The sequence below is a fragment of the Delftia deserti genome (assembly GCF_042653485.1).
Classification (GTDB): Bacteria; Pseudomonadota; Gammaproteobacteria; order Burkholderiales; family Burkholderiaceae_C; genus Comamonas; species Comamonas acidovorans.
In genome coordinates this window covers 4,320,339-4,375,949 of record NZ_JBHSIH010000001.1, presented here as the reverse complement: position 1 = coordinate 4,375,949, position 55,611 = coordinate 4,320,339, and the positions used below count along the sequence as shown (strand labels likewise).

Genomic DNA, 55,611 nt, shown 5'->3' with positions numbered 1-55,611 from the left:
GGGCGTTCTGCAGCACGATCTCCTCGACCTGCGTGGGAAACAGGTTCACGCCGCGGATGATGAGCATGTCGTCGCTGCGACCCACGATCTTGCCCATGCGCCGGAAGCTGCGCGAAGTCGGCGCCAGCAGCCGCGTCAAATCCCGCGTGCGGTAACGAATGATGGGCATGGCTTCCTTGGACAGCGACGTGAAGACCAGCTCGCCCTCGCTGCCGTCGGGCAGCACCTCGCCCGTGTCCGGGTCGATGATCTCCGGGTAGAAATGGTCCTCCCAGATCACCGGCCCGTCCTTGCTTTCCACGCATTCGCTGGCCACGCCCGGGCCCATGACCTCCGACAGGCCGTAGATGTCCACGGCGTCCAGCCCCGCCTTGCCCTCGATCTCGCGGCGCATGGCCTCGGTCCAGGGCTCGGCGCCGAAGATGCCGATCTTGAGCGAGCTCTCGCGCGGGTCCAGGCCCTGGCGCTGCATCTCCTCCACGATCACCTGCATGTAGCTGGGCGTGACCATGATGATGTCGGGCCGGAAGTCCTGGATCAGCTGCACCTGCTTTTCGGTCTGCCCGCCCGACATGGGCACCACCGTGCAGCCCGCGCGCTCGGCTCCGTAGTGCGCGCCCAGGCCGCCCGTGAACAGGCCGTAGCCGTAGGCCACATGCACCATGTCGCCGGGCCGCCCGCCCGCCGCGCGGATGGAGCGCGCCACCAGGTTCGCCCAGTTGTCGATGTCATTCAACGTGTAGCCCACGACCGTGGGCTTGCCCGTGGTGCCCGAGGAGGCATGCACGCGCGCCACCTTCTGGCGCGGCACGGCGAACATGCCGAACGGGTAGTTCTCGCGCAGGTCCTTCTTGGTGGTGAAGGGAAAGCGGGCCAGGTCGGACAGCGTGCGCAGATCGGACGGATGCACGCCCTTTTCGTCGAAGGCGCGGCGGTAGTGGGGCACGTTGTCGTAGGCGTGCTGCAGCGACCAGCGCAGGCGCAGCAGCTGCAGCGAGGCGATCTCGTCGCGGCTGGCGGTTTCGAGGGGGTCGAGTTCGCCGGGGGCGGGGCGCTGCAGGGACATGGCGGACCTCTTCAGGCGGGCTCTGCCAGGCCGGGCACGGTGGGCCGGCCCTTGAAGCTGTGCGAGCGGCCACGGAACAGCGCGATCACTTCCTGGCGCTGGTTGATGACTTGCACGTCATAGACGCCGGTGCGGCCTGCGCGCGAGACTTCGCGGGCCTGGGCCGTGAGCACGTCGCCGGGCCGGCCGGGCGCGACGAAGTCCACGCTCAGGCCCGAGGCCACCGTCATCTCGTTGCGCGCATTGCAGGCATAGGCAAAGGCCGTGTCGGCCAGCGCCGTGATGAAGCCGCCGTGGCAGATGTCGAAGCCGTTGAGCATGTCGTCGCGCACGGCCATCTCCATGCACGCCGCGCCGGGGGCGATGTCCGTAATGCGCAGGCCCAGGCCTTGCGCTGCGCGGTCGCGCGCCAGCATGCCGTCGCGCACCTGTTCGGCCAGGCGCTGTGCGGCTTCGTCCGGGGTGTGGGTGTCTTGCATGGCGCCGCTCCTCAACGATCCGAGAACACGGCAGCCCGCTTGCCCAGGAAGGCGGCCACGCCCTCCTGGTAGTCGTGGGCCGCGCCCAGCTGGCCCTGCTGGCGCGCCTCGCGCGTGAGCGCATGTTCGTAGTCCAGCAGCTGGGCCGAGTCCATGGCCTCCCGCGTGCGCGCCAGGGCCCGCACGGGCATGGCGGCCAGGCGCTGGGCCAGGGCCTGGGCCTCGCTGCGCAAATCGGCATCCTCCACGCAGCGCCAGATCAGGCCGATGCGTTCGGCCTCGGCCGCGGGCAGCTTGTCGCCCAGCAGGGCCAGCCCCAGGGCGCGCGCACGGCCCACCAGGCGCGGCAGCAGCCAGGTGCCGCCGCAGTCGGGCACCAGGCCGATCTTGGCAAAGGCCTGGATGAAGCTGGCCGAGCGCGCAGCCAGTACCAGGTCGCAGGCCAGCGCGATATTGGCGCCAGCACCTGCGGCCACGCCATTGACGGCGGCCACCACGGGCACGGGCATGGACTTGAGCCGCAGGCACAGCGGCTGGTAGCGGCGCTCGATCAGGTCGCCCAGGTTCTGGTCGGGCGCGGCCTCGGGGTCGGACAGATCCTGGCCCGCGCAAAAGCCGCGCCCCGCGCCCGTGAGCACCACGCAGCGCACCGAGGCGTCGCCGGCGGCCTGCTCCAGGGCCGAAAGCAGCTGCTCGTGCAGTTGCGCGTTGAAGCTGTTGAGCGCGTCGGGGCGGTTCAGCACCAGGGTGCGGACGGCGTCGTGCTGCTCAACCAGAACCAGCGATGGGGGCATGAAAGTCTCCGTGGCCTGTCTGCCGTCTTTATGCGGCAGATCAAACATAATTTACCGAATGGTCGGTAAATGTTAGTCGCCAGACCCTTGCCACGACAAGCGCCCAGGCACCGAGGAAACCCTAGGCCCCATGAAAAATGACCCCCACGCTGCCCTTGCTGCGCAAGGTCCGCTGCCCCCCGAGGGGGCGTTTTTCATCTTGGGGCGGCCCGGCGATGAAAAAAGGCCCGCACGGGCCATTTTTCTTGAAGATTCAGGGCTTGAAACCCGAGCGCTGCACCACCGGCGTCCACTGCGCGCGGTAGGCCTTGAGCATCTCGGCCGTCTGCGCGCTGCTGCTGGAGACCGGGGTCAGCCGGCTGGCCTCGAATTTCTGGCGCGTGTCGGGCTCCTTCATGATCTCCTGCACCATGCGCGACAGGCGCTCGGCAATGTCGGGCGCCATGCTCTGCGGCGCGAACAAGGTGTTCCAGCCCATGCCCGACAGGTTCAGCCCCGATTCCTTGAGCGTGGGAATGTCCGGCGCCATGGTGCTGCGGCGCTCGCCCGACACGGCCAGCACGCGGATCTTGCCGGCCTCGTGCTGGGGCAGCAGCACGTCGAAGGTGTCGATGGCCAGCGGCACCTGGCCGCCCACCAGGTCGGTCAGCAGCGGGGCCGAGCCCTTGTAGCCCACGGTTTCGGTCTGCACCTTGGCGGCCTCGCCCAGCATCAGCGAGAAGAAGTGCGGCAGGCTGCCCGTGGCCGGCACGCCCACGTTGGCCTGCTGCGGATTGGCGCGCAGCCAGGCCAGCAGGTGCGACAGCTGCCTGACGGGCACGGCACTGGCCACGGCCACGCCGAATTCATAGCGGTTGACCTCGCTGACCGGGCGGAAGTCCTTGTCGGGGTCGTAGCCCGAGTCGGGGAACACCAGGGGCGCCACCAGCATCACCGCCGGGTTGGCCAGCAGCAGCGCGGGCTGGGAGGCCGGCGCGTTCTTCACATACTGGGCCGACAGGCGGCCGCCCGCGCCGGGCTTGTTCTCCACCACCACGGGCGAGCCCACGCGCGCCTGCAGCTTGTCGGCCACGATGCGCGCCACGCGGTCGGTGGCGCCGCCGGGCGGGTAGCCCACGACGATGCGCAGCGGCGCCTTGCCCGGAAACAGCGGCTCGGCCGCCGTGGCGCTTCCAGCCAGCCAGCTGGTGGCCGAAACAGCCGGGGCCAGGGCCAGGATCTGGGTCAGGGTTCTTCGCTGCATCGCAAACTCTCTCCTTGCATGGACGGATTCCCGTGCGGAACGCACGCCGCACAATGTAGCGGCCAGCCAAAGCCCGCAGCGGCCCTGGTTGACAAGGGTTAACCCGAGGCAAGACGCCCTGCGCTGCTCGGGCATCGCGACAGCCCGGCGAAGCCGTCTCGGCGACAATCGCCCACCATGAGCTTCGCCCCCCTGACCAACGACACCTTCCTGCGCGCCTGCCGGCGCCAGGCCACCGACTACACGCCGCTGTGGCTGATGCGCCAGGCGGGCCGCTATCTCCCTGAATACAAGGCCACGCGCGCCCGGGCCGGCAGCTTCATGGGCCTGGCCACCAACGTGGACTACGCCACCGAGGTCACGCTGCAGCCTCTGGAGCGCTTCCCGCTGGACGCGGCCATCCTGTTCTCCGACATCCTGACCGTGCCCGACGCCATGGGACTGGGCCTGTCCTTTGCCGAAGGCGAAGGCCCGCGCTTCGCCAAGGTGGTGCGCGACGAGGCCGCCGTGGCCGAGCTGGCCGTGCCCGACATGGACAAGCTGCGCTATGTGTTCGACGCCGTGACCAGCATCCGCCGCGCGCTCGATGGCCGCGTGCCGCTGATCGGTTTCTCGGGCAGCCCCTGGACCCTGGCCTGCTACATGGTCGAGGGCAAGGGCAGCGACGACTACCGCCTGGTCAAGAGCCTGATGTATGCGCGCCCCGACCTGATGCACCGCATCCTGTCCGTCAACGCCGACAGCGTGGCCGCCTACCTCAACGCCCAGATCGACGCGGGCGCCCAGGCCGTGATGGTGTTCGACAGCTGGGGCGGCGTGCTGGCCGACGGCGCCTTCCAGGAATTCAGCCTGGCCTACACGAAGCGCGTGCTGGCCGGACTCAAGCGCACGGGCGTCGATGGGCAGGACGTGCCGCGCATCGTCTTCACCAAGGGCGGCGGCATCTGGCTGCCCGACATGAAGGACCTGGACTGCGAGGTGCTGGGCCTGGACTGGACGGCCAACCTGGCCCGCGCCCGCGCCATCGTCGGCGGCGAGGTGGGCGGACCCGGCAAGGCGCTGCAGGGCAATATCGATCCGAATGTGCTGTTCGCTCCTCCCGAGCGCATTGCCGAGCAGGTCGGCACCGTACTGGCCAGCTTCGGCAAGCCCCATGCCGACCGCAGCACCACGGGCCCCACGCACATCTTCAACCTGGGCCACGGCATCAGCCAGTTCACCCCGCCCGAGCATGTGGCGGCCCTGGTCGAGGCCGTGCACAGCCAGTCGCGCGCGCTGCGCCAGCCCTGAGCACGGGGCCGTCCAGGACCGCTGAGGCCTCTTCTAGTCGCACCGGCCTTCACGCGGACGGCGGCGCGCGAAGAAAGCCCCCAGTGCACCCATGGCGGTGCCGGCGAGCAACAGCCCTGCACCGTCAAGCGCAGGCACTGGTGCGGGCCCCGCGCCGGACGGCACCGGCGGCCGTACGGCACATCGGTGCGAGAGGCTGATGTCGTCGAGGGCCAGGTCGGCACCCAAACCGCTGGTATTGAGCGCTTCGCGCAAGCGTATGCCCTGGCTGGCTCCGGTGGCCTTGAAGCTGAAGCTCACCTGCTGCCAGGGAAGGTCTGGCGCATCGTCGTCGGTGACATTGGCCAGCACGGGGCTGGCCTGCTGCGCCACGGCCCCCGCCGCATCCAGCAATTCCACCGTCATCCGTGGCGAGTTCACATGGTAGGCACTGGCCAGCCACAGGCTCACCGTGTACTCCTGCCCGATGGTCAGGTTCGTCAATTGATTGGAGTACATCACCGCCCGGCTGCCGTTGGCGATGATGTCGAACAGCAGAAAGTAGCCATCGCGCGGCGCCTGGCCCATGGAACTGTGGTCGCCGCCCTGACTGGGCCACCACCCTGCGCGGGCCGCGTTCGGAGTCACGGCCTGCCACCACTCGCCGACGGCGCCCGGGTTGACCTGCCCTATGCCGGCCGCACCGGGCATGTGGATGCTGCCGCGGCCTCCATGGGCCGAGGCGCTGGAGAAGTCCAGCGTCGAGGTGCCGCATGGCACCGCAGCGATCTGCGCCTGTGAAAGAGTGCTCCCGAAGCACAGCACCCACGCGGCCCAACGGGCCGGACGGTTCCAGGGGCGTATCGATTGCCTTCGTTGCATGTGTATTCCCCTCCAGTGGGATGCCTGGGAGGGAAGACGTCGACGCGCCCGTCCGATCCTTCCCGGTTACCGCCTTGTCGCTGGCCACGATGGGCAGCCAAGTCTTTCTGGAAGGGATGCTAATCTTAATAGTCAAAATAAATCGCCAATCAAAATCAATTGACATTAATTAACAGACAACATCGAAGGCTGACGAAAACAGGGGTGGCATGCCAAGTTGCCCACAGGAATGCCCATGCGCCTGTCCACTGTGGCGGCCGGCTGTCAAAACGCCCGAATCCAGACGAAAGGCGCGGCGCACTGCGGCTTGACAGATGCCCACAAACCATCTTATGCACAGGAGCGCCAGGGCGTCGGCGGCTCCGCCTCACTTGTCGTCCGCTCTCTAATTTCGGCGACATATAGATATAAGTCTTTGTTTTTGAAGAAATTTTTTGATAGCACCACTTGCAGTGAAACCACGGCAACAAGGCCTCCAAACAGAGGGACTGCTGATAGCGCCGGATAATCCCCACAAAGTTATCCACAGAAATTGGTGATCTACCCAGAAACCCGTATCCAGCCGCCGCCACATCTGGTGTAAAGCTCCGTATCAGGGCTCGGCATACCCCCGGCGGCGCCGGTACGGATGTGCAGCGCCGGCGCACCGGCGCGGCCGAAAGGCTTATGCTTGACGGCTTTGCCGCAGGCACCCGGGCGCGCACCGCACCTTGCGCCGGCCCGGGTCACCCGCCTTTTTCCCTCGCATGTCCCTCCCCCCGCATACCGTCCATGTCGCCGTGCACACGCCGGCACACAGCGCCGTTGGCGAGCTGCTGAGCTATGCCAGCGGGCAGCCGCTGGAGCCCGGCACCCTGGTGCGCGTGCCACTGGGTCGCCGGGATCTGCTGGGCGTGGTCTGGGATGCGCCGCCCCGCCCCCCCGCCATGCCCGAAGGCGTGGAGCTGCGCCCCATCGGCGCCGTGCTGCAGGGCATTGCGCCGCTGCCGCCCGCCTGGCGCCGGCTGGTGGCCTTCGCCGCCTACTACTACCAGCGCAGCGTGGGCGAAATCGCCGTGACGGCCCTGCCCCCGCAACTGCGCGAGATGACGGCCGAGCAGCTGGCGCGCCGGCTCAGGCCGTCCAAGGCCGCAACGAAGAAAGCGGCCAAGGCGGAACAGGCGCCTGGCACCGCGCCTGCATCGGCCCCGGCCGCCGCAGATATTCCCCCCATCGTCCTCAGCGCCGAGCAGGCCGACGTCTTCACGCAGATCGCCGCCCACCCCGGCCCCTTTCTGCTCTTCGGCAGCACGGGCAGCGGCAAGACCGAGGTCTATCTGAGAGCCACCCAGGCCGCGCTGGATGCCGACCCCGGCGCCCAGGTGCTGGTGATGGTGCCCGAGATCAACCTCACGCCCCAGCTGGAGCAGCGCTTCACGGAGCGCTTCGCGCCGCAGTACGGCGCCGCCTGCGTGGTCAGCATGCACAGCGCAATGACCAACCCCCAGCGGCTCAAGAGCTGGCTGGCCGCGCACACCGGCGTGGCGCGCATCGTGCTGGGCACGCGCATGTCGGTCTTCGCCAGCCTGCCGGGCCTGTCGCTCATCGTGGTGGACGAGGAGCACGACGCCAGCTACAAGCAGCAGGAAGGCGCACGCTACTCGGCGCGCGACCTGGCCATCTGGCGCGCGCGCGATACCGGCGCCAAGGTCATCCTGGGCAGTGCCACGCCGTCGCTGGAGAGCTGGCATGCCAGCCGCCCGCCCAATGCCGACGAGCCGCAGGGCGGCCGCTACCTGCGCCTGCACATGCCCAGCCGCATCGGCGCGGCCGCCCTGCCGCGCGTGCGCCTGGTGGACATGGGCCAGCAGCCGCGCAAGGCCGTGTTCTCGCCGCCGCTGATCGATGCCATCACCGAGCGCGTGCAACGCGGCGAGCAAAGCCTGGTGCTGCTCAACCGCCGCGGCTTCGCGCCCGTGCTGTTCTGTGCCGACTGCGGCTGGAAAAGCGACTGCCCGCACTGCAGCGCCCACCAGGTCTTCCACAAGGCCGACCGTACGCTGCGCTGCCACCACTGCGGCTACACCCAGCGCGTGCCCATGGCATGCCCCGGCTGCGGCAATCCCGACATCCTGCCGCTGGGCAAGGGCACGGAGCAGCTGGAAGAGGAACTGGCCCGCCTGCTGCGCAATGTGCAACGCCCCGACCGCGAGCCGGCCCGCGTGGCGCGCATCGATGCCGATACCACGCGCGCCAAGGGCGCGCTGGAGGAGCAGCTGGCGCAGATGCATTCGGGCGACATCGATGTGCTCGTGGGCACGCAGATGGTGGCCAAGGGCCATGACTTCCGGCGCATCACCCTGGTAGCCGCCGTGCAGCCCGACAGCGCCCTGTTCTCCAGCGACTACCGAGCGCCCGAGCGCCTGTTCAGCCTGCTGATGCAGGCCGCCGGCCGCGCAGGGCGCGACGCGCAGTACGTGGCCGACCAGGCCAGCCATCCGGAGATGTGGATACAGACCCATGATCCGGCCAACCCCGTCTACACGGCGCTGCGCGCCCACGACTACACGGCCTTCGCGGCACGCCAGTTGCGCGAGCGGCGCGATGCCGGCATGCCGCCCTTCGCCTTCCAGGCCATCGTGCGCGCCGACGCGCGCACCCAGGAAGCCGCCCAGGCCTTCCTGGCCGCTGCGGCCGAGGCCGCCCGCCAGGCCGGCCTGCCCCATGTGGACGATGTCTTTCTCTACCCGCCCATTCCCATGTCCGTGCAGCGCGTGGCCAATGTGGAGCGCGCGCAGATGCTGATCGAGTCGGCCCAGCGGCCCGCCCTGCTGCGCTTTCTCTGGGCCTGGCAGGCGCACCTGCACTGGATCAGGGCACAGCCCGGGCACCGCGCCCTGGTGCGCTGGCTGGTGGACGTGGACCCGCTGGCCATCTGAGCGTGGCACGGCCCCGGAACAGCTCCAGAAAATCTCAAGCCTTTCAATCTCAAGCCTTTCACGCCTTTGGCGCAATCCCGTAAAGCGTTCACCGCTCCTTTTTCGGAAGCGCTTTTAGCGCATTCGCTGAGCAGCTCCCATCGGGATTTGCGCTGATGCAGGCGGGGCATGTTTATTGCATCGTGCCGCATTCAGCCCACAAGGCTGGATCATTCAATGCCTTTCCAGGAGCGATACATGCCGTTCACCCCCTTCCGTATGACCTTGATGGCCGTCGCGCTTGCGCTGGCAGGCTGCGCGTCCCAACCCGGCGCCAGCCAGGCCCCCGCAGCCGCTGCGCCCGCCACGGCGACCGCCCCTGCACCCGCTCCCGCCGCCCAGGCCGGCAAGCCCAACGTGGTCGTCCTGGCCACGGGCGGCACCATTGCCGGCGCGGGTGCCAGCGCCGTCAACAGCGCCACCTACACGGCCGCCAAGGTGCCCGTGGACAAGCTGCTGGCCGGCCTGCCCGAGCTGAGCAACCTCGCCAACGTGTCCGGCGAGCAGGTCTTCCAGATCGCCTCCGAAAGCTTCACCAACAAGGAACTGCTGACGCTGGCCCGCCGCGTCAACGAGCTGGCCAAGCAACCCGGCGTGGACGGCATCGTCGTGACCCACGGCACGGACACGCTGGAGGAAACCGGCTACTTCCTGAACCTGGTGGTGCCCACCGACAAGCCCATCGTCATGGTCGGCTCCATGCGCCCCGGCACGGCCATCTCGGCCGACGGCGCGCTGAACCTGCTGGGCGCCGTGGCCACGGCCGCGTCCAAGGACTCGGCGGGCAAGGGCGTGCTGGTCAGCATGAACGACAACATCGACTCCGCGCGCGATGTCGCCAAGCTCACCAACATCAAGACCAATGCATTCGCCAGCCAGTGGGGCCCGCTGGGCATGGTGGTCGAGGGCAAGACCTACTGGTTCCGCGCCCCCGTCAAGCGCCACACCAAGGGCAGCGAGTTCAACATCGAGCAGATCACCGACCTGCCCGCCGTGGACATCGTCTATGGCTACGGCAACGTGCCCGCCACGGCCATCGACGCGCTGGGCAAGGCCGGCGTCAAGGCCATCGTGCATGCAGGCACGGGCAATGGCTCGGTGGCCGACCGCATCGTGCCCAAGCTCAATGAACTGCGCCAAAAGGGCGTGGTCATCGTGCGCAGCTCGCGCGTGCCGGCCGGCTTCGTGCTGCGCAATGCCGAGCAGCCCGATGACAAGTACGACTGGGTCGTCGCCCATGACCTGAACCCGCAGAAGGCGCGCCTGCTGGCCGCCGTGGCCCTGACCAAGACGCAGGACACGAAGCAGCTGCAGCGCATCTTCTGGGAATACTGATAGGCACCCCCTGAGGCGCTTGCGCGCCTTCCCCCCGTGGCACGGCGCCTCTCTACCCGCTTCGCGGGGGAGGGGGACGACAGCCTCGCTGCGGGGCGGCCCTTGCTTGCTGTCCCTTGCTTTGGGCCTCGTCGGTTTTTTGCGCTGCGCCCACATGGCCCGGTCCATTTTTGGCCGGGCCTTTTCTATTACCGCTTCTTAGTTCGATGTGAACAGCGGGGTCAGGGGGCCTTGGGCGATGTGGCAGTGCGCCTGTTCGAGGGCCTGGGCGAAGGCGTCGGAGCGCAGGTAGGCGTATTCGACGGCGCGCTGGGCGCCTATGGCGTCGCCCTGGACGGGGACGGTGGCGGGGTGGCACATCATGAGGCTGCCGGGCTGCAGCTGCGCCAGCCATTGGGCCATGTGGCGACCATAGCCTTCGGGCGTGGGCTGGTCGAAGGCGTAGACGCCGCCGAAGCCGTGGTTGAGCGGAACGCCCTGGCGGCGCAGGCGGCGGGTGGTGGTCCAGCCGCCCAGCAGGGCGATGATGGCGGCCTTGGGGTCGCGCCAGAGCTGGCCGGCCGGGGTGGTGGAGCGGACCCAGGGCAGGTCGTCGGCGTTGTCGCCATAGCGCTGGCGCAATTCCTGCACCAGCGCGGCGCGCACGCCGGGGAGCTGGTGCACGTGCTGGTGGCCGTCGATGAAGTCGGGAGCCATGCCCAGCGCGTCCTCGAAGGCGTCGAGCTGGCGGCGCCAGGCGTCGCGCATGGCGCCGCCGCCGAGTGCGCCGGCATAGGCGCGCGCAATCACGGCACCGATGCCGGCGACTGGCTGCAGGCCGTGGCCCTCGGTCAGGTTGAAGTGCAGGCCCAGCGACAGGCGCGGGCGCAGCGCAGGCAGGCGCCTGGCGGCCTGCCTCCAGTGCGGCGAGGTGGTCATGCAGCTGGTGGCCGACAGCCGGCCCTGCAGCGTGAGCTGCTCCACGGCTTCATCGACCAGGGGGTGCAGCGCATAGTCGTCGGCGCACAGGACGACGGTTCTGGCCAAGGCCTTCTCTCCGTTTTTGGCAGGTAGGGTGTTCATGAGGATTCCTTGCGGCCGGGGGCCGCAAAGGCCCAGAACTTGGCGAAGACGAAGGTGCCCACCGCCACCAGCACCAGCACCAGGGCCAGGCTCCAGAAATAGTGCCAGTGCAGCCAGTGCAGGGCCACCCAGTACAGCAGCTCGTTGGCCACGAAGGAGGCGCAGGCCACGGCGAAGTACTTGCCGGCCACGGCCCAGCCTTGCGCCCCGGCCTGCACGAAGGTGAACAGCGCGTGGCCGTTGTAGCTGACCACGAAGGCCACGAGAAAGGCCAGCACGTTGGCATGCAGCGGCGCCATGCCCACCCGTTGCACCAGCAGGGCGACCACGGCCAGGTGCGTGGCGGCCGCGCAGCCCCCTACCAGCACGAACTGCAGCGCCTGCGGCAGGCGGCGCAGCTGTGCGATCACATCGTGCATGGCTAGTCCCGTGGCGCCAGCGGGCTGCGGTCTTCGTCGCGCGCCAGCAGGTAGGTGGGGCGGCGCTTGACCTCGTCGTAGATGCGGCCGATGTACTCTCCCAGGATGCCGATGGACATCAGCTGCACGCCCGAAAACAGCATGATGCTGGCCGCCAGCGTGGGCCAGCCGTCCAGCGGGTTGCCGAAGATCAGCGTCTCCATGGTGATCCACAGGCCGTAGAGCAGGGCTGCCAGCGAGATGATCCCGCCCACCACGCTCCACACGCGCAGCGGCAAGGTGGTGAACGAGGTCAGCCCCAGCAGGGCCAGCGAGCCCAGGCGCCGGAAATTGAAGCTGGACGCGCCGGCCGTGCGGTCGGCTGGCACGAACGGCAGGGCCGCGGCCTTGAAGCCCACCCAGGCGTACAGGCCCTTCATGAAGCGGTGGCTCTCGGGCAGGGCCTTGAGCGCGTCGGCCACGCAGCGGTCCAGCCAGCGGAAGTCGCCGGCATTGGGCGGGATCTTCACCAGGTTGCCGGCATTCATGAGCCGGTAGAACAGGTTGGTGCCCACGCGCTTGGCGCCGCTTTCGGCGCCCCGGTCGGCGATCACGCCATAGACCATGTCATAGCCGGACTGCCACAGCTCGCACATCTGGGGCAGCATCTGCAGCGGATGCTGGAAGTCGGCGTCGATCAGCACCACGGCGTTGCCGCGCGCATGGTCTATGCCTGCCGACAGCGCCGCCTCCTTGCCGAAGTTGCGCGACAACGCCAGATAGCGCACGGGCAGTTCCTGTGCCATGCGCAGCGCGATCTCGTGCGTGGCGTCACGGCTGCCGTCGTTGACGACGATCAGCTCGTAGTCGGGCGTCAGCGTGCGCACCGTCGCGTCCAGGGCGCGCAGGAACGCCTCCAGGTTGCCCTCTTCATTGTGGGCTGGCACCACGCAGCTCAGCCGCAGCGGGGGGCGCGGCAGCATCCCCTTGGGAGCGGCCGGAGCAATGTCAGCATGCAATTCGGTCATAGGCCAGCATTGTCAGCGGGCTGGCTGCCCGCGCGCGGCAACACGTCAAAAACCGCATAGGCATAGGGACCGGGCCGAGGAAAACGCCAGCCCGAGCGTTGCACCGTGAGCACACGCGCCTCCTGCGGCAGGCCCAGCTTCGCCAGCCAGGCCTGCGCCTGCTGCTCGCAATCGCGCGATTTCGCGGTCGGGCCGGGCTCGCTGGCCACCGGGCCGCGCGGACACAGCAGCAGCCCGGGCTGCTGGCGCCAGTCCGGCAGCGCCAGCACGCGCGCATATTCGCTGTCGGGCAGGCCGGGAATGGTGCGCAGATGGGGCTGGGCATAGAAAGACAGCATGGCGTTTTCCGCCCAGTCGCCGCCCACCCACTGCAGCGGCTGCTGCGGGTGGCGCTGGTTCCAGGACAGCACGATGGCCTGCGCCGCATCGGCCGCAGGGCGGTAGTAGTCGGAGCCGCTCTTGCGCGCATTGCCCCAGCCCACGGCCAGCCCTATCACCAGCACCACGGCCATGCTCGGCCACCAGGCGCGGCGCAGCGCGGCCTGCGCGGCCTGCGTCACGGCAGGCGCCTCGGCATCCAGGTTGCGCAGCCACAGCAGCACGAAGGCATAGCCGATGGGAATGGCCCAGGGCGTGGACAGCTCCACCACGCCGGTGGCGCCAAAGCCCAGCGTCGCCAGCCAGGGCATGAGGGCCAGCCAGAACAAGGTGTCGCCGCGCCCCTGCCAGCACCAGCTGCGGCGCAGGAAACGCGCGCTCCAGCGCAGCCAGCCGCCGCCTTGCTGGCGGGCCTGCATGAAGCCATACACCAGGCACACGGCCAGCCAGGCCGGCAGCCAGTAGAAGATGGGCGCCAGCGCAAAGCGCAGCACATAGCCCCACACCACCTGCCCGCCGCCCTGGTCCATGGCATAGCCCAACGTCACCCACTGGTGGTGGGCAATCCAAGCCAGATGCGGCGCCAGCGCCAGGCCAAAGGCGGCCAGTGCCACGTAGGGCCGGGGTGTGAGCAGCCACTGGCGCCCTTCACGCACCAGGAAGATGGGCAGCAGGAAGCCGGCCAGGAACACGCCGCTGTAGTACTTGCTGAGCATGCAGGCGGCCGACACCACGCCCAGGGCCACGCTGAAGGCCATGCCGCGCGCGCCCTTTTCCTGCCAGCTGGCCAGCAGCAGGGCTGCCGCCCAGGGCCACAGGGACAGCAGCTGGCTGTTGGCGTTGAACTTGCCGGCCAGCGTCGTATACGGAAAGCACCACAGCAACAGGGCCGCGCCCAGCGGCGCCAGGCGCGCCAGCCCCAGGCGCCTGCCCAGCACGTAGACGCCCCAGATGCCCACGCCCACATTGGCATAGGACAGCAGGCGATAAAAGCCGTCGTTCTGCGGGAACACCATGAACCACAGGCCGACCACCCAGGCGAAGAACGGCGGATGCTTGTGCGTGCCCAGCTGCAGCGGCTGGGCCCAGGCATAGTTCTCCAGCATGTCGTGGTAGCCGTCCAGATTGCCATTGGCCAGCCAGGACACCAGGGCCCAGAGCAGGCAGGCCAGCGTCACCATCCACAGCAGGGCCGCGCCCGAGGGAGTGCCTGCCGGGGCAGCAGAGGAAGAGGATTTCATGCGATCCCGCCGGGGTGGTGAAAAAACATGGGCGCGATTGTAGAGAGCGCCGGGCCTCTCAGGTCATCAGCGCCACGGCGCCCGAGAAGCTCAGGAAGGCCAGCACCGTGGACACCAGGATGATGCGGGCCACGCGCCCGCCGTGCGCCCCGAAGCGCTCGGTCAGCAGCGAGACATTGCTGGCGCTGGGCAGCGCGGCCAGCAACACCAGGGCCACGAAGGCCTCCTCACCGAGCGGCAGGCCCAGCGCCATGGCAGCACGGGCCACGGCCCAGACCAGCAGCGGGTGGACCAGCAGCTTGGCCAGCGCAATGGGCACGTAGTCGCGCGCAGCCACGCGCTCGTGGCTGTTCATCTGCGAGCGCGCCAGCACGGCGCCAATGGTGAACAACGCCACGGGCGAGGCCGCGCCCGCCAGCATGGCCACGGTGCGGTCGATGGGACCGGGCAGCGTCCAGCCTGCCGCCGAGGCCACGCCACCCAGCACGATGGCCCAGGGCATGGGATTGGCGGCCATGCCGGCAAACGCCCTGCGCAGCGCCACGGACACGCCATGCCCGCCCGGCAGCCCCAGGCGCGACAGCGCAATGCACAGCGAGGTGGTCACCACCATGTCGATGGCCATGGTGACGATGACCGGCCCGGCCGCACGCTCGCCCAGCAGCGCCACCAGCATGGGCACACCCATGAAGCCGGTGTTGGGAAAGGCCGCCACCAGCGCGCCAAAGGCCGCATCGTTCCAGCCCACGCGCCGCACGGTCAGCGCCACGGTGGCGCCCACCATCAGCAGCGCGCACAGCAGGTAGACCACGGAGACGCCCACGTCCAGCAGCTGGGCAATCGGCGTCTGCGCGCCAAAGCGGAACAGCATGCAGGGCAGCGCGAAATACAGCACGAAGGCGTTGAGCCCCGGTATCGCCGCCTGCGGCAGCACGCCACGCCAGGTGGCCGCAAAGCCGCAGGCCACAAGCGCGAAGAAGGGAAAGGTGATCAGCAGGACGGACAGCACGCGGCGATTCTGGCAGCAAGCCGGTGCCGCTGCTGCATGCCCGTGGCACCCCGGAGACGCAGGGCGAAAAAAAGCCACCACGCTCCCATTGCCCCGCAAGGTCCGCCGCCTCCAGGGGGAGCCGCTTTTTGCCTCTGGGCGGCCCGGCGACAAAAAAACCTGCCGCAATGCGCTTGCGGCAGGCTGGAGCTCGGGGGGCGCGCGCTTACAGCGCCAGTTCCTTCTCGATGTCCTGCACCTTGCGGCGGGCCAGCGCCAGGTTGGAGCGGCTCTTGTCCAGCACCAGGTAGAAGAACACGCCTTCATGCGAGGCCACGGGCCGGATGATGTGGTACTGGTGCGTCAGGGTGATCAGGATGTCGTCGATGGCATCGTCGAGCTTGAGCATGCGCATGGTCTTGAGCTTGGCGCGCACCACCTCGGTGTTGCCGGCGGCGGCAAGCTCCATGTCGAGGCCGGAGCCCGCGCTGCCCATGAGCATGCCGCTGGTGCTGTCCACCAGGGCCGCGCACAGAGCGCCATCGACGCCCAGCAGGCTGTTCAGAGAATCATGTATCGAAGCCATATGCCACCTTTTTTGAAATCAAGGGTGGGCGGGACGGAGGATCCGCCACGCCCGTTCCTCGGGGAAGAAAAATGCATAGCGGACAGGATCAGGTACCGGCCATCTCGGAGGCCAGTTCGCCAGCCGCCCACAGCGCGCGCCCCAGCAAGGCGCTCTGGTCGACCACCATGCACAGGATGGCCGGATGGCTGCCGCCCACGGCCTGGAACAGCACCGTGCCCAGTTCGGTCTCGAAGGTCAGGCGCCGGCAGGACTTGTGGCCGATCTCGGTGGCCACGGCCCTGGCCATGGCCATGAGCGAGCCCGCCATGGCCGACAGGCGCTCCGTCGGCAGTTCGCTCCTGACCCGCAGGGAAGTGATTTCGAAGCCGTCAGGCGTGCACAGCAAGGCGATGTGCACGCCCTCCAGGGGCGCCACCACGCGGCGGAGCACATCGTTGCCAGCTTCGATCAGAGAGGGAGGAATCCGGGGAAGCGTTGGTGTCTTCATGCCTGACTTTGCAAGGAAAGCAAGGAAACGAGCACCCCCAGCGCATCCAGCAACTGCTGCCGGTCACGGGGGTCCGCCTGGATGACAGGCACTATACCGTGGCCTCTGTCCGCCAAGGCGCTGCTGAATGCTTCCTGCTGTTGCTCGCTGGCATCGCGGCAACTGACCACCACCACCAGGGGCTCGGATTCCAGGGAGGCGATCTCGGCCAGGCAGCGCGCCGCGTAGTCCAGTGCCTGGGCATCGCCGACATCCACCATCAGCAGCACGCCCACCGAGGCATTGAGCACCCAGCGGCGCACGAAGTCGAAGCGTTCCTGCCCCGGGCTGCCCACCAGTTGCAGCCGCTCTCCCCCGCCCAGGTCGATCTGGCCGAACTCGGCACCCACCGTGGTGAATTCCTTGGAATGGGCGGCCTGGTCCAGATTGGGCACATCCGCCGCCGCCATCAACGCGCCACACAGGCTGCGCAGCGCCGTGGTCTTGCCTATGCCCATGGGCCCCACCAGGCTCACCCGTACCAACCCCGCAGCAGGCTGCGCGCTCATCCACAGGCTCATGCCACTCCTCCACGCCGTATCCAGCCGGCCAGCTTCTGCACCCACTGGCGCGGCAGCCCGGCCACCGTGGCAGGCGCCTGTGCGCGGCCGCGGCCCAGCGGCGGGAGATCGTCTTCGCGCGCAGGCCGCAGGCTGCACTCCAGCAGGCTGCGCAGCCGGGGGTGGCGCAGCAGTTGGGCCACGGCGCTGGCCTGCATGCCGCTGTGCTCGCACAGCAGGGCCACTTCCATGGGGCCACGGCACAGCATGGCCAGGGCCCTCAGGCATTCGGAGCTGTTCCACGGCGCTGGCAGCGCCACCCAGGCCTTGAGCTGGAAGCGGTAGCGGCAGTCCTCGTCCTGCTGGGACAACTCGTCCAGCGCACGCGCCAGGGTCTGGGAGGACGCCACCTGCTGGCGCACCGTCCAGTCCATGAGGAAGACCGCCGCCCGGTCCAGCATGTCGATCAGGTCGGACAGCGTGAAGTCCAAGTCCAGGTAGGTGGCCCATCGCTGGGGCGTGCGCCCCAGGTGCTGGCCCTGGGGCACGCCGCCCACATAGACCACGCAGGGCATCCACACGGCGGCTTCGGGCACGGGCAGGCTGCCATCGACGACCAGCACCTGGGCGCTGACCAGAGGCACCTGGCGCCAGCCCCGCAGCGACTTGCGCGAGGCCACGGAGAACAATGCCTCGAAGCGCTGCCTGAGTACGGGGGACCACAGTTCGGCAGCCAGGCCGATCTCCTCCTTCGCTCGAGTCATCTTCACCACCTCACCGGAGAGAAACGGGACATAGGAAAAACGTATTCACCACGGAAATTCCATTGGCTCACGCTAATATTGTCGATAGTTTTTACACATTGCTCACAAAAAACAATGTGAATTTTTATTCCGATGGTGTTAGGCCACACATCCGTGCACCGGCCCCTCACAGGGATTGGTAGCCGTTTTCCAGGGGTGCTTACATATGGCAGGGCGGCCCCGGTGCCCGAAGCGGTATGCTCCCGCTTCCCTCACTTTCACGCCTTTCCCCGCGCAACGCATCCATGTCCGCAGGACTCAATCTGGCCCAGCTCCAGGCCGTCCACTACACCGAAGGCCCCTGCCTGGTCCTGGCCGGCGCGGGCTCGGGCAAGACACGCGTGATCACGCACAAGATCGGGCGCCTGATCGAGATGGGCATGGCGCCGCGCCGCATCGCCGCCATCACCTTCACCAACAAGGCCGCGGCCGAAATGCGCGAGCGCGCGGCCGGCCTCATCGGCCGGCAGGCCAAGGACGTGCTGGTCTGCACCTTCCACGCCCTGGGCGTGCGCATGGTGCGCGAGGACGGCCATGTGCTGGGCCTCAAGCCCCAGTTCAGCATCCTGGACGCCGACGACGTGACGGGCATCCTCAAGGACTGCTCGGGTGGCACCACCGACCTGGCCACGGCACGCCAGTGGCAGTGGACCATCAGCAACTGGAAGAACGCCGGCTGGGACAGCCGCAAGGCCCTGGCCATGGCCCAGGACGACAACGAGCGCAGCACGGCGCTGATCATGCAGCGCTACGAAGAGCGCCTGACCGCCTACCAGAGCGTGGACTTCGACGATCTGATCGGCATGCCCATGCGCCTGCTCAAGAACCATATCGAGGTGCGCGAGAAATGGCAGCGCCTGCTGGGCCACGTGCTGGTGGACGAATACCAGGACACCAACGCCACGCAGTACGAACTGCTCAAGATGCTGGTGGGCAGCCGCGCCCACTTCACTGCCGTGGGCGACGACGACCAGAGCATCTACGGCTGGCGCGGCGCCACGCTGGACAACCTCAAGAAGCTGCCGGTGGAGTTCCCGCAGCTCAAGGTGATCAAGCTGGAGCAGAACTACCGCTCCACCTCGGCCATCCTGCGCGCTGCCAACAACGTCATCCAGCCCAACCCCAAGCTCTATCCGAAGACACTGTTCTCGGAGCTGGGCGAGGGCGAGCCCGTGCGCATCGTGGACTGCGACACCGAGGAGCACGAGGCCGAGCGCGCCGTCGCCCGCATCCAGAGCCTGCGCGCGGCCAGCAACCCGCCGCCGGACTGGAAGGATTTCGCCATCCTCTACCGCGCCAACCACCAGGCCAAGCCCTTCGAGAAGGCACTGCGCAAGGCCAGCATTCCCTACAAGGTCTCGGGCGGCACCAGCTTCTTCGACCGCGCCGAGATCAAGGACCTGTGCGCCTGGTTCCGGCTGTGGATCAACAACGACGACGACCCCGCCTTCCTGCGCGCCATCGGCACGCCCAAGCGCGGCATAGGCCACACCACGCTGGGCAAGCTGGGCGAGTTTTCCTCGCAGCACAAGCTCAGCATGTTCGGCGCCCTGTTCGCCCACATGCTGGAAGCGGCCCTGCCCAAGAAGGCGCATGACAGCCTGCTGGAGTTCGGCCGCTACATCAACGACCTCGAATACCGCGCCCGCCACACGCTGGGCGCCGAGCAGTCGCGCGGCTTCATGCTCGACTGGCTCAAGGAGATCGGCTACGAGCAGTACCTCTACGACAGCGAGGACAGCGAATCGGTCGCCGCCGCGCGCTGGAGCAACGTGCTGGAGTTCTGCGACTGGATGGCCCAGCGCGCCGGCGGCCAGATCGAGGATGCGGCGGGCACGACCACGCACACCGAGGTCAAGAGCCTGCTGGAAGTGGCGCGCAACATCGCCCTGCTGTCCACCATCAGCGAGCGCGAGAAGGAGCAGGACATGGTCATCCTGTCCACCCTGCACGCCTCCAAGGGCCTGGAATGGCCGCATGTGATGCTGGTCGGCGTGACCGAGGGAATGCTGCCCTTCAAGCTCGACGACGACAACGGCCGCCAGCAGAAGGTCAGCGACGAAACCGCCCAGCGCCTGCAGGAAGAGCGCCGCCTCATGTACGTGGGCATCACGCGCGCCCGGCGATCGCTGGCCGTGAGCTGGACCAAGCGCCGCAAGAAGGGGCGCGAGATGGTCTCCACCCTGCCCAGCCGCTTCATCAAGGAAATGGGCCTGGACGCTGCCACCTCGCGCGAGGACCCGCGCGAGAAGCTGCGCCAGCTGCGCGCCGAGTTCGCGCTCAAGGCGCAGCAGTCCACGCCCGCCGACTCCTGATCCCAGAAAGACACCGCATGCGTTTTTACCGCCCCGTTCTCAGCCTGGCGCTGGTGGCCGCGACCGCCGCCTGCTCCAGCACAGCCCTGCAGACCACCGCCCCGGCCACTGCTCAGGCCGCGCCCAAGGCCGCCCGCGCTTCCGCCACCCTGCCACACGCCCCATGCCCCGGGGACGAGGAGATGAAGGACAGCCAGCTGCAGGGCGAATGGACGGGAACCGTAGAAGGCCAGTCCCAGCCCGTGCGCCTGCAGCTGGGACCGCACCCCCAGTGGAAGGGCAACGTCAAGGGCACGATCGCGCGCGGCGCAGACACCCGGCCCATGGTCGGCGACGTGGCCGATGACCACATCACGCTGGAAGAAAGCGCCGACGGCAAGCGCATCACCGCCACCTGGCTGGGCGATGTCGTCGAAGGCAGCTGCGCCCGCGAGATCCGCGGCAACTTCATCGAGGGCGACGATGCGGCGCCCCGGCCCTTCGTGCTGCGCAAGCTGGCACCCTGAATGGCCGTGGCCTGCTCGCAAGCCCTCTTTCCCTCCCCTTTTTCGCTCTCCCCTTCACTGGACCCAAGCCATGACGACTCCTACACACCTGGATCGCCGCAAGCGCCTGCGCCGCACGCCGAACACCCTGCAGTGGGCCCTGGCCATGGGGCTGGGCGCCACGCCCTGGCTCGGCGCCCAGGCGCAGGCCGCGCCCCGCCCCCTGTCCGAGGACGCATGGCGCCAGTGCGCCGCCACCACGGACAACCAGTCCCGCCTGGCCTGCTTCGACACCTGGGCACAGCAGCAGCAGCCGCTGACCGCGCCGCCGGCCACCGGCTGGAGTGCTCCGGCCGCCAGCGCTGCAGCCGATCCTGGCGGCCTGCCCGCGCCCGCGCCCGTGGTGACGGCCGACAGCGGCCAGGGCCTGGCCCTGCCCACCACCCCCACCAACGGCGGCTGCCGCGACCCGCGCTACAGCGAACTGTCGCGCTACTTCGAACTGGAACCGGGCAGCGACTGCGGCACCTTCAGCTTCCGCGGCTACCGGCCCATGTCCGTGTCCGTGGTGACGGCCGACCATGTCAACCGGCAGCCCACCACGCCAGGCAAGGATCCTGCGCAGTCGCAGCCCTACAAGACCGAGGAAATGCGCGTGCAGCTGTCGGTGCGCACCAAGGTCGCCCAGGGCCTGCTGACCAGCAGCACCTCGGCGGGCAAGGACTCGCTGTGGGTCGGCTACACCCAGCAGTCGTACTGGCAGCTGTTCAGCCCCGCCATCTCGCGGCCCTTCCGCAACACGGACCACGAGCCCGAGATCTTCTACGTCTACCCCACCGATGCCCGGCTGCCCTTCGGCTGGCGCTGGCGCTACAGCGGCGTGGGCCTGGTGCACCAGTCCAACGGCCAGAGCGATCCGCTGTCGCGCAGCTGGAACCGCTGGTATCTGATGACCGGCTTCGAGCTGGACAACCGCTGGCAGCTGCACGCCAAGGCCTGGCAGCGCATCCGCGAAAGCGCCGAGCACGACGACAACCCGCGCATCCAGGACTACATAGGCCGGGGCGAGGTGAAACTGGGCTGGAACGTCAATCCGCAGAACTATCTGGGCTTCACGGCACGCGGCTCGCTGGGCCAGGGGCGCGGCTCCGGCCGCATCGAATGGCTGCGCACCCTAGGCGAAGGATGGAACGGTGGCAAGAGCAATTTGCGCCTGCATGTCCAGCTTTTCAGCGGATACGGTGACAGCCTGATCGATTACAACTACAAGCGCACCGTGCTCAGCGTGGGCTTCAGTCTTCTGGACTTCTAGAAGACCGGCCTCGCGGGGCACGCTTTGCCGCTTGCCCTTCGCCGGGAAGCCCCCGCCCCGCCGGCTGCATTGCCAGCGGCCGGGGCCATGCGTCAGAATGCACCGATGCCCCGGGCCTTTTCAGGCAGGCCCGGAAACCCGCCCCAGAACGAACCGCGGAGGTCCGCCATGGATTTGCAATACCAGCTCAAGGCCGGCAGCTACTGCCTGTACGACATGCGCGAGACGCCCAGTGCCATCACGGGCGAGCGCCGCTGCCGGCTCAGGACCGAGCTGGTGGCCATTGCCTTCGACCTGGTCACGGGCCAGGTCCATGAGCATGGCTCGCCCACGCGCATCCATGCCTGGGCGCTGTGCATGCGCAGGCGGCTGCGCGCGGCCGGCGACTGGGACCAGGCCGACAGCATCGTCGTGGTCTCCGGCCCCCTGCCGGTGGACGAGATCAACAAATGCCTGGGCATACGCGGCTACTGCCGCCGCATGTTCCAGCGCCTGGCCAGCCTGCCGCACGGCAAGCTGCAACCCCACGCGCATGCGCACGCTCATGGTGCCTACGGCGCCCATGCGGGCCGGCACCAGTCCCATCAGGGCCAGCAACGGCGGGCCGCCTGAAAGCCCGCGCTCGCGGAACCACCTCACTCGGGACCGAGGTCCTCTTCCCCCTCTTCATCGCGCGGCTCGGCATGCTTGACGATGGTCACCGGCAGCCGGCTGTTGCGCGCCACCTCGCGCGAGACCGAGCCGATCAGCACGCGCCGCAGGCCGCCCTGGCCCAGTGCGCCGATGATGATCTGCTCGCAGCCCGTGCTCTCGGCAATGTCGGCCAGCGCGGCGGCGGGCTCGCCCAGGCCGATCTCCACCTCGTAGGAAATGCCGGCCGCCCGCACCAGGGCCACGGCCGGCGCCACCAGGTGCATGCCGGCGTCCACGCTGGCGGCGGCGATCATGTCCGAGTCCTGCGTGGCCAGCTCGAACAGCGAGGCCTCCTGCTGCACATGGGCCAGCACGAAATGGGCCTGCAAACCCTGGCGCACCAGCGAAATCGCGTGGTGCACGGCGTCCAGCGAGGGCTCGGACCCATCGACGGCAATCATGATCTTCAGCATGCGGACCTCCTTCTTCTGATGAATGGCGAATCACGGTCCGTTCCAGTGTAGACCCCGCCAGGCCATGCCGGACTGGCGCTGGGGGCAGTCCCGGCCCGTCCCACACGCTCACGCGGCCATCTGGGACAATGGAGGGCTATGCTGCAATTCGACCTGCTCAAGACCGATCCCTCCAGCCACGCACGCCGCGGCCAGCTCACGCTCAACCACGGCGTGGTGCAGACACCCATCTTCATGCCCGTGGGCACCTATGGCACCGTCAAGGGAGTGATGCCGCGCAGCCTGCAGGAGATGGGCGCGCAGATCATCCTGGGCAATACCTTCCACCTGTGGATGCGCCCGGGGCTGGACATCATGCAGAGCTTCGGCGGCCTGCACGGCTTCGAGAAGTGGGACAAGCCCATCCTCACCGACTCGGGCGGATTCCAGGTCTGGAGCCTGGGCGCCATGCGCAAGATCACCGAGGAAGGCGTGCACTTCGCCAGCCCGGTCAACGGCGACAAGCTGTTCATGTCGCCCGAAGTCAGCATGCAGATCCAGACCGTGCTGAACTCGGACATCGTCATGCAGCTGGACGAATGCACGCCCTACGAGACCAACGGCCACAAGACCACCGAGGCCGAGGCACGCAAGAGCATGGAGATGAGCCGCCGCTGGGCCAAGCGCTCCAGCGACGAGTTCCAGCGCCTGGGCAACCCCAATGCGCTGTTCGGCATCGTGCAGGGCGGCATGTACGAGAACCTGCGCGAGGAATCGCTGCAGGCCCTGGTCGAGATGGACTTCCCCGGCTACGCCGTGGGCGGCGTCTCGGTGGGCGAGCCCAAGGACGAAATGCTGGCCATCATGGCCCACACGCCCCACCGCCTGCCGGCCCACAAGCCGCGCTACCTGATGGGCGTGGGCACGCCCGAGGACCTGGTGCAGGGCGTGGCCGACGGCGTGGACATGTTCGACTGCGTCATGCCCACGCGCAATGCGCGCAACGGCACCATCTTCACGCGCTATGGCGACCTGAAGATCCGCAATGCGCGCCACAAGACCGACCACCAGCCGCTGGACCCCAGCTGCACCTGCCATGCCTGCGCAGGCACCAGCGGCGTGAGCTGGGAGCAAGGCGGGCGCGACGGCTTCTCGCGCGCCTACCTGCACCACCTGGACCGCTGCGGCGAGATGCTGGGCCCCATGCTCACCACCATCCACAACCTGCATTACTACCTGAACCTGATGCAGGAAGTGCGCAATGCGCTGGAGGCGGGCAACTTCACTGAAATGCGCGCACGCTTCAAGGCCGAGCGCGCCCGGGGCGTCTGACGCCCCTCAGCCGATCGTTCAGGTCACTCAGGTGGCCAGGGTCGCTCAGGTCGCCAGGTCCTTGAGCGACCAGGACACGCCGGTCTCGAAGCCGGCGCGCATCTCGTCAGCCACGCGCTCCAGCTCGTCCAGAAACAGCCGCATGGCGGCTGCCTTGGTGTAGCCGATGCGCTGGTACAGGCAGCCGGGCAACTGCGCACCGGCGTCGTGCAGGGGCCGCCAGAGCAGGCGGCCGGCCGCCACATCCTCGGCCACGTTGTCGGGCACCAGGAATCCCAGGGCCGTGCTGCCGGCCACCAGGCGCCGCACCATGGGCACGGAGCTGGTCTCCACCAGCGGCCGCTGCTGGTGCAGGGCCGCGCTGTCCATCTGCTCCAGCATGCTGCGCAGCTCCATGCCCGGCGCCATCAGGATCAGCGGATAGTCCACGCAATCGCGCAGACGCAGCAGGCGCGGCTCGGTGGCCAGCGGATGGCCGGGGGCCATCACCGCGCCCAGCGGCTGGGGCCAGGCGCGCACCTCCTGCACGCCGGGCGGCGGCGGGCGGCGCAGGCAATAGGCCACATCGATCTCGCCCTGCGCCACGCCGCGCAGCAATTCTTCGCCCGTGCCCGATCGCACGCTGAAGGTGATGCCCGGATAGCGCCCGTGCAGGCTGGCGATCACCAGGGGCAGCAGGTACTCGGCCGTGGCATGGGACACGCCCACGCGCACATGGCCCCGGCGCAGGGCGCGCAGGTCCTCCACCTGGGCCAGCGCGTTGTCGAAGTCACGCTGGCTGCGCCGCACGGCCGCCAGCATCAGCTCCCCGGCCGTTGTCAGCTGCATGCCGCGCGGCAGGCGGTCGAACAGCGGCACGCCGACCTGGGCCTCCAGATTGAGGATTTGCTGGTTCACGGCGGCCGCCGTCAGGTGCAGCGTGACGGCGGCCTTGCGCACCGAGCCACGACGCGCCACCTCGTCAAAACAGCGAAAGGCCTGGGAGATTGCGGGCATGGCGCGGAGTGTAAATTTTTATCTGACACCTCATCCAAAACAAACAGCTATTCCTGACGCTTCCGACTGCCTAGAGTGGCACTCATTCCCGGCCTCCCTTGAAAGCAGCCCATGGCAAGCACCGTAGACCAAGTCACCCAGCGCCGACGCGGCGTCGGACTCATCGCCCACGACACCGCCCTCTCGGCCGGCGGCTACACCCTGATCGCGCCGCAGACGGCCGACGGCCATGTCTACCTGGTGGACATCGAAGGCCGCGTGGTCCATGAATGGAAGCTGCCCGTGCGCGCGGGCCGGCACGCCGTGATCCTGCCCAACGGCAACCTGGGCTACAACGGCAACCACCCACGCTCGCCCGATCGCTATGCGCCGTGGTCCATGTGGCATGGCGGTGATTTCTACGAGGTCACGCCGCAGGGCGAGATCGTCTGGCGCCACGAGGACCCGGACCACCACCATGACGCGCAGTGGCTGCCCGACGGCCACCTGCTCTATGCCGCCTGCGCACCCGTGCCTGCGGGCTTTGCCGAGCGCGTGCCCGGCGGCACCGCGCACGGGCCCGGCGAAACGATGTACGGCGACGTGATCCGCGAAGTGGACCGCAGCGGCCGCCTGGTCTGGGAGTGGAAGGCCTGTGAGCACCTGGCGCCCGAGGACTTCCCGATTCACCCGGGCTTCGGCCGCTACCACTGGCCGCTGGTCAACGGCCTGGGCACGAGGGCCGACGGCAGCGTGCTCATGAGCCTGCGCACCACCTCCGGCATCATCGCCGTGGACAAGGCCAGCGGCGCGGTGACGCTGCACATTCCGCCCTCCGTGGTCTCGCACCAGCATGCGCCCGTGGCGCTGGACAACGGCCATATCCTGGCCTTCGACAATGGCAACTTCCGCGAAGGCGCCCACGTGGCCTTCTCGCGCGTGGTCGAGATCGATCCTGCCGATCACCGCGTGGTCTGGAGCTACCAGGACGAGATGGTCAACGCCTTCTACACCGCCTTCATGGGCAATGCCCAGCGCCTGTGGAACGGCAACACCCACATCACCGAATCGGCCACAGGCCGGCTCTTCGAAGTCACGCCTGCGGGGGAAGTGGTCTGGGAATACATCCTGCCCTGGTTCGCCGAGTACCCCGATGCCGCGGCACGCCGCACCGGCCCCGGACGGCTCAACAGCGTGTTCCAGACCTGGCGCTACCACGCGGACCAGCTGCCCTGGCTGGGCGCCGCCGGGAGGCTGGCATGAGCCTCAACCGCAGGCAACTGGCGGCCTGGATGCTGGGCACGCCCTGGCTGTCACCGGCAGCCCGAGCGTCCACGGCTGCCGCCGACGCCTGGCCTGGCCAGCCGCTGACCGTGGTCGTGCCCTTTTCGCCGGGTGGCAGCGTGGACGTGGCCGCGCGCCTGGTCATGCCGCGCCTGGCCGAGCGGCTGCGCCAACCCGTGGTCATAGAAAACACCGTGGGCGCCTCGGGCACCATCGCCACCCAGCGGGTGATCAAGGCCCGGCCGGACGGGCATACCGCGCTGTTCGGCGTGGCCAGCTGCGTGCTCATCGCGCCGCTGGTGTCGCCAGAGCGCTTCCGGTATGACGGCCTCAGGGAACTGCTGCCCGTGGCGCCCGTGGCCTCTTCGGCCTTCGTGCTGGCAGGCCGCCCCGACCTGCCGGCCACCACGGCGGCCGAGCTGGTGCAGCTGTCGCGCCAGCAGCCGGGCCGGCTGACCGTGGGCACCGATGGCGTGGGCACCAGCCTGCACCTGACCGCAGAAATGCTCCAGCAACAGGCCGGCCTGTCTTGGACGCATGTGCCCTACAAATCCGGCCCGCAGGCGCTGACCGAGCTGGCGGGCGGGCAGATCGACCTGGCCGTGCTGCCCGTGGCCCTGGTCCAATCCTTCGTGCGCGAGGGCAAGCTGCGTGGCCTGGGGGTGACTTCGCGCCAGCGGGCCGCCACCTTGCCGCACACTCCCAGCCTGTCGGACACGGCGGTCTGGCAGGCGTTCGATGTCGAAGCCTGGCAAGGCCTGCTGCTGCCGGCCCGCACCGATGCCCGCATTGCCGAGCGCCTGGCCCGCGAGACCGCCGCCGTGCTGGCCGAGCCGGATCTGGTGCGCAAGCTCGCCGAGGCCGGCTTCAAGCCCATGGCCATGGAGCAAGGCCGGTTCATTGCCCACCTGGAGCGGGAGAGAAAGCTGCTGGAGGCCACGGTGCAGGCTGCCCGCATCCACGGCACGGGCTGATGCGGCCGGCGTGGCCGCGGTGCAGCGCCGGTGCGGCCCCGGTGCCGCCGATACCGCTGGAGCAGCCGGCCAGGCCCTACTGCATGGAGCCGGGCACGGAAAATGAGAAGCGAGCCATCTGCACCAGGGTCCGGCCCCGGGTCAACAGGTAGGAATGCGAGGGGGACAGCGCGCGCGGATGCAGCCTGAAGAAGGCCTTGCCGCCCCAGCGCTGGCCAACCATCTCGAACTCCGAGCCTTCCAGGCGGCAGCCCACCTGCAGGCCGGGCGCAGGCTCATGGGTGAGGGAAGACAGCTGCGACAGGCGCAGCATCGCATCGGGCTCGGGCAACACGGTGCTTTCGGCACTGCCATCGACATGCTCCACATGCACGGACCGGCCCGCCAGGGCATTGCGCGGATAAACCATCTCCAGCCCCGCCCGTCCACCGTGCAGGCCGTGCTGAAAGTCACCTTCAACGCCGCCCCGGGCGCGCGCCCAGGCCGTGAAATCCAAACCACGCGCCGAACCCACGATGCGCACGCGCCAGGCCAGGTCCAGGCCCTCGCAGTCCACCGCCGTTTCGTAGGAAACCTCGAAGCGGCCGGATTCCTCGCGCAGGCTCAGCTCGCCGTTGCCATGCACGCACCGGTCCGCCTGCTCATCACGCACCACAAAGGCAAGAGAACGCAGGATCTCCACGCCCCCGTAGCGGACCCTGCGCAGGCCGCCATCGGCCAGTTCAGCGCTGAGCGGGCCGGCCTGCAGCTGGCGGTTGCTGGACGACAAATGCCCGTTCCAGCCTTGCACGGAGCCCGCGATGCCGGTGGTGGCCGCAGGCCCGTTTGCAGCGATGTTTCCGGCAATGACCCCGGAAGTTTCAGCGATCCATTGATCCATATGCGCACCCCAAGCCCGTCCTGGGCATGGGTGCCGATGCTATGGACGATCGATGCGGATGAATAACGATGTTTTCTGGCACTCGTCGTGAGCTGCACTCACAAGCCGTCAGGCCGGCGAGCCGCTCGCCGTGCCTGTTGCGGCTCCAGCACGGTGCAGTTGCGGCCCTGGGCCTTGCCACGGTACAGCGCAGCATCGGCACGGGCAATGGTCGCCTCCACCGACTCCCCTGCGCGGTACTGCGCGGCACCCAGCGTGCAGGTGACGCGGGCGCCCTCGCCCAGGGTCTGCGCCCACGGGGCTTCGGCAATGCGCAGGCGCAGGCGCTCCAGCAGTTCGCTGGCCTGGGCCAGGTCGGTGTCGGGCAGAACCAGCAGGAATTCCTCACCACCATAGCGGCCCACTCCATCGGCGCTGCGCAGCTGCGACTTCAGCAGCGTGCCGAAGGCGCGCAGCACGCGGTCGCCGCCCTCGTGGCCGAAGCTGTCGTTGATGCGCTTGAAGTGGTCTATGTCCAGCAGCGCCACGCACAGCACCGTGCCACGGTCGTGGGCGGCGGTGCGCACCTCGTGCAGACGCTCGATCACGCCCCGGCGGTTGCTGACGCCGGTCAGGTCGTCATGGCGCAGCAGGGCCTCGATCTGTGCCAGCGCCGTGGCCAGCTTGTCATTGGCGATGCCCAGCCGGTACTGCATGCTGCGAAAGAAGGTGGCCTGCACGCTGCAGCGCACCACGGCACCGAGCACCACGCCAAAGGCCAGCAACTGGCCTGCAGCCGTATCCGTGGTCATGCGCATCAACGGCCCACGCCAGAGAATGATGGCCGCCACGGCGATGAGCGTGCCTATCCAGGTCAGCCAGAAGCTGGTGCGGCTGCGCGCGAGGAAACCGTCGGCGCTGAAGGCGATCAGCATCACCATGGACTGGAACGCCAGCGCAGGCGCGGCCATGACCATGCCCAGCACGCCGATGATGGACACCAGCTGGTGCGTGAGGAACATGCCGGGATCGCGCAGCCTGTGGCACCAGTCGCTGGCATAGGCCCAGGTGATGAAGCCCATGCCCGCCGCCACCCACAGGCCATAGCCCAGCACCACGGCCCAGGGCGCATAGCCGGCCCAGGCATGGCCCAGGAACAGCAGCAGCGCATAGATATGGCTGACCAGCACGGAGATGTGCAGTTGCCAGGTGCGGCGTTTCCAGCGCTCCAGGTGCAGCGCTTCGTCCACCAACGGCGACGCCGGCTTCGGCCCCCACAGGAGACGGTCCGGGAAATTCCGAGAAATGGAGGAAAGCACGGGCATGCGATGAAGCGCGGCGGGGCCGGCGGCCCTCATGGGCGCCCATTGTGACCGCATCCGGGAAATCCCGGGGATTGCATCCTTCTCGCCTAGGAAGTCCGCGGCGGCCGCACGTCCTCGGCCACCACGATCTGGTTGCGCCCGCAGGCGCGGCCGTGCGCGAGGGCCGCTTCGGCACGCTGCACCAGCCGCTCCGAGGTTTCGCCCGCCTGGAACTCCGCCACGGCCAGGGTCAGGGTCAGCGGGTCCTTGTCGGGGTCGGGTATGGGCTTCTCGCTCCAGTGCTGCTGGCGCACGCCCTCGCGCACGCGCTGCAGCGCCCAGACGGCCTGGACGGAGGCGGTATCCGGCATCACCAGCATGAAGGTGTCATCACGGTAGCGGCCTATGCCGTCCACCGTGCGCAGGTGCGTGACCAGCAGGCCGCTGAGCATGAGCAGCACCCGGTCCTGCAGCGATGGCCCCTTGTGCGCCGGGTGCACGCCCACGCGCTCCACCCAGGGGTCCAGTTCCAGCAGCACCACGCAAAACGGTTCGGGCTTGCGCGCATGGCGCTCGCGCAGGCCATCGACGACATCCATCAATCGCGAGTAATTGGCCACGCCGGTCAGCGTGTCGCGCCCCGTGGGCAGTTGCAGCGCGCCCACGCGGGTCTGCAGCTGCTGCACATCGTCGGCCAGCTGGCCGCAGTAGCTGGACAGCTGCGCCAGTTCCTCGGTGTACTGGCGCTGCATGCGGCTCAGTGCCTGCCACAGGGCCAGCGCATGCACGGCCAGCGGCAGCAGCACGCTGGCCAGCCACAGAATGCGCACGGCGACCGAGCCGGGTGCCATCTGCGGCATGGGCCTGGCCACCACCACGGCACAGAGCATGGCCAGCATGGCGCACAGCAGCACGATCTGGCCCGCAGGCAAGTGCAGCGCCTGCTCGCGCTCGCCATCCCAGGGCAGCCAGGCGACGGCGGCCAGCCACAGCAGGGCAGAGGCCCAGGCCAGGGAGGGCTGCCAGGCCGCCAGCAGCAAGGCCATCGTGGCCTGTATCCAGCCGTGGCCGCGCAGCGTCCGGGTCAGCGGCAGGCCGGCTGCATGGCAGCGCCAGACCCAGGCCATGCCGACCAGGGCCGAGAGCGCGGCATAGGCCACCCAGGCTTTCCATGACGAAGGGCCGGCGAGCACGTGGCCGGCCAGCAGGGCAGCCCCCACGGCCCAGGCCGCCAGGGGAAGAAGATGGGCGGACGCGCCGGCCGGTGGGTGGGCGGGTTGCTCCGGCGTGTGTTGTGGGGGATCCGGCAGCTGGCGTGACATGGCATCCTCGCTGAAGACATCTGCGCCCCGGCCGAGCGCGCAAGCCATGGTGTACCACAACCCCGCGCAGCTTCAAGGGTCTTGCCGGCCCCGGCCGACACCGCCACGGCCGCCGCCAGGGCCGCTTCAGGCGGGGGTCAGGCGGGCTCAGCCAGACTCAACCCGGTGCCGGCCCGGCCTCCTGCACGGGAGGCACGGCAGACGTGGAAGGCAGCACGGCTCCCGGCTTCCTGCGGTTGCCATCGGCCTGCGTGCCGCAGCTGTGGCAAAAGTGCACAAAGGCGCTCTTGCGGGTATTGCAACTGCCGCAGCGGTCGAACAGGCCTATGCCGCAGTGGGGGCAGAAATCGATGGCGCCGTCCTTCAGGTCCACGGGGCGCTCGCAGCCCGGGCATACGCCCTTGGCCAGGCGGGCCAGGGCCACGTCGTAGCCCAGTTCCTGGCGCCGCTGCGTCTCGGGCAGTGACTCCTGCTGCTTTTGCCGCTCCAGGTAGCGGTTCAGGCCCAGAATGGCCGCGCGCCCCAACAGCACCGTCACCACGATGCCGACCACATAGCGCACGTAGCCGCCGTAGTCGGGCAGGTAGGGCACGAGTTCGACGAAAAAGGCGAACAGCGCAAAGAAGATGAAGCCCCAGACAAAGGGCCACCAGGTGCTCTTGCGTTGTTTGGCGAACAGCCAGCCGGCCACCAGCAGCAGGGGCAGGGTCAGCGCCAGGCGGTAGAGGAAGACGCGCAGCTCGATGGCGCGCATCTCCTTGCGCCAGGCCTCCATGGCACCGTCGCGCAGGCCGTCCCACTGGCGGTTGGCCGCGTCCAGGCGCTGGCGTGCCTGCAGGCTGGCGTCCTGCAGCCGCTCCACGGAGGCGCGTGCGGTGTTCTCTTCCTGCTTGATGGCATCCAGCGCCTGGGTGCGCGACAGCAGCTCGCTGTCCTGCTCGGGCCGGGCCGTGGCGCGGCGCGTGGCCACCCAGTTGTCGAAGATCTCGCGCGCCGAGCGGTAGCGCGACTGCGCGGCCTGGTATTTGAGGCGTGCGTTCTGCAGCGCCGTCTCCGCCTTGTCGTGATCGGCATCGGCGGCCTTGATCTCGGCCTTGACGGGCTCGGCCGCGGCGGGCGCGATGAAGTCCTCCACCGTGCGCGGCGACTCGACCTGGGGCAGGTCCCCCACCACCAGGCCGCCCAGGCCGATGAGGAACGAGGCGAACACCACCGCCACCAGCCACAGGCCTCGGCGGAACCATTTCTCGGGCAGACGCAAGGCCTTGCTCATGGGGAAACTCCTGTTTCAGTGGCCTGCGGCCAAGGAAGACCGCAGGCGGAGGAAAAGCCGGTCCGGCTCAGGGCAGCACGCGTACCGGACCCGCCAGCTGGCTGCGCTGCAGCCACTGCGTCACCGATTCCACGGTCACGGTCTCTATGCGGCTGGCATAGCGCTTGTCGTTGGGATGGTCGTCGAAGGCGATGTTGGCAGCCGTCACGCGCCCGCCCAGCCGCGACAGCGCGCGAATCACCAGCACACCAGGCTCGTAGCCCTTGAACTGCAGCCAGGCCTGGGCCTGCTCGCGCCGCTGCACCGTGGCCGGCTCCATGGCGGCGGCCAGGGTTTCGGTGGCCCACTGGTTGGACTGCTGGTAGCGCTGGCCCCAGGCATAGCTGACCATGCTGTAGGGCTCGTGCTGCAGGCGCAGCACGGTCTGGGGCTGGGTCAGGAAGGTCCACAGCGCCTGCTGCACGGCGGGCGTGGGCACCTGAACACCGGCCTCGTAGCGCCACAGGTCGTCCAGGAAGAACTCGCCCAGGCCCTGGCGGTAGACATGGCCGCCGGCCGTGCCGCATTCGTTGAGCTTGTGCGCCACGCGCCAGGGGCCTTCGGGGGTCCTGTAGGCCCAGCCGTAGTGCGAGTAGTGCAGGTCGTACTTGCCCAGGTCCTGGCCCACGCGCGCCAGCAGCACGACGCGGGTGCCGTTCTTCGCATATTCGGCGTCCAGCGCCTGGGATGTGCGCTGGGCCAGGTCCAGCCCCTTTTGCAGGGACTGGGGCGTGAGGGGCTTGTCCTCGCAGCTGCGCCCTGCATGGGCCGTGCCCAGCACGGCGGCCAGCAGCAGCACCAGGCAGGCGGCACGGGCCACAGGGGAAGGAGAAAGAGGCGGTTTCATGGCAGACATCACAGGCGTTCGTTGTGCAGCAGGGCCTTGCCCATCTCGTTGGGAATGAAGGCCAGCACCTTGCCGGCCGCCGAGATGACAACGCCTGCGCCGATCACGCTGCAGGTCAGCACCGTGCCCACGGCATAGGCCGAAGCGGAGGCGCCCCGCCCCACCACTTCCACGCTGGCCTGGGCGCCGTCGGAGGCACGCTCCAGCAGATAGACCGTGCCCGTGGCCGAGGCCTGCACCGCCTTCACGGTCAGCACCGCGCCGCCCACCGACAGCGCGGCCGGCAAGGCCACCACGGCGCCAGCGGCCGTCGAAGCCACCGAAGCCGTGCCCACCACGGAGGCCACGGGCAGCATGGACAGCGCCACCGAGGCCTCGCTTTGCGCATGGGCAGGCGCCATGGCCAGGGCTGCGCACAGCGCGCCAGCGGCCAGCAGGGCACGCGGCAGGCGCGCGAAAACGGATTGGTTGACCATCATTGCTTGGACTCCTGGAAATGCGGGGGAAGGGGTGGACATCACTCGGCATCGGCCGGTTGCGCGGCCTCGCGGCGGCCCTGCATGCGGGCCTGCGCCAGGTCGGCCTCGTGGCGGTCGCGCAGCATCTTGGCCAGCGTGAAGGCGGTGGTGATGAGGTAGAGCCAGCTCACGCCCAGGAAGGCCTTGTAGGTCACGTTGATGTCCATGCTCACCAGCCCCCAGCCGGTCAGCGCCATGGACACGGCAAAGCCGCCCCAGACCACCAGCTTCCACATGGGCGTGTCGCCTGCGCTGCGGCTGCCGCCCTCGTTGTCCCGCACGAACTTGGCCAGCACGAAGGCGGCCGAGAGGCAGAACACATAGCCCATCACCATGAAGGCCTGCTCCAGCTGCTCGCCGGGCAGCCAGGCCAGGCCGATGGCGCACAGCGAGACCGCAATGCCGAACGACACCCACACCTGCAGTTGCCAGGCCCGGGTATCACGCTGAACGACGATGGGAGAAGAGGACATTTGCCGAGGTGCCCCTCAAGGGCGTTGGTTGAACACGGGACGCATGGTGCCCAGACGTAACTTGCGTGTCTGCATTCAACCGTAACAGTGGCCAGGCGCAGGCCATCGAGTATCTTAAAACGGTACTTTTCAAGTTTTTGACTGTTGTTTACTCCCCAAAAAGTTCCTGCATGCGACACCAGCACACAGGACATCGGGCACGGCACCTGGGCGACAGGAACCCTGCGGCGCGCCACAGACAATGCGCCCAACCCGGCTGCAGTGCAGCGGGCAATCGCACGTTCGCCACGCTGATTGATGGAGATCTCCCATGACCAAACCCTTCGACCTCGTCGTCCACGGCGCCACCGGCTTCACGGGCCGGCTGGTGGTGGAGTACCTTCTCAGGCGCTACCCCGCAGGCAGCGGCCTGCGCTGGGCCATGGGCGGGCGCAATGCCGCCAAGCTCGCGGCCGTGCGCGACGAGCTGGGCGCGCCCGCCGATACCCCGCTGGTGGTGACCGACACCGGCAATCCCGCAAGCCTGCAGGCGCTGATGGAGCAGACCCGCCTGGTGCTGACCACGGTCGGCCCCTATCAGCTCTACGGAAACGAACTCGTGGCCGCCTGCGCCAGCGCCGGGGTGGACTATGTGGACCTGTGCGGCGAGCCAGCGTGGATGCGCCAGATGATCGATGCCCACGAGGCCGCAGCCCGGGCCAGCGGCGCGCGCATCGTGTTCTCCTGCGGCTTCGATTCCATTCCCTTCGACCTGGGCGTGTTCATGCTGCAGCGAGAGATGCAGGCCCGCTTCGGCCAGCCCGCCCAGCGCGTGCGGGGCCGGGTGCGCAAGATGAAGGGCACGTTCTCGGGCGGCACGGCAGCCAGCCTCAAGGCCACCATGGCGGCGGCCGCCGCCCAGCCGGGCGTGCTGGAGCTGCTGCGCAATCCGTTCTCGCTCGCGCCGGGCTTCGAAGGCCCGCGCCAACCGTCCGGCAGCAAGCCCATGGTGGACGAGGTGCTGGGCCTGTGGGTGGCACCCTTCGTGATGGCGGCCATCAACACGCGCAACGTGCACCGCTCCAACTTTCTGCTGGGCCATGCCTATGGCGCCGACTTTGTCTACGACGAGATGATGGTCACAGGCGCGGGCGAAAAGGGCGAGGCCCTGGCCAACGCCGTGGCGGCCGACAAGTCGCTGGGCGCAGACGACGGCCCCAAGCCTGGCGAGGGGCCATCGCGCGAAGAGCGTGAATCGGGCTTCTACGACGTGCTCTTCATCGGCGCCGATGCAGCGGGAAACAGCCTGCGCGTGGGCGTCAAGGGCGACCGCGATCCGGGCTACGGCTCCACGTCCAAGATGATCACCGAGGCAGCCGTCTGCCTGCTGCAGGACGCCCCGGACACGCCCGGCGGCATCTGGACCACGGCGCCCGCCATGGGCAACGCGCTCATCGCCAGGCTCAAGGCCAATGCCGGCCTGAGCTTCACGGTAGAGGAACAGAACCCCTCTTAAGCCGCCAGCAGCCGCTGCACACGCTCGCGCAGCAGCGCGGGCTGCACCTCGGCCTGGGCCATGGGCTGGCCCACGTTCAGGCCCACACGGTTGAACAGGCCACGGCGGAAGGGCCGCACCATGGCGCCGCCCTGCTCGATACGGCTGAAGTACGAACCCCAGAGATTGGTCAGCGCCATGGGGACCACGGGCACCTGCAGGCCATCGGCCTGGGCGCGCTCGATGATCTTCATGATGCCGCCACGGAACTCCTGCAGCTGCCCGTCGCGCGTGATGCCGCCCTCGGGGAAGATGGCCAGCAGGTCGCCCTCGCGCAGCACCTGGGCGGCGCGCTCGAACGCAGCCTCGTAGGTGGCGGGATCTTCCTTCTGGGGCGCGACGGGGATGGCCTTGGCTAGGCGGAACAGCCAGCCCAGCACGGGCACGCGGAAGATGCGGTGGTCCATCAGAAAGTAGATGGGCCGGGGGCTGGCGGCCATGAGCAGCACGGCATCGACAAAGCTCACATGGTTGCAGGCCAGGATGGCCGCGCCGGTGGCCGGAATGTGCTCGTCGCCCTGCACCTTGAAGCGGTAGACGAAGCGCGAGGCCACCCAGGCCACGAAGCGCAGCAGGTACTCGGGCACCAGCAAAAAGATGTAGGCCGCCACCACGGCATTGGCAATGCCCGTGATCAGGAATACCTGGGGAATGCTGAAGCCCGCCGCCAGCAGCGCGCCGGCCAGCACGCTGGAGGCGATCATGAACAGCGCGTTGAGGATGTTGTTGGCCGCGATGATGCGCGCGCGGTGCGTGGGCTGGCTGCGCATCTGGATCAGCGCGTACATGGGCACGCTGTAGATGCCGGCCGACAGGGCCAGCATGCCCAGGTCGGCCATCACACGCCAGTGCGCGGGCTCGGCAAAGAAGGCACCCACGCCCATCAGCTCGGAGGCCGGCAGCGCGCGCGAGGCAAAGAACAGGTCCACGGCGAACACGCTCATGCCGATGGCGCCCAGCGGCACCAGGCCGATCTCCACATGGCGGCGGCTGAACACCTCGCACAGCAGCGAGCCCGTGCCGATACCCACAGAGAACACCACCAGCAGCAGCGAGGCCACATGCTCGTCACCATGCAGCACCTCCTTGGCAAAGCTGGGGAACTGGGCGAGGAACACGGCGCCGAAGAACCACATCCAGCTGATGCCCAGCAGCGAGCGGAACACGGCGGGCTGCTCGCGGGCCAGTTGCAGGTTGCGCCAGGTTTCGGTGAAGGGGTTCCAGTTGATGACCAGGTGCGGGTCGGTGGCCGGTGCATTGGGGATGAACTGCGCAAAGATCCGCCCGATCACCGCCAGCGCCAGGCAGGCCACGGCCACCTGCATATGGCCCACCTCGGGCACGGCCACCAGCAGGCCGCCTGCCACGTTGCCCAGCAGGATGGCCACGAAGGTGCCCATCTCCACCATGCCGTTGCCGCCCGTCAGCTCGCGCTCGCTGAGCACCTGGGGCAGGTAGGCGAATTTCACGGGGCCGAACAGCGTGGAGTGCAGGCCCATCAGGAAGACGCAGCCCAGCAGCAAAGGCACATTGGCCTGGATGAAGCCCCAGGCGGCCAGCGCCATGATGGCGATCTCCAGGTTCTTGACCAGGCGGAACATGCGCGTCTTGTCCCACTTGTCCGTCAGCTGGCCCGAGGTGGCCGAGAACAGCAGAAACGGCAGGATGAACAACGCCCCGATCACCAGCCCCGCCATGGCCGAAGGCAGCCAGGAGACGCTGAGCTGGTAGGTCACCATCACGGTGAGCGCGAACTTGAACAGGTTGTCGTTGGCCGCCCCCGAGAACTGGGTCCAGAAGAACGGCGCAAAGCGCCGCTGGCCCAGCAGGGCGAACTGGTTGGGGTGCTCGTGCGCGGCCGATGGCACGGCGCCGGCCGTTGCGGCGGGGGCAGACGGGCTGCCGGTCTCTTGCTGAAACATCTTGTCTTCCCTCAACGGTTGGTGGCGCTGCCATGGCCGCACGCATCGGCGCACATTGTGCCCGTACTGCCCATGCGCGCCGTTCCGGCCGCACGCAGCGCGGTGATCACGGGCAGGGCGGCGGCCGCCGCCACCACATGCTTGAGGCTGTGGCCGGACACCAGCCCGGCCGTGGCCTCGAAGACGGCCGCATCGCCCCACTCCAGCAGCTTGGCCGCGCCATACCAGGCGATCACCACGCCCAGGCGCAGCGCCAGCGCGCCATGGCGCGGCGCCACGCAGGCCAGGCCCAGCACCGCCAGCATGCCGCCGCCCTGCACCAGCGCCCAGGGCAGCAGGTTGCCGCCATGCAGCCAGACCAGCACCGAGGCCACGGCGGCGAGCAGCATGGCCACCGCGGCGCGCACGGCCACGCGGTCGGCAATGCGCGATTGCAGCGCCAGCCCCAGCATGCCGGCAAAGGCCATGGACATGCCCAGCCGGTCGCCGGCCAGGGTGGCATCGTGAGGTGCCCAGTGGTAGACGGACGAGCCTATGGCCGAACACGCCAGCCCCGTGAAGAACAGCGCGGCCAGCCAGCGCAGGGCCGGCGCCAGCGCCTGGCTACGCCGGTCCAGCAGCAGGCGCGCACCCGCCACGGCGGCCCAGGCAAAGCCCAGGTTGCTGAGCACATCCAGCGCATGGGGCAGCGCCCCCCAGGCACGCTGATCGGCAAACGCGTGAAAGTCCTGCGGCTGCGGCAAGGCGGGGCCAAGCCAGGCGGCCAGCAGCAGCAGGGCAGCGCCCCAGTACAGCGCGCGCAGGGCGGCGGCCGGTGAAATCGATACGGATGGCATGTGTTGCTCCTCGTGGAAAGTGGGGCGGAGTGTGGCGAGACACCGGCCCCTCCAGCATCGTTTTTCTGCACCCGCCGCGCAAACCAGCACCTCGGGTATCGATAATCGCTACCCATGAGCACCACTGCCGACCTCGTCATCGCCCTCAAGAAGGAACTCAAGGCCGCCCAGATGACCTATGCGGACCTGGCGCGCGCCCTGGGCATGGCCGAGTCCAGCGTCAAGCGCATGCTGGCCAAGGGCGACATGCCGCTGTCGCGCATCGATGCCATCTGCCGCGCGCTGAGCCTGGACTTCGCCGACCTGGCCCGCCGCGTGGCCGACAGCCAGCCGCTGCTGCAGGAGATGACGCCCGAGCAGGAGAACGCCGTGGTCGCCGACCGCAAGCTGCTGCTGATGGCCATCTGCGTGCTCAGCCAGTGGACGCTGGAGCAGATCGTGGCCACCTACCGCATGACCGAGGCCGAAGGCATCCGCTACCTGGCCCAGCTGGACCGCATCGGCATCATCGAGCTGCGCCCCGGCAACCGCTACCGGCTGCGCCTGGCCAAGACCTTCCGCTGGCGCGCGCGCGGGCCGGTGATGGAGTACTTCCGAGAGAACGCCGTGCTCGACTATTTCGGCGGCGGCTTCGACCAGCCGGGCGAAGGCATGCTGATGGTGCACGGCTCCATCGGCCGGCATCTGGCGCCCAGCTTCGTGGAACGCATACAGCGGCTGGCCCATGACTTTTCCCAGCAGCACCTGCAGGACCAGCGCCTGCCGCCGGGCCAGCGCGAGGGCTACACCCTGGTGCTGGCCATGCGCAGCTGGGAATTCACGGCGTTCACGGCGCTTCGAAGAGGCACTGTCTGACGGCGGCTGCAGGACGGCAGCCTGCGCTGCAGCGCCTGGCAACAAGGCTTCACCAAGGCGATACACAAGATTGCAAGACTTCGCGGCGCGGCAACCCGGGATTGACGATGGACCTGCACCATGCAGTCATGGATTTCTTTCACCAGGACTCCAGCCCGATGAACCAAGGACAAGGAGCCGCCATGATTTCCCTTCGCACACCGCTGATCGCCGCCACCCTGGCCCTGGCCGGATGGGCCGGCACCGCGCAGGCCCAGGCCAACGTGACCTATGCGGCGCCGGGCACCGCCATCTCGGTCCAGTTCGGCGCGCCGCCTCCCATGCGCTACGAGGCCGTTCCGGCACCGCGCCGCGGCTATGTCTGGGCACCCGGCTACTGGCGCCCGCAGGGCCACCGCCATGCCTGGGTGGCCGGCCACTGGGTCAAGGCGCGTCCCGGCTATGTGTACCGCCAGCCCGTGTGGTCGCAGCACGGTGGCCGCTGGGGCTACGCACCCGGCCGCTGGGACCGTGACCGCGACGGCGTGCCGGACCGCCATGACCGCCGCCCCAACAACCCCTACCGCCATTGATGGGCGCTTGCGCCCGGCATGAAGCCCGCCCCATCGGCGGGCTTTTTGCTGGCAGCGCCGGGCATGCCCACACTGGCTTCATACCAACATATGCATATAAAAGTGGCTCATTAAGTTCCCAGGAAAATATGGGAATTGATTCACCGGATACCCCTGCACACCATGCGCCCCTCGCTTTTCCGCTCCTGGATTCCCGCCGCCGCCGCCGCGGCCCTGGCCGTCTTCGGCTCCACCGCAGCGGTGGCAGCCGATTCGGCGGCTTCGTGGCCGCACCAGCCCGTGACCATGATCCTGGGCTTCCCGGCAGGCTCGGGCGTGGACGTGATCGCGCGCGGCGTGCAGGAGCCACTGTCCCAGCGCCTGGGCCAGCCCCTGATCATTGACTACAAGTCGGGAGCGGCCGGCAACATCGCCAGCGAGATCGTGGCGCGCGCCAAGCCGGACGGCTACACGCTGGCCTTCGGCACGGCCGCCACGCACGGCAGCAATGCCGCGCTGTACAAGAAGCTGCCCTTCGATGTGGAAACCGACTTCGTGCCGGTGGCGCCGCTGATCGATGTGTCCAACGTGCTGACCATCAATCCCAACGTGATCAACGTCAAGAACCTCAAGGAGTTCGTGGACGAGATCAAGGCCAACCCCGGCAAGTACAACTACGCCTCCACCGGCAACGGCGCAGGCACGCACATGGCCTTTGCCGAGTTCAATGCGCGCCTGGGCCTGAACATGGTCCACGTGCCCTACAAGGGTGGCCCCGAGGCCATCACCTCGGTGCTGCGCGGCGAGACCTGCTGCATCATGAACCAGGTCCAGACCGTGCTGCCTCACTACAAGAGCGGCAAGGTGCGCCTGCTGGGCGTGACCACGGCCAAGCCCGTGGAAGTCATCAGGGAAGTGCCCACCATCGCCTCCAGCGGCCTGGCCGGCACCAAGGGCTTCGACAGCTCGATCTGGTTCGGCATCTTCGCGCCCAAGGGCACGGACCCGGCCATCGTGGCCAAGCTCAGCCAGGCCGTGCGCGAGGTGCTGGAGCTGCCCGAGGTGCGTGCACGCTTCGAGTCCCAGGGCAATGCCATCCGCATCGAGACGCCCGAGCAGTTCAAGAAAACCGTGCACAGCGACCGCCTGAAGTGGGCACAGGTGGTCAAAGACGCGAAAATCAGCATCGATTGATGCCGTGCGCGCCCGCAGGCCCTGCCCCGCTGGCGCGCCTTTCCTCGTGAGTTCCTGGTGAGTCTATGTCCCTGACCGAACCGGCAGCCCCGGCCCCTGCGGGCCTGGCTGCCCTTGAAGAACGCCTGCGCGACGACCTCGTCGCCCTGGGCTGGCCTGCCAAGGCCTGGATCCCTCCCTCCACCCGCGACGGCCAGCCCGTGCACGATGTCCTGGTCATCGGCGCCGGCCAGGCCGGCCTGGCCCTGTCGGCCGCGCTGTCCCAGCTGGGCATCGCGGCCGTTTTGCTGGACAAGGCCCCGCTGGACTTCGAAGGCCCCTGGGCCACGACGGCGCGCATGGAAACCCTGCGCTCGCCCAAGGAGCTGACAGGCCCTGCGCTGGGCCTGCCCTCGCTGACCTTCCGCGCCTGGTTCATCGCCCAATGGGGCCGCGAAGCCTGGGCCGCGCTGGACAAGATCCCGCGCCTGCAGTGGATGGACTACCTGCGCTGGTACCGCCGCGTGATGCGCTGCGACGTGCGCAACGGCCACCAGGTCACGGCCATCCGCCCGCAGGCCGACGGCACGGTCGAGGTCGATGTGACGGCCGATGGCGCCTCGCGCACCTGGCTGGCACGCCGCGTGGTGCTGGCCACGGGCCGCGACGGCCTGGGCGGCCCGCAGATCCCCGCCTTCATGCAGGGCGTGGACCGCAGCCGCTGGGCGCACTCCTCCGACGTGCTCGACTACGGCCGCCTGGCCGGCCTGCATGTGGGCGTGGTGGGCGCGGGCTCGTCGGCCATGGACAGCGCGGCCACCGCGCTGGAGAACGGCGCCGCCAGCGTGGACCTGCTGGTGCGCCGCAGCGACCTGCCACGCATCAACAAATCCAAGGGCTCAGGCACGCCCGGCCTCACGCACGGCCAGTTCCTGCTGCCCGACGCCTGGAAATGGCGCATACGCCACTACATCAACGTGCAGCAGGTGCCACCTCCGCACGGCAGCACGCTGCGCGTCTCGCGCCATGCCAACGCCCACTTCAACCTGGGCTGCGCCGTGCAGAAGGTGGAGCAGGACGGAGACCGGCTGCGCGTGGACACGCCGCGCGGCGTGTTCGTGCTGGACTTCCTGATCGTCTCCACCGGCTTTGCCATCGACTGGCGCCAGCGCCCCGAGTTCGCCGACCTGGCGCCCCATGTGCGCATCTGGAGCGACCGCTTCGTGCCCGAGGCGGGTGCCGAGGACCAGGAGCTGTCGGACTCGCCCGACCTGGGCCCGCTGTTCGAGTTCCAGGAAAAGACGCCCGGCGCCCTGCCCGGCCTGGACCATGTGCACTGCTTTTGCTATCCGGCCGCGCTGTCGCACGGCACGGTGTCGGGCGATATCCCCGCCATCAGCGACGGCGCGCGCAAGCTGGCCCAGGGCCTGGCCTCGCTGTTCTACCGCGAGGACCTGGAACACCACTACGCCCAGCTGCAGTCCTATTCCGAGCCCGAGCTCGACGGCGGCGAATGGACGCCCGCCGACCCCGAAGCCCGCGTGCGGGCCCTGGCAGACAAGACCTGAGACACCCATGACCACCGCCAACGACACCATCGACCGCCTGGCCGGCCTGACCGACCAGTCCCCCGTTTTCGCCACGCGCCGCCAGCGCGACAAGGTGGCCATTGCCACCCAGGCCTGCGAGGACCTGCTGCTGGGCGACGGCCTGGCCGACAGCCTGTCCCGCGCCGAGCGCCTGGTGCTGGCCAGCGAGCAATGCCGCGTCAGCGGCGTGCAGGCCCTGGCCGACGAATACCGCCAGCGTGCCGAATCCCTGGGCGATGCCCTGACGCCCGCGCTGCGCACCGTGCTGGCCCAGCCCGGCGCCCAGACCGGCAACGCCCGCCTGGATGCGGCCCTGCACTTCGTGCGCACCCTGGCCCTGCACCCCGCCGAAAGCGACCGCGCCGCCCTGCTGGCCATGCCCGAGTCCGGCCTGTCCATCGACGACACCGTGCTGGTGGCCCAGCTGGTGGGCTTCATCGCCTACCAGTTGCGCCTGTTCGCGGGCGTGCAAGCCATGGACGCGCTGGGCGGCCAGGCCAGCGCACCGGCTGCCGAAGCCGCCTCCGCACCCTTCGTGCACCCCGCCAACCTGCCGCCACCGGGCGAGCCGCTGCGCCGCAACGGCTACACCAGCGAAACGCTGGACTGGACGTCATGGCTGCCCGTGCTCGACCCCGCCACGGCCACGGCCGAGCAGCAGGCCGTGCTGGACCTGAGCCACCCCAAGGCGCGCACGTCGGACTTCTACCTGCTGCTGGCCCGCCAGCCGCGCGTGCTGTCGGAGCGCTCGCAGGCCTTCAACGCCATCATGTATGCACCGGGCGGCCTGTCGCGCGCCGAGCGCGAGGTGGCGGCCACGGCCGTGTCGCGCTCCAACGGCTGCGTGTACTGCGCATCGGTCCACGCCCAGCGCTTCGAGCAATTGGCCAAGCGCAACGACGTGATGGCCCAGATGTTCGACGACCCCGACACGGCCGGCACCAATGCGCGCGAACGCGCCATCATCCAGTCCTCGCTGGCCCTGACGCGCGCGCCGGGCAGCTTTGGCGCCGCCCAGCTGCAGCCGCTGCGCGATGCCGGCCTCACGGACCAGGAAATCCTGGACATGCTGCATTCGGCCGCGCTGTTCGGCTGGGCGAACCGGTTGATGCTCAATCTCGGGAAGGAGAGGTACATCACCCCCTGAGGCGCTTACGCGCCTTCCCCCTCTCTCGCTACGCGGGAGGGGGACGACACCCTCGCGGCGGGGCGGCCCTTGCTCGGTGTCCCTGACTTGGGCCGCGCCAGTTTCATGCGCTGTGCATTAAGACGCGGCGCTTCACCTCAGTACACATCCCTGCGGTAACGGCCTTCGACGATCAGGTCTTCGACGGCGGTAGCGCCCAGAATGTCGGACAGCGCGGCATCGACGCCTGCGGCCATGCCGTCGGCGCTGCCGCAGACGTAGAGCACGGCGCCGTCGGCGATCCAGTCGCGCAGGGGTTCGGCGGCTTCGCGCAGGGCGTCCTGCACGTAGCGGCGCCGGGCCTGGTCGCGGGAGTAGATGAAGTCGGCGCGCTGCAGCTTGCCTGCGGCCAGCCAGCCGGAGACCTCGGCCTCGCAGTACCCGTCATGGGCCCGCTGACGTTCGCCGAACAGCAGCCAGTTGCGGTGGCGGCCTGCGTGCATGCGCGCCAGCAGGTGGCCGCGCAGGCCGGCATAGCCGGAGCCGTTGCCGATGAAGATGGCCGGCGCATCGGGCTCGGCACCTGCCTCGTCGCGCGGCTCGAAGGCGCGGTTTTCCACCAGTCTCATGGCCACGGACGTGCCCTGGGCCGCATGCGCCGTCAGCCAGCCCGACGCCACGCCCAGGCCGCCGTCATGGCGGGCCTGGCGCACCAGCAGCCGCACATGGCCGTCCTGCGGCAGCGAGGCGACCGAGTAGCTGCGCGGCAGCAGCGGCAGCAGCGCATCGGCCACGGCCTGGGGCGCGGTGCCGGGGGCGATGTCGCCCGGGGCCGGCAGCACGCTGGCGGCCAGTGCCTCGCCCAGCATGCAGGTCTGCTGGCGCCATTGCACGGGGGCCGAGCCGTCGCATTCCTGGGCAGCCAGCCAGGCCTGCACGGTGGCTGCGCCATGGCGTGGCAGCACCTCGGCCAGCGCACCAGCCCGCCACAGCGGGGCCACGCCTTCGGGCGGTGCCAAGTCCAGCACATAAAGCCCTGCGCCCTGGCTGCCCGCGTTGCACAGGCTGCGCGCCTGCAGCGGCCAGGCAGCAAAGGCCGTGGCGTCGGCAAGCGGCTCCGCCGAAGACGCAGGCAGGGCATCGCACACGGGCAGCACGGCGCCGAAATGCCCTGCCAGCGCCTGCTGCCAGGCATGCCAGGCCTGGGGTTCCTCGCCATCCATCTCGATCAGCGGAAACACGGGCTGTGCGCCCAGGCGGCGCAGTTGGTGGTCCAGCGCATGGCCAAAGCCGCAGAAGGCCGCGTACTGCCGGTCGCCCAGCGCCAGCAGGCCGTATTGCAGATGCGGCAGGGCCGAGCCCGAGGCCGCGCCCAGCAGGCGCGCAAAGCGGCGCGCGGCATCCGGCGGATCACCTTCGCCGAAGGTGCTGGCCACGAAGAGCACGCGCCGATGGTGGCGCAGCTGCTCGGCATCCAGCCTCGCCACGGATTGCAGGCTGGCCGCCATGCCTGCGCCGCGCAGCACAGCCACGGTGGCCACGGCCAGGTGCTCGGCACGGCCGGCCTGGCTGGCGAAGGCGACCAGCACGGTGTCCTGGCCCGCAGGCGCGGACGGTGGCGGGTCCTCCAGCAGCGCCTGGCGCTCCTTGGCCAGGGCGCGCGCCTTGCGCCGGCGGTCCAGGTAGAGCATCCAGCCCGTGATGGCGAACAGGGGCATGATCAGCGAGGCCAGCGTCATGAAGATGCGCCCCGGCATGCCGAAATAGGTGCCCATGTGCAGCGGGTAGATGGCGCCCACGGCGCGGCGGCCCGTGGGCAGGTCGGCATAGCGCTCGTCGCGCTGCACGGCGCCGTCGGGCAGCAAGGCCATCTGGTTGCGCGCGCGCTCATGGGCGGCGTCGGCATCCAGCCAGCTGATCTGCAGGGGCTGGCCCGCACGCTCGGGCAGACGCAGCTGGGCGAACTGCCAGCCATGGGCGATGCGCTCGAAGGCGGCCCAGCCGGGCGCGATGTCGATGGGCTGCTGCACGCCAGCCGGCTCAGGCCGGCCGCCACCGGGTTTCGAGGACGGCGCCGCGGGAGCGGCCACGCGCGGCGGCACGCCGGCCCAGCCGTCCACCGTGCTGCGCACCACGCCAAAGGCCCAGTACATGCCAGTGCAGGTGAACACCACATAGGCCACCAGGGCCCAGGTGCCCGCCACCGAGTGCAGGCCCCAGAGGAAGGAGCGGCCCTTGAGCGCCGGGTCGAAGCTCAGCCAGGTGCGCCATGACAGCGGCCGGCGCGGCCAGCGCAGGTACAGGCCCGACAGCGACAGCATCAGCAACAGGCCGGCCAGCGTGCCCGTGATGGGCTTGCCGTCATCGCGCGACAGCAGCAGCCAGCGGTGCAGGCGCTCCACCCATTCGAAGAACTCCGTGCCGTGCTGCTCGGGCAGCTGGGCGCCCGTGTAGGGATTGACAAAGACCGTCTGGCCCCGGCGCTGGCCGGCCGGCGGCTTGAAGGCCACCTGGGCCGAGCGGCCGGGCTCGGCAAAGACGGTGATGCGCTGGACCACGCGCTGCTCGCCGGCCTCGCGCAGCGCCTGCGCAATCTGTGGCGGCGCCAGCGGCGCGGCATCGCGCGCGGGCACGGTTGCCGTGCCGGGGTTCATCCAGCCCAGGATTTCCTCGTGGAAGGAGAACACCGCGCCCGACAGCCCGATGACGATGAGCACCGTGCCGGCCGTGATGCCGAAGAACCAGTGCAGCTGGAACCAGATTTTCTTGAAAGTCATGGGGGCGGACGAAGGCAGTCAGATGTCCATCGGTGCGCAACGGAGCATCAGTACGGAGCGGTGCATGGGAGGCGGGCAGAGGGTAGCTGGCAGCAGGCAGTGGTCGTGCATGGCGGCCGTTCGCCAGCCCCGGGCGGCGTCGGCCGGGGCCAGGGAGGGAAGGCGCCATCAGCGCGAAATTCTAAATTGTTCTCATTTACCGCATGTTGCGCGCAGGCGATAGGCCCGCAGGCCGACCTGGGGTTTACGCCTAGCGGCAGCGGCACGGGCCGCCCCCTAGAATCGCCATCAGCAGGAGAGCAGGCGGGCGCCACGGTGCCGGCCTCACCGAAGGCGCAAACTCCCATACACGCTCAGGTTCCGTACTGCAAACTCATCATGCCGTCTGGAGAGCCGCCGCGCGCAAGGCGCGGCGCACCGAAGGAGCAAGCCCCGTCCCCATGGACGGCGGTGAATCTCTCAGGTACCAAGGACAGGGGGAGCGGCAGCTGCGTCACGACGGACGCCGGCTGCTTGCTATTAAATCCATAGCTACCAGCTTCCGCGTGACCGGCACATGCCTTTGAAAGGGCATTGTCATGCGCGTCATCGTTCTCGGAGCCGGCCTGATCGGCACCGCCTCGGCCTACTATCTGCAATCCCTGGGTCACGAAGTGACCGTCATAGACCGCCAGGCTGCGCCCGGCGCCGAAACCAGCTTTGCCAACGGCGGGCAGATCTCGGTCAGCCATGCGGAGCCCTGGGCCAACCCAGGCGCACCGCTGAAGCTGCTCGGTTGGCTGGGCCGGCAGGACGCACCGCTGCTGTTTCGCCTGCGTGCCGACATGCGCCAGTGGCTCTGGGGCCTGTCCTTCCTGCGCAACTGCACGCCCGCGCGCACGCGCCACAACATCCAGCAGATCGTGCGCCTGGGCACCTACAGCCGCGAGGCGCTGCAGCAGCTGCGGTCGGACACCGGCATCCAGTACGAGCAGCGCATGCAAGGCATCCTGCACTTCTACACGAACGCCCGCGAGTTCGAGGGCGCGCTCAAGCCCACCGAGCAGATGCAGGCCCTGGGCTGCGACCGCCGCCTGATCGATGCCGACGAAGCCGTGCGCCTGGAGCCGGCCCTGGCCCATGTGCGCGGGCAGATAGCGGGCGCCACCTATACGGCCGAGGATGAATCAGGCGACGCCAACCTCTTCACACGCGAGCTGGCGCGCATCGCTGCCGCCACGGGCGTGCAATTCCGCCATAGCCACCATGTGACGGCGCTGCGCACCACGGGCGCGGGCGCCAGCCGCCATATCGACCATGTGGAGATGACCAATGCCGAGGGCCGCTACGAACGCATCCAGGCAGACGCCTATGTGCTGGCCATGGGCTCGTTCAGCCCGCTGCTGGCCCAGCCGCTGGGGCTGCGCCTGCCCATCTATCCGGCCAAGGGCTACTCCGTGACCCTGCCGGTACTGGACCCCGCCAAGGCCTATCAGGTCAGTCTCACGGACGACGAGTTCAAGCTGGTGTTCTCGCGCTATACGGGCGCTCAGGGCGACCGGCTGCGCATCGCGGGCACGGCGGAGTTCAACGGCTACGACCGCAACCTGGACCCCGTGCGCTGCGAGGCCATCGTGCGGCGGGTGCAGCAGCTGTTCCCCGGCGCCGGCGATGCCGAACGCGCGCAATTTTGGAGCGGCCTGCGCCCCGCCACGCCCAGCAATGTGCCGCTGATCGGACGCTCGCCCATCGCCAACCTGTTCCTGAACACCGGCCACGGCACGCTGGGCTGGACCCATGCCTGCGGCTCCGGCATGGCGCTCGCCGACCTGGTCAGCGGCAGACAGCCGGCCGTGGATTTCGATTTTCTGGGAGCTGCAGTCATGGACCCGGATCGCAGCGCAGGCACGGTGCGCCCGCGCGCGGTCTGAGGTGCAGACGGTGTGTACCGTGTGTACGGCGTGTACGACGCCTAAGCAGTGAACACCGTCAACACTCCGGCGAAGCGGTGCAGGCGGGCGTCCATGATCTCGGCTTCGGCGACGAAGCCGATCAATGGCACATCGCCCAGTGCGTGGCGCAGGGTGCGCAACTCGGCATCGGGTCCGCCGAACAGGCCACCGCCGCGCCCCCGGCAACTGATGTAGATGGCGCCCCGGATGCGGGGCTGTGTCTCGCCTTCCGGAACTGGTTCTTCAGGCTCCGCCGCATCGCGCAATGCGGCGCCCAGTTGCAGCAGTTCCTGGCGCGCCACCTGGGCCTGGCGGCGGCAGAAGATCACCGAGTGCCCGGCCTCCACGGCCGAGGACAGGGCCACGCCCTGGCGCAGCGGGTCCAGGCCGACCAGGGTCAGTACCTGGGCCTCTTCGGTCAACACGCCGTGGGCCAGGCCCCGGCCCGGCGGCGCAATGGCCGCCAGCGTGGTGCGTACCGTGGTCAGCGCGGGCTGCCAGTCGCTGCCTTCCAGCTCCACGCCCAGCAGTTGCAGCAGGCGCTGCAGGGCCGGATCGCCATCGAGCCCGGTGACCAGGGCGCCACGCGCCTCGGTGATCTCCAGCCCCTCGCCCAGCGGCACACAGCCCTGGGCCATGCCCGTGATGCAGGGCACGCCCGCACCGAAGGCCACGCCTGAAAAGCCTCCGCTAAAAATGCCGCGCGCATCCGCATGCTGCGCATGCAGGTCCTCGGTACGGCAGGCGATCTGCACGCCCTCCACGCCATCGTCCCCGTCATCGCCCACGCCGCCGAACAGCAGGCCGGACTCGGTGCGCTCGGACAGCTCGTACAGCAGCTCGGCCAGCTCGGGCTGGCCACCTCCGGCATGGACCAGGGCCGAATGGGCCGTGAAGCCGGCCTCGCCGCCAGGCGCATGCAGGGGCGCCAGGCCCGAATACAGGCGGTAGTGGGCAGCCGGTACATCGAGCAGCATCACCGCGAGCGCGGAGCCGGACAGGTATTCATGCGACATGGCCAGTACGCTGCCGGCCGAGCAGCCGGCCCAGTCCGCCACATGGGGCAGGGCCCTGGCCAGATGCTGCAGCAGCGGCCGTGCGCAGGCGGCATGCGCATGGGACAGGTACACCAGTCCCAGACGGGGCCGCTGCGCGTGGCCGGGCCCGGCCATCTGCGAGCGCAGTTGCTGCAGCACCGCGTCGGCCGCGGTGCGCCAGTCGGAATGGCTGGCATGGCCTACAGGAAACAACGACATACCAACCTTCCTTCTAGCCCTGCCAGCGCCCGGCTTGCGGGGGGCTCGGGCCTAGAGCGTGTTATGCACTAGACCATCCATGGGTGCCACCGTGCCGCTCAGCGCGGTGGCCGACTCTTGACCGGCGCCTTGCCTGCGGCCGGAGCCTTGGCTGCTGTCTTTGCGCTGGTCTTTGCCGCCGTCTTCCTGGCCGCTGCCTTGGCTGGCGCCTTGGAGGGAGCCTTGGCTGGTGCTTTCGCAGGCGCCTTGGCGGCCTCGGCCGGAGCCTTGCCCGCCGGTGCAGCCGCCGCCTTGCCTGCCTGCGCAGCAAAGGCGCCCGCCTGGGCCGTCATGCGGTCCATGGCGGCCTTGGCGATGTCGCCGGCCATGCCGGTGGCGCGCTGTGCGGCAGCCACGGCCTCGGGGGCCATGGGCTCGGCCATGGCCTTGGCGGCGATCTGCTGGAATTGCTGGGTCAGTGCGCCCCACCATTGCATGGCCTGACCCATGGCGGCGGCCTGGGCCGGCTCGTCCTTGGGCGCAGAAGCCTCAGGGCCGGAGGCCTTGCTGCCGGCATCCGCGGATGCAGCGGCCGCAGCAGCTGCAGGCGGCTCGGCAGGGGGCTGTGCGGGCGCGGCCTGCGGCTTTTCCTGCTTGCCGGCCTTGCCGGCGGAGGACATGGGCCAGTCCGAGTGGTCGGACTGCCCCGCGCTGGCGGCGCCTTTGCCCGCAGTGGCTGCAGCGGTGGCGGCTGCAGCGGCGGGGAACTGGAAGGCCTGCGCCAGTTCGCCCATGCTGACGTTCATGCCCTGCAGGGTGGACAGCGTCATGCGCTGCACTTCCAGGGCCTGGATGGTGGCGGCCAGCGCCTTGCCATTTTGATCCAGCCAGAACTGCACGGCCTTGAGTTCGGTGATGCGCTTGTCCACCTCCTCGATGCTCACCGTGGGCGCCACCCATTCGGGCAGGCGCCCCAGGGGCCGGGCGGTGGCCGATCCCGCGCTCTGGGCCAGGCCCTGCAGGAAGTCGAAACCGGGGATGAACTTGCCGAAACCGAAGGAGGACGCGTCACTCATGGCAGCACTCGCTAGGACTGGGTTGGAAGAGCATGCCGGCGAAGGATGCCGGCCATGCTCCCAGCTTAACCCAGGCACACGCCAAGTCCACGGCAAGTCATGCGCATGCGGCTGCGCACAAACCCGGTGCAATGGCGCTGGCTCAGTGCGAATGGCCTGCGTGGCCGCCGCCGTGGCCCGCTGCCGGGGCAGCCGCCGCGCCGGGCGCCATCGCGCGCACGGGGACCTGCAGGCTCAGGCGCGAGGTTTCGCCCTTGGCATCCTTGAACACCAGGGTGATGGGCACCTGGCTGTCCTTGAGCAGCGGGCTCTTGAGCTGCTGCAGCATGACGTGGTAGCCGCCGGGCTTCAGATCCACGGCCACGCCCTTGGGCAGGTCCAGGCCGTCGATGGCGCGCATGCGCATCACATCGCCTTCCATCTTCATTTCATGCACCTCGGCCACGCCGGCTGCGGGCGATTCCACGCCCACCAGGCGCAGCGGCTCCTCGGCCGTCAGGCGCATGAAGGCGCCCGTGGCCTGCTGGCCCGGCACGCTGGCACGCGCCCAGGCGGCGTCGGCCTTGACATGGGCGGCATCGGCATGGGCATGGGCCAGGCCCATGGACAGGGAGGCGGCGATCAGGAAAGGGGTGGTCCATTGACGCAGTGTCATCACGGTTTCTCCAGAAATTTCAATTCATTGCAGCACGGTCTTCGTGCATTGCAAAAAGGGTTGGCCAGGCGAAAGAGGCGGGGATTGAATCCGGGAGTCACCGGGGCGGTGCGCGGGCCTGGGGCAAGGCCGGCATGGCCACGCTGTGGACGGAGGCCGGGTACGCCAGTGGCTGCGCATCTGCCGCCAGCGGCGCCGGGACCGCCATGCACAGGCCCGGTGGCGGCGCCAGCGGGGGCAGGCACAGCGGGCAGTCGATGCCGTGGCTGCCGGCCAGGGCATTGTCCTGACCGGCCGGCGATGGCACCCAGACCGATTCGCCAGCGGCCGAGCACAGGCGCTCCCAGCCCGAGGCGCGCGCCAGCGGCGCAAACGCCGATGCCAGCGCCACGCACAACCACAGCCCCAGCACCCAGCGGGCGCAGGCAGCCAAGGTGGAGGGCAGGCGAAGCGGCATGGCGCCATTCTAGGGGTCTGCCCCAGTCGTCATCTCCGGGACCGCGCCATGCCCTGCCCGCCCCTACCATCGCAGGCGCGCACCCTCGCCTTCACCACAAACAACCCAAGGAGACACCCATGCTCACCCTGTGCGGATTCGCGGCCAGCAACTACTACAACAAGGTCAAGCTGGCCCTGCTGGAAAAGCAGCTGCCCTTCAACGAGGAACTGGACTGGCTGGGCGAGACCGACACGGCGCTGTCGCCGCTGGGCAAGGTGCCGTACCTGCGCATCGACGACGGCCGTGGCCTGTGCGAATCGGCCGCCATGGTCGAGTACGTGGAGACGCTGTCGCCCTCGCCGGCCCTGCTGCCGGCCGACGCCTTCGAGGCCGCCAAGGTGCGCGAGCTGTGCGTGTACCTGGACCTGCACCTGGAACTGGTGGCGCGCATCCTCTACCCGCAGGCCTTCTTCGGCGGCCAGGTCAGCGACTCCACCCGGGAGCGCACGCTGGCCCAGCTCGACAAGAACGTGGCGGCCTTCGCAAGACTGGCGCGTTTTTCCCCCTTTGTGGCAGGCGACAGCTTCACGCTGGCCGACTGCTGCGCCATCGTCCATCTGCCCCTGGTCAGCGCGGCCAGCAAGATCGTTGGCGGCCGCGACGTGCTGGCCGACCTGCCCGTGCGCGAGTACCTGGCACGCATGGCCGAGCGGCCCACGGTGCAGCAGGTCAATGCCGACCGCAAGACCAATACGGCGCTGATGATGTCCCGCTACGCCAGCGACAAGACCCCGGCCTGAGCCACCGCCCTGTCCGCCTCATTCCTGCAGCCAGCGCAGCAGCCCGCTGGCGCGCTGCGTGGGGCTGCCAACGGCCGAGGCCAGCAGGCCAGGCACCTCGGAGAACAGTGAGAAGGCCTGGCGGGCGCGCGTGATGCCGGTGTAGACCAGCTCGCGCCCCAGCACGCTGCCGCCGCGCGAGGGCAGCACCAGGGCCGTGTGCTCGAACTCCGAGCCCTGGCTTTTGTGCACCGTCATGGCAAAGGCAGTCTCCACATGGGCCATGCGGCTGACGCCGACCGAGCGCAGTTCGTCGCCCTGCAGGAAGTAGACGCGCAGCAGTTGCCCTGGCTGCCCCTGGTGCACTCCCGGCAGCGCAATGCCGATGTCGCCGTTGAACACGCCCAGCTGCGCATCGTTGCGCGTGACCATGACGGGCCGGCCCGCATACCATTCGCCGCCGCGGCGGATCACGCCCTGCGCATCCAGGGCCTGTTCCACCGCCCGGTTGAGGCCGGACACGCCCCAGTCCCCCTCGCGCACGGCGCACAGCAGCCGGAAGCGCTCGAAGGCCTGCAACACATCGACCACCCAGGCCCGGTGCACACCCGGGTCGGCACAGGCCGCATCCGGCCGGCCCTGCAGGGCCTGGGCATAGAGGGCATAGCTGGCCAGGCCGCCGCGCCCGCGCACGGCCAGTTCGGTCACGGCCTGCACGCCGCCGCCCTGGCGTTCCCAGAGTTCGGAGTGCGTACCGCCTTGCGTGCCGGCATCGAGCAAGGCCTGGGCCTGCGCGGCGTGGCCGGCATTCACGGCACGTGCCAGCTGGCCGATGGGGCCGCCGAAGCGCCGACTTTCGCGCAGCATGACGGTGTGTTGCGCCAGCGCAGGCGCACGGTCGCCTGCCGGCGCCGCGAACTGCGGCGGCAACTGCTGGCCCGCCACGCGCAGCGCGTAGTCCAGCGTGTCGGGCAGATAGCGCCCGGCCTGGGCATCGCGGCACAGGTCGCCCAGCACGGCGCCCGCCTCCACCGAGGCCAGCTGGTCCTTGTCGCCCAGCAGCACCAGGCGGGCGCCGGCCGGCAGCGCCTCCAGCAGCGCCGCCATCATCTCCAGGTGGACCATGGAGGCCTCATCGACGATGAGCACGTCCACGTCCAGTTGCCGGCCCGCATGGAATCCCCAGTGCCGCGTATCGGGACGCGCGCCCAGCATGGAGTGCAGGGTGCGGGCCGCACCCATGCGCTGCACCAGGGCGGCCAGGTCGATCTCGCCCGCCATGCTTTCCTGCAGCTGCAGCAAGGCCCCGTCGATCGATTGCTTCAGGCGCGCGGCGGCCTTGCCCGTGGGAGCGGCCAGGGCCACGCGCAACTGGCTGGCATCGGATGCCGTGGCAAACAGCAGGGCCAGCAGCCGCGCGGCGGTATAGGTCTTGCCGGTGCCGGGGCCGCCCGTGATCACCGACAGCCGGCCGCGCAGCGCCAGGGCGCAGGCCAGCTTCTGCCAGTCCACGGTGCCGCCGTCCGCCGCAGGCGGAAACAGCTGGTCCAGCCAGCGCCGGGCCTGGGCTTCGTCCAGTGGTTGTCCCGCCACGGCCTGTGCCGCCGTGCGCTGGATGACGTGGGTGGCCACGGCGCGCTCGTAGCCCCAGTAGCGGCGCAGGTACAGCAGCGGCGCGGGGCCGTCGGCACCGGCCAGCACCAGGGGCTGGCCGAGGTCTTCGCCGCCTTCCCGCCCATCTACCGGCTCCCCGTGCTTGCCATGCACCACGCGCACCACGGCGCTGGCGCTCAACGCCGCAATCCAGCCGGACAGGTGCGCGGGCAGCATCTGCCACAGGGCCTGCTGCGCGGGCAGCGCCTCGGCCGGCCAGGCCAGCACGTCGTTGGGGTTGCCGGCCAGCGGCGCCAGGGGCAGGCAGCTGTGGCCGCGCCCCTCCATCTGCGCCAGCAGCGCGGCCGCCACCAGCAAGGCGGGCCCGGCCTGCGCATCCTGCCCGGCGACGAAGGAGGCCAGCGCCGCATCCAGCCGGCGCAGCAGGCCCGCGTCGGCCCAGCGGCGCAGCAGGGCCAGCACCTCGTCGGTGCTCGGCGATACGTCGCCCGGCGATACGTCGCCCGGCGGATCGTCGCCCGGCGGTTTGCCGCCCAGCCGTTCATCGAACAGGTCCAGCGTGTCCGTATCGACGGTGCGCGAACGGGAGCGTGGGCTCATGGCAGTTCCTCCGCGTTGGCGCGGCCGGGACCGAGCAGTTCATCGAGCGCATCAAGCAAAGGCAGCTCGGGCGCCATGGCATGCATGCCGCCGGCCGGGCCATCGATGCCGCGCAGAAAGTAGTACAGCGCGCCGCCCAGCTGGTGCTGCGGCTCGTAGGCGTCGCCCAGCCGGCTGCGCAGCAGGCGGTGCAGGGCCAGCAGGTAGAGGGCGGCCTGGACGTCGTAGCGGTGGTGGAGCATGGCACGTGCCAGGGCTTCCTGGCCGTAGGCGGCACCGTCCGGCCCCAGGTGGTTGCTTTTGTAGTCGAGCACCCAGTAGCGGCCCTCGTGGCAGAACACCAGGTCGGCAAAGCCCATCAGCATGCCGTGCAGCGAGCGCTGGGGCAGCGCGGGCCGCTCCTGCCCCGGCAGGATGAAGCGCCGGCACAGCTGGTCGATGCGCTCGGCCGGCAGTTGGCGGGCGGGCAGCCAGAATTCCATCTCGGACAGTTGCGGGCCCAGCGTGGCCAGCGTGACATCGAGTGGCGCCAGCGGCTGGTGGACCACGGCCGTGAGCCAGGCCAGCAGGTCGCGCGCCTGCTCGCCGCGGCCCGCACGCTCGCAGCGGCGCACCAGGCGATCGGCGAGCGCACCCTGTCCGTCCACGGGCAGCGCAAAGTCTTCACCACCCAGCCATTCGAGCTGGTCATGCACGAAGTTGCCGACCACGGGCCCGCGCAGAAAGCGGTGCCAGACCGCAGGCCCGCCGGCCGGTCCATCCTGCAGGGACTGCAGGCCCGCCAGGCCGGCGATGTCCGCCCGTTCCGGCGATGGGGGCGGCTCCAGCGCCTGCTCATCCTCGGCCGGGCGCTGCACGGCCACGGGTAGCACGGGCAGGCTGGGCGCGGCCATGGCGCGCACCAGGGCCGAGAAGCTGCCGATGCCCCAGCGGGTGTCGAAGCGCGCGTCGTAGGCCGGGGCATCGTGCAGCGGCGTGGCAGCG

At 69.2% G+C, this 55,611-nt stretch carries 50 protein-coding genes and 1 riboswitch (2 of these 51 running past the window's edge); of the genes, 18 read left to right on the top strand and 32 right to left on the bottom strand.

Features of this window, described 5'->3' with window-relative positions; translation table 11 throughout:
• From paaK to ACFPFG_RS21005, 4 genes are all read right to left on the bottom strand, one after another.
• A protein-coding gene (gene paaK / locus ACFPFG_RS21020) for a phenylacetate--CoA ligase PaaK (RefSeq protein WP_380108119.1) crosses the window boundary here: on the bottom strand, positions 1-1,066 show its 5' portion. 239 nt of this gene lie to the left of the window's left edge; the window shows 1,066 of its 1,305 coding nt (coding positions 1-1,066); its start codon is at positions 1,064-1,066; its stop codon lies off the left edge, out of view.
• Positions 1,067-1,077: 11 nt separating this feature from the next.
• Entirely contained in the window at positions 1,078-1,545 is a 468-nt protein-coding gene (gene paaI / locus ACFPFG_RS21015) for a hydroxyphenylacetyl-CoA thioesterase PaaI (protein ID WP_183017824.1), read from the bottom strand.
• A gap of 11 nt (positions 1,546-1,556) precedes the next feature.
• On the bottom strand, positions 1,557-2,339 hold the full coding sequence (locus ACFPFG_RS21010) for an enoyl-CoA hydratase-related protein (protein ID WP_013800319.1): 783 nt from the start codon (positions 2,337-2,339) through the stop codon (positions 1,557-1,559).
• Between the two features lie 253 nt (positions 2,340-2,592).
• Positions 2,593-3,582 (bottom strand): tripartite tricarboxylate transporter substrate-binding protein, encoded by a 990-nt coding sequence (locus ACFPFG_RS21005; protein ID WP_183017823.1) that lies wholly within the window; start codon positions 3,580-3,582, stop codon positions 2,593-2,595.
• A gap of 177 nt (positions 3,583-3,759) precedes the next feature.
• On the opposite strand from ACFPFG_RS21005, the gene hemE reads away from it, so the two are divergent.
• On the top strand, positions 3,760-4,872 hold the full coding sequence (hemE, locus tag ACFPFG_RS21000; RefSeq protein WP_183017822.1) for a uroporphyrinogen decarboxylase: 1,113 nt from the start codon (positions 3,760-3,762) through the stop codon (positions 4,870-4,872).
• 33 nt (positions 4,873-4,905) lie between these two features.
• On the opposite strand, the gene ACFPFG_RS20995 is transcribed toward hemE, so the two are convergent.
• Positions 4,906-5,733 (bottom strand): carbohydrate binding domain-containing protein, encoded by an 828-nt coding sequence (locus ACFPFG_RS20995; protein WP_380108116.1) that lies wholly within the window; start codon positions 5,731-5,733, stop codon positions 4,906-4,908.
• Positions 5,734-6,479: 746 nt separating this feature from the next.
• On the opposite strand from ACFPFG_RS20995, the gene priA reads away from it, so the two are divergent.
• Positions 6,480-8,651, top strand: a complete 2,172-nt coding sequence (gene priA, locus ACFPFG_RS20990) for a replication restart helicase PriA (protein ID WP_183017820.1) — start codon at positions 6,480-6,482, stop codon at positions 8,649-8,651.
• Between the two features lie 237 nt (positions 8,652-8,888).
• Positions 8,889-10,025 (top strand): asparaginase, encoded by a 1,137-nt coding sequence (locus ACFPFG_RS20985; RefSeq protein ID WP_183017819.1) that lies wholly within the window; start codon positions 8,889-8,891, stop codon positions 10,023-10,025.
• Between the two features lie 198 nt (positions 10,026-10,223).
• Here ACFPFG_RS20985 and ACFPFG_RS20980 read toward each other — a convergent pair whose 3' ends face one another.
• The 9 genes from ACFPFG_RS20980 to ACFPFG_RS20940 all read right to left on the bottom strand — a co-directional run bounded on the left by ACFPFG_RS20980 (position 10,224) and on the right by ACFPFG_RS20940 (position 17,499).
• Positions 10,224-11,087: a ChbG/HpnK family deacetylase gene (locus tag ACFPFG_RS20980; protein WP_380108114.1), complete on the bottom strand. Its 864-nt coding sequence runs from the start codon at positions 11,085-11,087 to the stop codon at positions 10,224-10,226.
• A complete protein-coding gene (locus ACFPFG_RS20975; protein ID WP_012202494.1) occupies positions 11,084-11,506 on the bottom strand; it encodes a GtrA family protein in 423 nt (140 codons plus the stop codon). The genes ACFPFG_RS20980 and ACFPFG_RS20975 overlap by 4 nt, the downstream gene beginning before the upstream one ends.
• A gap of 2 nt (positions 11,507-11,508) precedes the next feature.
• Positions 11,509-12,513, bottom strand: a complete 1,005-nt coding sequence (locus ACFPFG_RS20970; RefSeq protein ID WP_183017817.1) for a glycosyltransferase family 2 protein — start codon at positions 12,511-12,513, stop codon at positions 11,509-11,511.
• Complete coding sequence (locus ACFPFG_RS20965) at positions 12,510-14,132, bottom strand: glycosyltransferase family 39 protein (RefSeq protein ID WP_380108111.1); 1,623 nt, start codon at positions 14,130-14,132, stop codon at positions 12,510-12,512. The genes ACFPFG_RS20970 and ACFPFG_RS20965 overlap by 4 nt, the downstream gene beginning before the upstream one ends.
• A 58-nt stretch (positions 14,133-14,190) precedes the next feature.
• A complete protein-coding gene (locus ACFPFG_RS20960) occupies positions 14,191-15,141 on the bottom strand; it encodes an AEC family transporter (protein WP_012202491.1) in 951 nt (316 codons plus the stop codon).
• A 205-nt stretch (positions 15,142-15,346) separates the two neighbouring features.
• Positions 15,347-15,706 carry a hypothetical protein gene (locus ACFPFG_RS20955; RefSeq protein WP_183017815.1) on the bottom strand — a complete coding sequence of 120 codons (360 nt, stop codon included), beginning with the start codon at positions 15,704-15,706 and terminating at the stop codon, positions 15,347-15,349.
• A gap of 88 nt (positions 15,707-15,794) precedes the next feature.
• A complete protein-coding gene (locus tag ACFPFG_RS20950; RefSeq protein ID WP_183017814.1) occupies positions 15,795-16,196 on the bottom strand; it encodes a roadblock/LC7 domain-containing protein in 402 nt (133 codons plus the stop codon).
• A complete protein-coding gene (locus ACFPFG_RS20945) occupies positions 16,193-16,756 on the bottom strand; it encodes a GTP-binding protein (RefSeq protein WP_183017813.1) in 564 nt (187 codons plus the stop codon). Before ACFPFG_RS20945 ends, ACFPFG_RS20950 begins: the two co-directional genes overlap by 4 nt.
• On the bottom strand, positions 16,753-17,499 hold the full coding sequence (locus tag ACFPFG_RS20940) for a hypothetical protein (protein ID WP_183017812.1): 747 nt from the start codon (positions 17,497-17,499) through the stop codon (positions 16,753-16,755). The genes ACFPFG_RS20945 and ACFPFG_RS20940 overlap by 4 nt, the downstream gene beginning before the upstream one ends.
• Positions 17,500-17,783: 284 nt before the next feature.
• On the opposite strand from ACFPFG_RS20940, the gene ACFPFG_RS20935 reads away from it, so the two are divergent.
• From ACFPFG_RS20935 to ACFPFG_RS20920, 4 genes are all read left to right on the top strand, one after another.
• The gene (locus ACFPFG_RS20935; protein WP_312377058.1) at positions 17,784-19,853 is read left to right on the top strand and encodes an ATP-dependent helicase; all 2,070 of its coding nucleotides are present in this window, start codon (positions 17,784-17,786) and stop codon (positions 19,851-19,853) included.
• 17 nt (positions 19,854-19,870) lie between these two features.
• On the top strand, positions 19,871-20,359 hold the full coding sequence (locus tag ACFPFG_RS20930; protein WP_380108107.1) for a hypothetical protein: 489 nt from the start codon (positions 19,871-19,873) through the stop codon (positions 20,357-20,359).
• A 70-nt stretch (positions 20,360-20,429) separates the two neighbouring features.
• The gene (locus ACFPFG_RS20925) at positions 20,430-21,650 is read left to right on the top strand and encodes a phospholipase A (protein ID WP_380108105.1); all 1,221 of its coding nucleotides are present in this window, start codon (positions 20,430-20,432) and stop codon (positions 21,648-21,650) included.
• A gap of 168 nt (positions 21,651-21,818) precedes the next feature.
• Positions 21,819-22,262 (top strand): hypothetical protein, encoded by a 444-nt coding sequence (locus ACFPFG_RS20920; RefSeq protein ID WP_183017809.1) that lies wholly within the window; start codon positions 21,819-21,821, stop codon positions 22,260-22,262.
• A gap of 23 nt (positions 22,263-22,285) precedes the next feature.
• On the opposite strand, the gene ACFPFG_RS20915 is transcribed toward ACFPFG_RS20920, so the two are convergent.
• On the bottom strand, positions 22,286-22,756 hold the full coding sequence (locus ACFPFG_RS20915) for a universal stress protein (protein ID WP_183017808.1): 471 nt from the start codon (positions 22,754-22,756) through the stop codon (positions 22,286-22,288).
• A gap of 138 nt (positions 22,757-22,894) precedes the next feature.
• Here ACFPFG_RS20915 and tgt point away from each other — a divergent pair, with 138 nt between their 5' ends.
• Positions 22,895-24,067 carry a tRNA guanosine(34) transglycosylase Tgt gene (tgt, locus tag ACFPFG_RS20910; RefSeq protein ID WP_012202481.1) on the top strand — a complete coding sequence of 391 codons (1,173 nt, stop codon included), beginning with the start codon at positions 22,895-22,897 and terminating at the stop codon, positions 24,065-24,067.
• Between the two features lie 45 nt (positions 24,068-24,112).
• Here the strand turns inward: tgt and ACFPFG_RS20905 are convergent, their stop codons facing one another.
• Positions 24,113-25,063, bottom strand: coding sequence for a LysR family transcriptional regulator (locus ACFPFG_RS20905; RefSeq protein ID WP_012202480.1), 951 nt, complete (start codon positions 25,061-25,063; stop codon positions 24,113-24,115).
• A 111-nt stretch (positions 25,064-25,174) separates the two neighbouring features.
• On the opposite strand from ACFPFG_RS20905, the gene ACFPFG_RS20900 reads away from it, so the two are divergent.
• On the top strand, positions 25,175-26,305 hold the full coding sequence (locus ACFPFG_RS20900; protein ID WP_380108102.1) for an aryl-sulfate sulfotransferase: 1,131 nt from the start codon (positions 25,175-25,177) through the stop codon (positions 26,303-26,305).
• Positions 26,302-27,300: a Bug family tripartite tricarboxylate transporter substrate binding protein gene (locus ACFPFG_RS20895; protein WP_183017805.1), complete on the top strand. Its 999-nt coding sequence runs from the start codon at positions 26,302-26,304 to the stop codon at positions 27,298-27,300. The genes ACFPFG_RS20900 and ACFPFG_RS20895 overlap by 4 nt, the downstream gene beginning before the upstream one ends.
• A 76-nt stretch (positions 27,301-27,376) precedes the next feature.
• On the opposite strand, the gene ACFPFG_RS20890 is transcribed toward ACFPFG_RS20895, so the two are convergent.
• The 7 genes from ACFPFG_RS20890 to ACFPFG_RS20860 all read right to left on the bottom strand — a co-directional run bounded on the left by ACFPFG_RS20890 (position 27,377) and on the right by ACFPFG_RS20860 (position 33,935).
• Positions 27,377-28,069, bottom strand: coding sequence for a D-apionate lactonase family protein (locus ACFPFG_RS20890; RefSeq protein ID WP_380108100.1), 693 nt, complete (start codon positions 28,067-28,069; stop codon positions 27,377-27,379).
• A 209-nt stretch (positions 28,070-28,278) separates the two neighbouring features.
• On the bottom strand, positions 28,279-29,409 hold the full coding sequence (locus tag ACFPFG_RS20885) for a GGDEF domain-containing protein (protein ID WP_232245702.1): 1,131 nt from the start codon (positions 29,407-29,409) through the stop codon (positions 28,279-28,281).
• Between the two features lie 161 nt (positions 29,410-29,570).
• Positions 29,571-30,785 carry a GGDEF domain-containing protein gene (locus ACFPFG_RS20880; protein ID WP_380108098.1) on the bottom strand — a complete coding sequence of 405 codons (1,215 nt, stop codon included), beginning with the start codon at positions 30,783-30,785 and terminating at the stop codon, positions 29,571-29,573.
• A gap of 157 nt (positions 30,786-30,942) precedes the next feature.
• A complete protein-coding gene (locus tag ACFPFG_RS20875; RefSeq protein WP_380108096.1) occupies positions 30,943-32,058 on the bottom strand; it encodes a serine endopeptidase in 1,116 nt (371 codons plus the stop codon).
• Between the two features lie 67 nt (positions 32,059-32,125).
• Positions 32,126-32,944, bottom strand: a complete 819-nt coding sequence (locus ACFPFG_RS20870) for a DUF2145 domain-containing protein (RefSeq protein ID WP_380110312.1) — start codon at positions 32,942-32,944, stop codon at positions 32,126-32,128.
• A gap of 8 nt (positions 32,945-32,952) precedes the next feature.
• Positions 32,953-33,423 (bottom strand): hypothetical protein, encoded by a 471-nt coding sequence (locus ACFPFG_RS20865; protein WP_013800299.1) that lies wholly within the window; start codon positions 33,421-33,423, stop codon positions 32,953-32,955.
• 38 nt (positions 33,424-33,461) lie between these two features.
• Positions 33,462-33,935, bottom strand: coding sequence for a YiaA/YiaB family inner membrane protein (locus ACFPFG_RS20860; protein ID WP_380108094.1), 474 nt, complete (start codon positions 33,933-33,935; stop codon positions 33,462-33,464).
• A gap of 310 nt (positions 33,936-34,245) precedes the next feature.
• Between ACFPFG_RS20860 and ACFPFG_RS20855 the strand changes: the two genes are divergently transcribed.
• On the top strand, positions 34,246-35,430 hold the full coding sequence (locus ACFPFG_RS20855) for a saccharopine dehydrogenase family protein (RefSeq protein ID WP_380108092.1): 1,185 nt from the start codon (positions 34,246-34,248) through the stop codon (positions 35,428-35,430).
• On the opposite strand, the gene ACFPFG_RS20850 is transcribed toward ACFPFG_RS20855, so the two are convergent.
• Together ACFPFG_RS20850 and ACFPFG_RS20845 are read right to left on the bottom strand one after the other, a co-directional pair.
• A complete protein-coding gene (locus tag ACFPFG_RS20850; protein WP_380108090.1) occupies positions 35,427-37,391 on the bottom strand; it encodes an MFS transporter in 1,965 nt (654 codons plus the stop codon). The two genes, ACFPFG_RS20855 and ACFPFG_RS20850, sit on opposite strands and share 4 nt — an antisense overlap.
• 11 nt (positions 37,392-37,402) lie before the next feature.
• Positions 37,403-38,227 (bottom strand): hypothetical protein, encoded by an 825-nt coding sequence (locus ACFPFG_RS20845; protein WP_380108088.1) that lies wholly within the window; start codon positions 38,225-38,227, stop codon positions 37,403-37,405.
• A gap of 114 nt (positions 38,228-38,341) precedes the next feature.
• On the opposite strand from ACFPFG_RS20845, the gene ACFPFG_RS20840 reads away from it, so the two are divergent.
• From ACFPFG_RS20840 to ACFPFG_RS20820, 5 genes are all read left to right on the top strand, one after another.
• The gene (locus tag ACFPFG_RS20840) at positions 38,342-39,082 is read left to right on the top strand and encodes a helix-turn-helix domain-containing protein (protein WP_012202467.1); all 741 of its coding nucleotides are present in this window, start codon (positions 38,342-38,344) and stop codon (positions 39,080-39,082) included.
• A gap of 182 nt (positions 39,083-39,264) precedes the next feature.
• The gene (locus ACFPFG_RS20835; RefSeq protein ID WP_312377035.1) at positions 39,265-39,654 is read left to right on the top strand and encodes a YXWGXW repeat-containing protein; all 390 of its coding nucleotides are present in this window, start codon (positions 39,265-39,267) and stop codon (positions 39,652-39,654) included.
• 162 nt (positions 39,655-39,816) lie between these two features.
• Complete coding sequence (locus ACFPFG_RS20830; RefSeq protein ID WP_380108086.1) at positions 39,817-40,827, top strand: Bug family tripartite tricarboxylate transporter substrate binding protein; 1,011 nt, start codon at positions 39,817-39,819, stop codon at positions 40,825-40,827.
• 65 nt (positions 40,828-40,892) lie between these two features.
• Entirely contained in the window at positions 40,893-42,374 is a 1,482-nt protein-coding gene (locus tag ACFPFG_RS20825; RefSeq protein WP_197954638.1) for a SidA/IucD/PvdA family monooxygenase, read from the top strand.
• A 7-nt stretch (positions 42,375-42,381) separates the two neighbouring features.
• Positions 42,382-43,542 (top strand): CMD domain-containing protein, encoded by a 1,161-nt coding sequence (locus tag ACFPFG_RS20820; protein WP_380108083.1) that lies wholly within the window; start codon positions 42,382-42,384, stop codon positions 43,540-43,542.
• Positions 43,543-43,679: 137 nt separating this feature from the next.
• Here the strand turns inward: ACFPFG_RS20820 and ACFPFG_RS20815 are convergent, their stop codons facing one another.
• A complete protein-coding gene (locus ACFPFG_RS20815; RefSeq protein WP_380108081.1) occupies positions 43,680-46,298 on the bottom strand; it encodes a PepSY domain-containing protein in 2,619 nt (872 codons plus the stop codon).
• A gap of 375 nt (positions 46,299-46,673) precedes the next feature.
• Positions 46,674-46,784: riboswitch (glycine riboswitch) on the top strand.
• A 92-nt stretch (positions 46,785-46,876) separates the two neighbouring features.
• On the opposite strand from ACFPFG_RS20815, the gene ACFPFG_RS20810 reads away from it, so the two are divergent.
• Positions 46,877-48,208: a D-amino acid dehydrogenase gene (locus ACFPFG_RS20810; RefSeq protein ID WP_312377029.1), complete on the top strand. Its 1,332-nt coding sequence runs from the start codon at positions 46,877-46,879 to the stop codon at positions 48,206-48,208.
• A gap of 41 nt (positions 48,209-48,249) precedes the next feature.
• Here ACFPFG_RS20810 and ACFPFG_RS20805 read toward each other — a convergent pair whose 3' ends face one another.
• The 4 genes from ACFPFG_RS20805 to ACFPFG_RS20790 form a co-directional block, all read right to left on the bottom strand.
• Positions 48,250-49,485 carry an FIST signal transduction protein gene (locus ACFPFG_RS20805; protein WP_380108079.1) on the bottom strand — a complete coding sequence of 412 codons (1,236 nt, stop codon included), beginning with the start codon at positions 49,483-49,485 and terminating at the stop codon, positions 48,250-48,252.
• A gap of 98 nt (positions 49,486-49,583) precedes the next feature.
• The gene (locus tag ACFPFG_RS20800) at positions 49,584-50,540 is read right to left on the bottom strand and encodes a PhaM family polyhydroxyalkanoate granule multifunctional regulatory protein (protein ID WP_380108077.1); all 957 of its coding nucleotides are present in this window, start codon (positions 50,538-50,540) and stop codon (positions 49,584-49,586) included.
• A gap of 142 nt (positions 50,541-50,682) precedes the next feature.
• Complete coding sequence (locus ACFPFG_RS20795; protein ID WP_013800288.1) at positions 50,683-51,195, bottom strand: copper chaperone PCu(A)C; 513 nt, start codon at positions 51,193-51,195, stop codon at positions 50,683-50,685.
• Between the two features lie 97 nt (positions 51,196-51,292).
• Positions 51,293-51,652 carry a hypothetical protein gene (locus tag ACFPFG_RS20790; RefSeq protein ID WP_183017788.1) on the bottom strand — a complete coding sequence of 120 codons (360 nt, stop codon included), beginning with the start codon at positions 51,650-51,652 and terminating at the stop codon, positions 51,293-51,295.
• 119 nt (positions 51,653-51,771) lie between these two features.
• Here ACFPFG_RS20790 and ACFPFG_RS20785 point away from each other — a divergent pair, with 119 nt between their 5' ends.
• Complete coding sequence (locus tag ACFPFG_RS20785; RefSeq protein ID WP_183017787.1) at positions 51,772-52,434, top strand: glutathione S-transferase family protein; 663 nt, start codon at positions 51,772-51,774, stop codon at positions 52,432-52,434.
• 18 nt (positions 52,435-52,452) lie between these two features.
• Here ACFPFG_RS20785 and recD read toward each other — a convergent pair whose 3' ends face one another.
• A complete protein-coding gene (recD, locus tag ACFPFG_RS20780) occupies positions 52,453-54,627 on the bottom strand; it encodes an exodeoxyribonuclease V subunit alpha (protein ID WP_380108074.1) in 2,175 nt (724 codons plus the stop codon).
• On the bottom strand, positions 54,624-55,611 hold the end of the coding sequence (recB, locus tag ACFPFG_RS20775) for an exodeoxyribonuclease V subunit beta (protein WP_380108072.1). It continues 2,840 nt past the right edge of the window; 988 of the gene's 3,828 nt are visible here — the last part of the coding sequence; its start codon lies off the right edge, out of view; the stop codon is at positions 54,624-54,626. Before recB ends, recD begins: the two co-directional genes overlap by 4 nt.

Excerpts from the sequence above, each read along its gene's own strand:
- paaI (WP_183017824.1), bottom strand. The coding sequence starts at position 1,545 with ATGCAAGACACCCACACCCCGGACGAAGCCGCACAGCGCCTGGCCGAA.
- ACFPFG_RS21010 (WP_013800319.1), bottom strand. The coding sequence starts at position 2,339 with ATGCCCCCATCGCTGGTTCTGGTTGAGCAGCACGACGCCGTCCGCACC.
- ACFPFG_RS21005 (WP_183017823.1), bottom strand. The coding sequence starts at position 3,582 with ATGCAGCGAAGAACCCTGACCCAGATCCTGGCCCTGGCCCCGGCTGTT.
- hemE (WP_183017822.1), top strand. The coding sequence starts at position 3,760 with ATGAGCTTCGCCCCCCTGACCAACGACACCTTCCTGCGCGCCTGCCGG.
- ACFPFG_RS20995 (WP_380108116.1), bottom strand. The coding sequence starts at position 5,733 with ATGCAACGAAGGCAATCGATACGCCCCTGGAACCGTCCGGCCCGTTGG.
- priA (WP_183017820.1), top strand. The coding sequence starts at position 6,480 with ATGTCCCTCCCCCCGCATACCGTCCATGTCGCCGTGCACACGCCGGCA.
- ACFPFG_RS20985 (WP_183017819.1), top strand. The coding sequence starts at position 8,889 with ATGCCGTTCACCCCCTTCCGTATGACCTTGATGGCCGTCGCGCTTGCG.
- ACFPFG_RS20980 (WP_380108114.1), bottom strand. The coding sequence starts at position 11,087 with ATGAACACCCTACCTGCCAAAAACGGAGAGAAGGCCTTGGCCAGAACC.
- ACFPFG_RS20975 (WP_012202494.1), bottom strand. The coding sequence starts at position 11,506 with ATGCACGATGTGATCGCACAGCTGCGCCGCCTGCCGCAGGCGCTGCAG.
- ACFPFG_RS20970 (WP_183017817.1), bottom strand. The coding sequence starts at position 12,513 with ATGACCGAATTGCATGCTGACATTGCTCCGGCCGCTCCCAAGGGGATG.
- ACFPFG_RS20965 (WP_380108111.1), bottom strand. The coding sequence starts at position 14,132 with ATGAAATCCTCTTCCTCTGCTGCCCCGGCAGGCACTCCCTCGGGCGCG.
- ACFPFG_RS20955 (WP_183017815.1), bottom strand. The coding sequence starts at position 15,706 with ATGGCTTCGATACATGATTCTCTGAACAGCCTGCTGGGCGTCGATGGC.
- ACFPFG_RS20950 (WP_183017814.1), bottom strand. The coding sequence starts at position 16,196 with ATGAAGACACCAACGCTTCCCCGGATTCCTCCCTCTCTGATCGAAGCT.
- ACFPFG_RS20945 (WP_183017813.1), bottom strand. The coding sequence starts at position 16,756 with ATGAGCCTGTGGATGAGCGCGCAGCCTGCTGCGGGGTTGGTACGGGTG.
- ACFPFG_RS20940 (WP_183017812.1), bottom strand. The coding sequence starts at position 17,499 with ATGACTCGAGCGAAGGAGGAGATCGGCCTGGCTGCCGAACTGTGGTCC.
- ACFPFG_RS20935 (WP_312377058.1), top strand. The coding sequence starts at position 17,784 with ATGTCCGCAGGACTCAATCTGGCCCAGCTCCAGGCCGTCCACTACACC.
- ACFPFG_RS20930 (WP_380108107.1), top strand. The coding sequence starts at position 19,871 with ATGCGTTTTTACCGCCCCGTTCTCAGCCTGGCGCTGGTGGCCGCGACC.
- ACFPFG_RS20925 (WP_380108105.1), top strand. The coding sequence starts at position 20,430 with ATGACGACTCCTACACACCTGGATCGCCGCAAGCGCCTGCGCCGCACG.
- ACFPFG_RS20920 (WP_183017809.1), top strand. The coding sequence starts at position 21,819 with ATGGATTTGCAATACCAGCTCAAGGCCGGCAGCTACTGCCTGTACGAC.
- ACFPFG_RS20915 (WP_183017808.1), bottom strand. The coding sequence starts at position 22,756 with ATGCTGAAGATCATGATTGCCGTCGATGGGTCCGAGCCCTCGCTGGAC.
- tgt (WP_012202481.1), top strand. The coding sequence starts at position 22,895 with ATGCTGCAATTCGACCTGCTCAAGACCGATCCCTCCAGCCACGCACGC.
- ACFPFG_RS20905 (WP_012202480.1), bottom strand. The coding sequence starts at position 25,063 with ATGCCCGCAATCTCCCAGGCCTTTCGCTGTTTTGACGAGGTGGCGCGT.
- ACFPFG_RS20900 (WP_380108102.1), top strand. The coding sequence starts at position 25,175 with ATGGCAAGCACCGTAGACCAAGTCACCCAGCGCCGACGCGGCGTCGGA.
- ACFPFG_RS20895 (WP_183017805.1), top strand. The coding sequence starts at position 26,302 with ATGAGCCTCAACCGCAGGCAACTGGCGGCCTGGATGCTGGGCACGCCC.
- ACFPFG_RS20880 (WP_380108098.1), bottom strand. The coding sequence starts at position 30,785 with ATGTCACGCCAGCTGCCGGATCCCCCACAACACACGCCGGAGCAACCC.
- ACFPFG_RS20875 (WP_380108096.1), bottom strand. The coding sequence starts at position 32,058 with ATGAGCAAGGCCTTGCGTCTGCCCGAGAAATGGTTCCGCCGAGGCCTG.
- ACFPFG_RS20870 (WP_380110312.1), bottom strand. The coding sequence starts at position 32,944 with ATGAAACCGCCTCTTTCTCCTTCCCCTGTGGCCCGTGCCGCCTGCCTG.
- ACFPFG_RS20865 (WP_013800299.1), bottom strand. The coding sequence starts at position 33,423 with ATGATGGTCAACCAATCCGTTTTCGCGCGCCTGCCGCGTGCCCTGCTG.
- ACFPFG_RS20860 (WP_380108094.1), bottom strand. The coding sequence starts at position 33,935 with ATGTCCTCTTCTCCCATCGTCGTTCAGCGTGATACCCGGGCCTGGCAA.
- ACFPFG_RS20855 (WP_380108092.1), top strand. The coding sequence starts at position 34,246 with ATGACCAAACCCTTCGACCTCGTCGTCCACGGCGCCACCGGCTTCACG.
- ACFPFG_RS20850 (WP_380108090.1), bottom strand. The coding sequence starts at position 37,391 with ATGTTTCAGCAAGAGACCGGCAGCCCGTCTGCCCCCGCCGCAACGGCC.
- ACFPFG_RS20845 (WP_380108088.1), bottom strand. The coding sequence starts at position 38,227 with ATGCCATCCGTATCGATTTCACCGGCCGCCGCCCTGCGCGCGCTGTAC.
- ACFPFG_RS20840 (WP_012202467.1), top strand. The coding sequence starts at position 38,342 with ATGAGCACCACTGCCGACCTCGTCATCGCCCTCAAGAAGGAACTCAAG.
- ACFPFG_RS20835 (WP_312377035.1), top strand. The coding sequence starts at position 39,265 with ATGATTTCCCTTCGCACACCGCTGATCGCCGCCACCCTGGCCCTGGCC.
- ACFPFG_RS20830 (WP_380108086.1), top strand. The coding sequence starts at position 39,817 with ATGCGCCCCTCGCTTTTCCGCTCCTGGATTCCCGCCGCCGCCGCCGCG.
- ACFPFG_RS20825 (WP_197954638.1), top strand. The coding sequence starts at position 40,893 with ATGTCCCTGACCGAACCGGCAGCCCCGGCCCCTGCGGGCCTGGCTGCC.
- ACFPFG_RS20820 (WP_380108083.1), top strand. The coding sequence starts at position 42,382 with ATGACCACCGCCAACGACACCATCGACCGCCTGGCCGGCCTGACCGAC.
- ACFPFG_RS20815 (WP_380108081.1), bottom strand. The coding sequence starts at position 46,298 with ATGACTTTCAAGAAAATCTGGTTCCAGCTGCACTGGTTCTTCGGCATC.
- ACFPFG_RS20810 (WP_312377029.1), top strand. The coding sequence starts at position 46,877 with ATGCGCGTCATCGTTCTCGGAGCCGGCCTGATCGGCACCGCCTCGGCC.
- ACFPFG_RS20805 (WP_380108079.1), bottom strand. The coding sequence starts at position 49,485 with ATGTCGTTGTTTCCTGTAGGCCATGCCAGCCATTCCGACTGGCGCACC.
- ACFPFG_RS20800 (WP_380108077.1), bottom strand. The coding sequence starts at position 50,540 with ATGAGTGACGCGTCCTCCTTCGGTTTCGGCAAGTTCATCCCCGGTTTC.
- ACFPFG_RS20795 (WP_013800288.1), bottom strand. The coding sequence starts at position 51,195 with ATGACACTGCGTCAATGGACCACCCCTTTCCTGATCGCCGCCTCCCTG.
- ACFPFG_RS20790 (WP_183017788.1), bottom strand. The coding sequence starts at position 51,652 with ATGCCGCTTCGCCTGCCCTCCACCTTGGCTGCCTGCGCCCGCTGGGTG.
- ACFPFG_RS20785 (WP_183017787.1), top strand. The coding sequence starts at position 51,772 with ATGCTCACCCTGTGCGGATTCGCGGCCAGCAACTACTACAACAAGGTC.
- recD (WP_380108074.1), bottom strand. The coding sequence starts at position 54,627 with ATGAGCCCACGCTCCCGTTCGCGCACCGTCGATACGGACACGCTGGAC.